Origin of the sequence: Pseudarthrobacter sp. H2, assembly GCF_050157045.1 — a bacterium.
Taxonomy (GTDB): domain Bacteria; phylum Actinomycetota; class Actinomycetes; order Actinomycetales; family Micrococcaceae; genus Arthrobacter.
In genome coordinates this window covers 3,920,422-3,976,332 of record NZ_CP189594.1, presented here as the reverse complement: position 1 = coordinate 3,976,332, position 55,911 = coordinate 3,920,422, and the positions used below count along the sequence as shown (strand labels likewise).

52 protein-coding genes, 2 pseudogenes and 1 riboswitch (1 of these 55 only partly in view) are annotated in these 55,911 nt (G+C 67.9%); of the genes and pseudogenes, 29 read left to right on the top strand and 25 right to left on the bottom strand.

Annotated elements, in window-relative coordinates:
- Positions 1–150: 150 nt before the first annotated feature.
- From ACQCSZ_RS18385 to ACQCSZ_RS18370, 4 genes are all read right to left on the bottom strand, one after another.
- Positions 151–615: a DUF1761 domain-containing protein gene (locus tag ACQCSZ_RS18385; protein ID WP_427005113.1), complete on the bottom strand. Its 465-nt coding sequence runs from the start codon at positions 613–615 to the stop codon at positions 151–153.
- 99 nt (positions 616–714) lie between these two features.
- Positions 715–1,503 (bottom strand): amino acid ABC transporter ATP-binding protein, encoded by a 789-nt coding sequence (locus ACQCSZ_RS18380; RefSeq protein ID WP_427005112.1) that lies wholly within the window; start codon positions 1,501–1,503, stop codon positions 715–717.
- The gene (locus ACQCSZ_RS18375) at positions 1,500–2,474 is read right to left on the bottom strand and encodes an amino acid ABC transporter permease (protein WP_427008382.1); all 975 of its coding nucleotides are present in this window, start codon (positions 2,472–2,474) and stop codon (positions 1,500–1,502) included. The genes ACQCSZ_RS18380 and ACQCSZ_RS18375 overlap by 4 nt, the downstream gene beginning before the upstream one ends.
- A gap of 5 nt (positions 2,475–2,479) precedes the next feature.
- Positions 2,480–3,409, bottom strand: coding sequence for an ABC transporter substrate-binding protein (locus tag ACQCSZ_RS18370; protein WP_427005111.1), 930 nt, complete (start codon positions 3,407–3,409; stop codon positions 2,480–2,482).
- Positions 3,410–3,579: 170 nt separating this feature from the next.
- Between ACQCSZ_RS18370 and ACQCSZ_RS18365 the strand changes: the two genes are divergently transcribed.
- From ACQCSZ_RS18365 to ctlX, 3 genes are all read left to right on the top strand, one after another.
- Entirely contained in the window at positions 3,580–4,011 is a 432-nt protein-coding gene (locus ACQCSZ_RS18365) for an Lrp/AsnC family transcriptional regulator (RefSeq protein ID WP_427005110.1), read from the top strand.
- 162 nt (positions 4,012–4,173) lie between these two features.
- Positions 4,174–5,205, top strand: coding sequence for an ornithine cyclodeaminase (locus ACQCSZ_RS18360; RefSeq protein ID WP_427005109.1), 1,032 nt, complete (start codon positions 4,174–4,176; stop codon positions 5,203–5,205).
- Between the two features lie 7 nt (positions 5,206–5,212).
- Positions 5,213–6,154 carry a citrulline utilization hydrolase CtlX gene (ctlX, locus tag ACQCSZ_RS18355; protein WP_427005108.1) on the top strand — a complete coding sequence of 314 codons (942 nt, stop codon included), beginning with the start codon at positions 5,213–5,215 and terminating at the stop codon, positions 6,152–6,154.
- 9 nt (positions 6,155–6,163) lie between these two features.
- Here the strand turns inward: ctlX and ACQCSZ_RS18350 are convergent, their stop codons facing one another.
- Positions 6,164–6,670, bottom strand: a complete 507-nt coding sequence (locus ACQCSZ_RS18350; protein WP_427005107.1) for a MarR family winged helix-turn-helix transcriptional regulator — start codon at positions 6,668–6,670, stop codon at positions 6,164–6,166.
- 35 nt (positions 6,671–6,705) lie between these two features.
- Complete coding sequence (locus ACQCSZ_RS18345) at positions 6,706–8,454, bottom strand: AMP-binding protein (RefSeq protein WP_427005106.1); 1,749 nt, start codon at positions 8,452–8,454, stop codon at positions 6,706–6,708.
- A gap of 135 nt (positions 8,455–8,589) precedes the next feature.
- Here ACQCSZ_RS18345 and ACQCSZ_RS18340 point away from each other — a divergent pair, with 135 nt between their 5' ends.
- The 3 genes from ACQCSZ_RS18340 to ACQCSZ_RS18330 all read left to right on the top strand — a co-directional run bounded on the left by ACQCSZ_RS18340 (position 8,590) and on the right by ACQCSZ_RS18330 (position 11,552).
- Positions 8,590–9,909, top strand: coding sequence for a hypothetical protein (locus ACQCSZ_RS18340; RefSeq protein ID WP_427005105.1), 1,320 nt, complete (start codon positions 8,590–8,592; stop codon positions 9,907–9,909).
- A complete protein-coding gene (locus ACQCSZ_RS18335; RefSeq protein WP_427005104.1) occupies positions 9,906–10,196 on the top strand; it encodes a hypothetical protein in 291 nt (96 codons plus the stop codon). Before ACQCSZ_RS18340 ends, ACQCSZ_RS18335 begins: the two co-directional genes overlap by 4 nt.
- A gap of 222 nt (positions 10,197–10,418) precedes the next feature.
- Positions 10,419–11,552 carry an acyl-CoA dehydrogenase family protein gene (locus ACQCSZ_RS18330; RefSeq protein ID WP_427008381.1) on the top strand — a complete coding sequence of 378 codons (1,134 nt, stop codon included), beginning with the start codon at positions 10,419–10,421 and terminating at the stop codon, positions 11,550–11,552.
- A gap of 24 nt (positions 11,553–11,576) precedes the next feature.
- On the opposite strand, the gene ACQCSZ_RS18325 is transcribed toward ACQCSZ_RS18330, so the two are convergent.
- The 3 genes and pseudogenes from ACQCSZ_RS18325 to ACQCSZ_RS18315 all read right to left on the bottom strand — a co-directional run.
- Positions 11,577–12,251 carry a response regulator gene (locus ACQCSZ_RS18325; RefSeq protein WP_427008380.1) on the bottom strand — a complete coding sequence of 225 codons (675 nt, stop codon included), beginning with the start codon at positions 12,249–12,251 and terminating at the stop codon, positions 11,577–11,579.
- 14 nt (positions 12,252–12,265) lie between these two features.
- Complete coding sequence (locus ACQCSZ_RS18320; protein WP_427005103.1) at positions 12,266–14,020, bottom strand: sensor histidine kinase; 1,755 nt, start codon at positions 14,018–14,020, stop codon at positions 12,266–12,268.
- Positions 14,021–14,481: 461 nt separating this feature from the next.
- Positions 14,482–14,991: pseudogene (locus ACQCSZ_RS18315) on the bottom strand (histidine kinase); the annotation flags it as partial.
- A gap of 292 nt (positions 14,992–15,283) precedes the next feature.
- Here ACQCSZ_RS18315 and ACQCSZ_RS18310 point away from each other — a divergent pair.
- The 4 genes and pseudogenes from ACQCSZ_RS18310 to ACQCSZ_RS18295 all read left to right on the top strand — a co-directional run bounded on the left by ACQCSZ_RS18310 (position 15,284) and on the right by ACQCSZ_RS18295 (position 21,450).
- Positions 15,284–15,931 (top strand): hypothetical protein, encoded by a 648-nt coding sequence (locus tag ACQCSZ_RS18310; protein WP_427005102.1) that lies wholly within the window; start codon positions 15,284–15,286, stop codon positions 15,929–15,931.
- Between the two features lie 116 nt (positions 15,932–16,047).
- Positions 16,048–18,010: pseudogene (locus ACQCSZ_RS18305) on the top strand (amino acid transporter).
- Between the two features lie 93 nt (positions 18,011–18,103).
- Positions 18,104–20,779: a DUF4118 domain-containing protein gene (locus tag ACQCSZ_RS18300; protein ID WP_427005101.1), complete on the top strand. Its 2,676-nt coding sequence runs from the start codon at positions 18,104–18,106 to the stop codon at positions 20,777–20,779.
- Positions 20,776–21,450: a response regulator gene (locus tag ACQCSZ_RS18295; RefSeq protein ID WP_427005100.1), complete on the top strand. Its 675-nt coding sequence runs from the start codon at positions 20,776–20,778 to the stop codon at positions 21,448–21,450. The genes ACQCSZ_RS18300 and ACQCSZ_RS18295 overlap by 4 nt, the downstream gene beginning before the upstream one ends.
- A gap of 117 nt (positions 21,451–21,567) precedes the next feature.
- Here ACQCSZ_RS18295 and ACQCSZ_RS18290 read toward each other — a convergent pair whose 3' ends face one another.
- The 7 genes from ACQCSZ_RS18290 to ACQCSZ_RS18260 all read right to left on the bottom strand — a co-directional run bounded on the left by ACQCSZ_RS18290 (position 21,568) and on the right by ACQCSZ_RS18260 (position 29,098).
- Positions 21,568–21,771, bottom strand: coding sequence for a cold-shock protein (locus ACQCSZ_RS18290; RefSeq protein ID WP_013599688.1), 204 nt, complete (start codon positions 21,769–21,771; stop codon positions 21,568–21,570).
- 264 nt (positions 21,772–22,035) lie between these two features.
- A complete protein-coding gene (locus ACQCSZ_RS18285; protein WP_427005099.1) occupies positions 22,036–24,753 on the bottom strand; it encodes a PEP/pyruvate-binding domain-containing protein in 2,718 nt (905 codons plus the stop codon).
- A 10-nt stretch (positions 24,754–24,763) separates the two neighbouring features.
- On the bottom strand, positions 24,764–25,120 hold the full coding sequence (locus ACQCSZ_RS18280; RefSeq protein ID WP_427005098.1) for a hypothetical protein: 357 nt from the start codon (positions 25,118–25,120) through the stop codon (positions 24,764–24,766).
- Between the two features lie 104 nt (positions 25,121–25,224).
- Positions 25,225–26,280, bottom strand: coding sequence for a zinc-dependent alcohol dehydrogenase family protein (locus tag ACQCSZ_RS18275; RefSeq protein ID WP_427005097.1), 1,056 nt, complete (start codon positions 26,278–26,280; stop codon positions 25,225–25,227).
- A 145-nt stretch (positions 26,281–26,425) separates the two neighbouring features.
- Complete coding sequence (locus ACQCSZ_RS18270) at positions 26,426–27,622, bottom strand: acetyl-CoA acetyltransferase (RefSeq protein ID WP_427005096.1); 1,197 nt, start codon at positions 27,620–27,622, stop codon at positions 26,426–26,428.
- Positions 27,619–28,320, bottom strand: a complete 702-nt coding sequence (locus ACQCSZ_RS18265; protein ID WP_427005095.1) for a CoA transferase subunit B — start codon at positions 28,318–28,320, stop codon at positions 27,619–27,621. The genes ACQCSZ_RS18270 and ACQCSZ_RS18265 overlap by 4 nt, the downstream gene beginning before the upstream one ends.
- Before the next feature lie 49 nt (positions 28,321–28,369).
- The gene (locus ACQCSZ_RS18260) at positions 28,370–29,098 is read right to left on the bottom strand and encodes a CoA transferase subunit A (RefSeq protein ID WP_427005094.1); all 729 of its coding nucleotides are present in this window, start codon (positions 29,096–29,098) and stop codon (positions 28,370–28,372) included.
- 211 nt (positions 29,099–29,309) lie between these two features.
- Here ACQCSZ_RS18260 and ACQCSZ_RS18255 point away from each other — a divergent pair, with 211 nt between their 5' ends.
- Positions 29,310–30,113, top strand: a complete 804-nt coding sequence (locus ACQCSZ_RS18255) for an IclR family transcriptional regulator (RefSeq protein WP_427005093.1) — start codon at positions 29,310–29,312, stop codon at positions 30,111–30,113.
- 289 nt (positions 30,114–30,402) lie between these two features.
- Positions 30,403–31,383 (top strand): plastocyanin/azurin family copper-binding protein, encoded by a 981-nt coding sequence (locus tag ACQCSZ_RS18250; protein WP_427005092.1) that lies wholly within the window; start codon positions 30,403–30,405, stop codon positions 31,381–31,383.
- Positions 31,384–31,517: 134 nt separating this feature from the next.
- Here the strand turns inward: ACQCSZ_RS18250 and nadE are convergent, their stop codons facing one another.
- On the bottom strand, positions 31,518–32,372 hold the full coding sequence (nadE, locus tag ACQCSZ_RS18245; RefSeq protein WP_427005091.1) for an ammonia-dependent NAD(+) synthetase: 855 nt from the start codon (positions 32,370–32,372) through the stop codon (positions 31,518–31,520).
- A gap of 226 nt (positions 32,373–32,598) precedes the next feature.
- Between nadE and ACQCSZ_RS18240 the strand changes: the two genes are divergently transcribed.
- From ACQCSZ_RS18240 to ACQCSZ_RS18230, 3 genes are all read left to right on the top strand, one after another.
- On the top strand, positions 32,599–33,858 hold the full coding sequence (locus ACQCSZ_RS18240; RefSeq protein WP_427005090.1) for an FAD-dependent oxidoreductase: 1,260 nt from the start codon (positions 32,599–32,601) through the stop codon (positions 33,856–33,858).
- Between the two features lie 113 nt (positions 33,859–33,971).
- Positions 33,972–34,556 carry an orotate phosphoribosyltransferase gene (gene pyrE, locus ACQCSZ_RS18235; protein WP_427005089.1) on the top strand — a complete coding sequence of 195 codons (585 nt, stop codon included), beginning with the start codon at positions 33,972–33,974 and terminating at the stop codon, positions 34,554–34,556.
- A gap of 123 nt (positions 34,557–34,679) precedes the next feature.
- On the top strand, positions 34,680–35,720 hold the full coding sequence (locus ACQCSZ_RS18230) for a thioesterase domain-containing protein (protein WP_211880182.1): 1,041 nt from the start codon (positions 34,680–34,682) through the stop codon (positions 35,718–35,720).
- A gap of 28 nt (positions 35,721–35,748) precedes the next feature.
- Here the strand turns inward: ACQCSZ_RS18230 and ACQCSZ_RS18225 are convergent, their stop codons facing one another.
- Positions 35,749–36,603 (bottom strand): HAD-IIA family hydrolase, encoded by an 855-nt coding sequence (locus tag ACQCSZ_RS18225; protein ID WP_427005088.1) that lies wholly within the window; start codon positions 36,601–36,603, stop codon positions 35,749–35,751.
- A gap of 233 nt (positions 36,604–36,836) precedes the next feature.
- Between ACQCSZ_RS18225 and ACQCSZ_RS18220 the strand changes: the two genes are divergently transcribed.
- From ACQCSZ_RS18220 to ACQCSZ_RS18205, 4 genes are all read left to right on the top strand, one after another.
- Positions 36,837–37,415: a TrmH family RNA methyltransferase gene (locus ACQCSZ_RS18220; RefSeq protein ID WP_427008379.1), complete on the top strand. Its 579-nt coding sequence runs from the start codon at positions 36,837–36,839 to the stop codon at positions 37,413–37,415.
- Positions 37,416–37,587: 172 nt separating this feature from the next.
- On the top strand, positions 37,588–38,520 hold the full coding sequence (locus tag ACQCSZ_RS18215) for a hypothetical protein (RefSeq protein WP_427005087.1): 933 nt from the start codon (positions 37,588–37,590) through the stop codon (positions 38,518–38,520).
- 193 nt (positions 38,521–38,713) lie between these two features.
- Positions 38,714–39,733 (top strand): class II fructose-bisphosphate aldolase, encoded by a 1,020-nt coding sequence (fbaA, locus tag ACQCSZ_RS18210; protein ID WP_427005086.1) that lies wholly within the window; start codon positions 38,714–38,716, stop codon positions 39,731–39,733.
- 2 nt (positions 39,734–39,735) lie between these two features.
- Entirely contained in the window at positions 39,736–40,164 is a 429-nt protein-coding gene (locus ACQCSZ_RS18205; RefSeq protein WP_427005085.1) for a DUF3151 domain-containing protein, read from the top strand.
- A 92-nt stretch (positions 40,165–40,256) separates the two neighbouring features.
- On the opposite strand, the gene ACQCSZ_RS18200 is transcribed toward ACQCSZ_RS18205, so the two are convergent.
- Both ACQCSZ_RS18200 and ACQCSZ_RS18195 read right to left on the bottom strand, forming a co-directional pair.
- Complete coding sequence (locus tag ACQCSZ_RS18200; RefSeq protein ID WP_427005084.1) at positions 40,257–40,886, bottom strand: uracil-DNA glycosylase; 630 nt, start codon at positions 40,884–40,886, stop codon at positions 40,257–40,259.
- A gap of 271 nt (positions 40,887–41,157) precedes the next feature.
- Positions 41,158–42,384, bottom strand: a complete 1,227-nt coding sequence (locus tag ACQCSZ_RS18195; RefSeq protein WP_427005083.1) for a cobalamin-independent methionine synthase II family protein — start codon at positions 42,382–42,384, stop codon at positions 41,158–41,160.
- Positions 42,385–42,397: 13 nt separating this feature from the next.
- A riboswitch (SAM riboswitch) is annotated at positions 42,398–42,520 on the bottom strand.
- 373 nt (positions 42,521–42,893) lie between these two features.
- Here ACQCSZ_RS18195 and ACQCSZ_RS18190 point away from each other — a divergent pair.
- The 4 genes from ACQCSZ_RS18190 (at position 42,894) to ACQCSZ_RS18175 (ending at position 46,405) form a co-directional block, all read left to right on the top strand.
- Positions 42,894–44,183, top strand: coding sequence for an adenylosuccinate synthase (locus ACQCSZ_RS18190; RefSeq protein WP_427005082.1), 1,290 nt, complete (start codon positions 42,894–42,896; stop codon positions 44,181–44,183).
- A 294-nt stretch (positions 44,184–44,477) separates the two neighbouring features.
- Positions 44,478–44,981: a hypothetical protein gene (locus tag ACQCSZ_RS18185; RefSeq protein ID WP_427005081.1), complete on the top strand. Its 504-nt coding sequence runs from the start codon at positions 44,478–44,480 to the stop codon at positions 44,979–44,981.
- 87 nt (positions 44,982–45,068) lie between these two features.
- A complete protein-coding gene (locus ACQCSZ_RS18180) occupies positions 45,069–45,617 on the top strand; it encodes an RNA polymerase sigma factor (RefSeq protein ID WP_427005080.1) in 549 nt (182 codons plus the stop codon).
- Positions 45,614–46,405, top strand: a complete 792-nt coding sequence (locus ACQCSZ_RS18175; protein ID WP_427005079.1) for a hypothetical protein — start codon at positions 45,614–45,616, stop codon at positions 46,403–46,405. Before ACQCSZ_RS18180 ends, ACQCSZ_RS18175 begins: the two co-directional genes overlap by 4 nt.
- Positions 46,406–46,511: 106 nt before the next feature.
- Here the strand turns inward: ACQCSZ_RS18175 and ACQCSZ_RS18170 are convergent, their stop codons facing one another.
- From ACQCSZ_RS18170 to ACQCSZ_RS18150, 5 genes are read right to left on the bottom strand one after another with little or no spacing between them, the layout of a single operon-like run.
- Complete coding sequence (locus tag ACQCSZ_RS18170; protein ID WP_427005078.1) at positions 46,512–47,006, bottom strand: CoA-binding protein; 495 nt, start codon at positions 47,004–47,006, stop codon at positions 46,512–46,514.
- The gene (locus tag ACQCSZ_RS18165) at positions 47,003–48,355 is read right to left on the bottom strand and encodes an O-acetylhomoserine aminocarboxypropyltransferase/cysteine synthase family protein (protein ID WP_427005077.1); all 1,353 of its coding nucleotides are present in this window, start codon (positions 48,353–48,355) and stop codon (positions 47,003–47,005) included. The genes ACQCSZ_RS18170 and ACQCSZ_RS18165 overlap by 4 nt, the downstream gene beginning before the upstream one ends.
- Positions 48,355–49,548, bottom strand: a complete 1,194-nt coding sequence (sfnG, locus tag ACQCSZ_RS18160) for a dimethylsulfone monooxygenase SfnG (protein ID WP_427005076.1) — start codon at positions 49,546–49,548, stop codon at positions 48,355–48,357. The genes ACQCSZ_RS18165 and sfnG overlap by 1 nt, the downstream gene beginning before the upstream one ends.
- Positions 49,549–49,558: 10 nt before the next feature.
- A complete protein-coding gene (gene acs / locus ACQCSZ_RS18155) occupies positions 49,559–51,577 on the bottom strand; it encodes an acetate--CoA ligase (RefSeq protein ID WP_427005075.1) in 2,019 nt (672 codons plus the stop codon).
- Entirely contained in the window at positions 51,568–51,957 is a 390-nt protein-coding gene (locus tag ACQCSZ_RS18150; RefSeq protein ID WP_427005074.1) for a hypothetical protein, read from the bottom strand. Before ACQCSZ_RS18150 ends, acs begins: the two co-directional genes overlap by 10 nt.
- A 399-nt stretch (positions 51,958–52,356) precedes the next feature.
- Here ACQCSZ_RS18150 and ACQCSZ_RS18145 point away from each other — a divergent pair, with 399 nt between their 5' ends.
- The 6 genes from ACQCSZ_RS18145 to ACQCSZ_RS18120 form a co-directional block, all read left to right on the top strand.
- Positions 52,357–52,782, top strand: a complete 426-nt coding sequence (locus tag ACQCSZ_RS18145; protein WP_427005073.1) for a CoA-binding protein — start codon at positions 52,357–52,359, stop codon at positions 52,780–52,782.
- Between the two features lie 121 nt (positions 52,783–52,903).
- Positions 52,904–53,782, top strand: coding sequence for a polysaccharide deacetylase family protein (locus ACQCSZ_RS18140; RefSeq protein ID WP_427005072.1), 879 nt, complete (start codon positions 52,904–52,906; stop codon positions 53,780–53,782).
- Positions 53,783–53,859: 77 nt separating this feature from the next.
- Positions 53,860–54,282, top strand: a complete 423-nt coding sequence (locus ACQCSZ_RS18135) for an MmcQ/YjbR family DNA-binding protein (RefSeq protein ID WP_427005071.1) — start codon at positions 53,860–53,862, stop codon at positions 54,280–54,282.
- Positions 54,279–54,839 carry a DUF1990 family protein gene (locus ACQCSZ_RS18130; RefSeq protein WP_427005070.1) on the top strand — a complete coding sequence of 187 codons (561 nt, stop codon included), beginning with the start codon at positions 54,279–54,281 and terminating at the stop codon, positions 54,837–54,839. The genes ACQCSZ_RS18135 and ACQCSZ_RS18130 overlap by 4 nt, the downstream gene beginning before the upstream one ends.
- 76 nt (positions 54,840–54,915) lie before the next feature.
- The gene (locus ACQCSZ_RS18125) at positions 54,916–55,209 is read left to right on the top strand and encodes a DUF503 domain-containing protein (protein ID WP_427005069.1); all 294 of its coding nucleotides are present in this window, start codon (positions 54,916–54,918) and stop codon (positions 55,207–55,209) included.
- 115 nt (positions 55,210–55,324) lie between these two features.
- A protein-coding gene (locus tag ACQCSZ_RS18120) for a hypothetical protein (RefSeq protein WP_427005068.1) crosses the window boundary here: on the top strand, positions 55,325–55,911 show its 5' portion. The gene runs 355 nt beyond the window's last position; 587 of the gene's 942 nt are visible here — the first part of the coding sequence; the start codon lies at positions 55,325–55,327; its stop codon lies beyond the right edge, outside the window.

Here is a 55,911-nt window from a genome sequence, read left to right as displayed (position 1 = left end):
ACCTCCCCGTAGCCGGATACGTTGCCTCAGATGAAAACCTCCGCGTAGCGGCGTGGTTTCCGGCGTCGGTAAAGGTGACCGGCCGGCCCCTTCTGGCGACATCGTGGTCAGCTTCCCGGCACCGTTCCAATCGCTGGGGCCAGTCCCCGGCTAGGCTGCGCTGATCCCGAACAGGCCGATGATCAGGCCCATGACCGTGAGTGTCGCCAGCTCGTGGGCGCAGTTCAGGACCGTCAGGCCGGCGGGGCGGCCTTCGAAGGCGTCGTGGGTGATGAACCGGGCCGCCGTGAAGCCGGCCCAGAGGATGACGGCCGTGACCAGGGTGTTGGCCAGGAAGTTCCCGCCGTAGAAGTGCTGGGAGATGGCTGCGGAACCGGCCAGGACCCAGGCGCTGACGAAACTGACCAGCAGCGTGACCAGGATGGGCTTGACGGCGGCACGGGCGTCCCCGGGGCCGCCGGGCCCCCCGGATCCACCGAATTCCCTGTCCTGAGTGACCTTGGCGACGCGCCTCCAGTAGTTGCCGAACACCCTGGGCGTGCACCAGACGGACCCGACCACCATGCTGGAGAGCGTGGCCAGCAGTACCGCCCAGAAGTTGATTTCCGGAATCATTGTGTTCTCCTCAGGTCCAGGCCCCGTTCAGCCGAACGCTCCGCTCCACCGAAGTCTAGGGGATGGCCGGGCCGCGGTCAGCGGAAGCAGGCCCGGATCTCACAGGACCTTTGAAAGGAACTCCCGGGTCCGGGCGTGCTGGGGGTCAGCGATCACCTGGCGCGGGTCGCCGCTTTCGACGACGACGCCGCCGTCCATGAAGGTCAGCGTGTCACCGACCTCCCGGGCGAAGCCGATCTCGTGGGTCACGACGATCATGGTCATGCCGGACTTGGCCAGATCCTTCATCACGTTGAGGACATCACCCACCAGTTCGGGGTCGAGGGCGGAGGTGGGCTCGTCGAAAAGCATCAGTTCCGGGTCCATGGCCAGTGCACGGGCAATGGCCACGCGCTGCTGTTGGCCGCCCGAGAGCTGGGCGGGATAGTGATAGGCATGGTTGGCCAGGCCGACCCTGTCCAGCAACTCCATTGCCCTCGTCCGGGCCTTCGCCTTGGACTGGCCTTTGACCTGGGTGGGTGCCTCGATGATGTTCTGCAGCGCGGTGCGGTGGGCGAAGAGGTTGAATTTCTGGAACACCATGCCGATGTCCCGCCGCTGAGCTGCTATCTCCTTGGTGGTGAGGTCATGGAGGCGCCCACGGCTTTCGCGGTAGCCGATGAGGTCATCGCTGACGCGGATCCGGCCGGCGCTGATGGTCTCGAGCATGTTGATGCAGCGCAGCAGCGTGGACTTCCCGGACCCGGACGGCCCGACCAGCACTGAAACCTCGCCCTGCCTGACAGTCATGTCAATGCCGCGGAGCACGTGGTGGCTGCCAAAGTACTTGTGGACGCCGTCAATCCGGACGAGGGCCTCCTTCGTCACGACGTCACTGGTGATGGTCACAGAACCTCATCCTCTTTCCTGGGTGCGTGGGGTGCCGGCGTGGCGGGGACGCTGACGGGGGCTCGTAAGGATTTGACCGGCGCGGGAACGAGGTTGTCCACGCCCTTGCCGAAGTGGCGTTCGATGTAGAACTGACCCACCATGAGAACGCTGGTGATAACGAGGTACCAGACCGCCGCGACGATCAGCAGGGGAATGGGCAGGTAGCTCCTGTTGGCGATTCCGTTGGTGGCGAAGGTGAGATCCAGGGTGAAAGGCACTGCCAGGACCAGCGAGGTGGTCTTGAGCATTCCGATGGTTTCATTGCCGGTCGGGGGAACGATTACGCGCATGGCCTGGGGCAGGATAATGCGCCACATGATCTTGGACTTGCGCATGCCCAAAGCCTCGGCGGCTTCCATCTGGCCCGGGTCGACCGATTTCAGGCCCGCCCTGAAGATCTCGGCAAGGTACGCGGACTCGTTCAATCCCAGGCCCAGGACCGCCGCCACGAAGGCGGTGATCACATCCTGTGTGCTGAAGCTGAACAGCTCGGGCCCGAACGGAACGCCCACGGCGATCTTGGGATAGAGCACCGAAATGAGGCCCCAGAAGACGAGCTGGGTGTAGACCGGCGTTCCGCGGAAGAACCAGACCCAGGCCCAGCTCACGCCCCGGAACAGCGGGTTGTCGGACTGGCGCATGAAGGCGAGCAGCACGGCCAGCACAATGGCGATTACCATCGAGAGCACCGTGAGGAGCAGCGTCCAGCCGATGCCTTGGACCACCAAAACGTCCAGGAGGTACTTCCCCACCGTCTCCCAGCGGAAGTTGGCGTTGGTAAACACGCTCTGGGTCATGATGGCGACGAACAGCAGGATGATAGCGCCCGCTGCCCATCGGCCGGGGTGCCGGACCGGAACGGCGCTGATGAGTTCCGGTCCCCGGCGTCGTTGCCCGGGCTGGACGGTTGCGGTCTCGCCCTGGGTCAGGGTGCTCAACTGCCCACCACCACCGGGTTCACTTCAGACGTGGTCACGGCGCCCTTGGAGTTGTTCCATTTGTCCAGGATTTTCCCGTAGGTGCCATCGCTGATGAGCTTGTTCATGACCTTGCCGACGAGTTCGGACAACGCAGTGTCCGACTTCGCAATGGCAATTCCCTGCGGTGCGGCGTCGTAGACTTCGCCCAGCGTCTGGAGTTTGTCCCCGGTCTGCGACAGGGCGTAACCGATGACCGGCGAGTCTGCGGCCATGGTGTCGATGCTGCCGTTGACCAGGCGCGTGGTGACGTCTGTCTGGTTCTTCAGCGTGACGATGTCGATGGCGGGCTTGCCCTCGGCGACGCACTTGCGGGAGCGGCCGGACACATCAGGATCCTCCTCTACGGTGCCGGTCTGGACTCCCACCTTCTTGCCGCAGATATCCTCCACAGCGAAGTTCTTCGGGTTGCCCTTGGCCACGGCCCACAGCACGCCTGCATTGAAATAGCTGACAAAATTCACGGTCTGGGCGCGCTCGGGGTTGATGGTGAACGAGGAGATCCCGAGATCGTACTTGGGGCCCAGCGCCGGCAGGATGCCGGTGAACTCCGCCGTCTCAACCTTGGTGCTCAGGCCGAGGGTGGCACCGACCGCTTTGGCGATGTCGACGTCGTAGCCCTGCGGGGTCTGGCCATCGGCACCCAGGAATTCGGCGGGGGCGTAGGACGTGTCGGAGCCGACGGTCAGGACGCCTTTTGCCTTCAGCGCCGGGGAAACCAACGCGGCCAGTGCTTCGTCCTTCTGGATTGCCGAGGGGTCGAAGCCGTCAGGCCCCGACGAGGAGCCTGCGGCGGTCTGCGAGGCGTTGGTGCAAGCGGTGAGGGCCAGTGCGGTGGCTGCGACAACGGCAGCGAGCCTCAGCGACGGCATGGAGGAAGACGGCATCTGTTTACCCTTTGAACTAGGTGGGAGCGGAGTGGCGGCAGCATTTCGCGTGTCCTGCGTCACCGCTGCGACAACACTACGGTTGGGTGATGTGCATCCTCAATGGCCAAAAAACCAACTTTTCATTGAAAAAACTCACAAAATGCTGATGTTGGATATACATTATGACAATGACCGCTCTCACTGACCTTGACCGTCGGCTCCTCTCCGCCCTCCGTGAGGACGGCAGGGCCTCGGTGGCCAGCCTGGCCCGCAGGCTCGATGTCGCCCGGGCCACCGTCAACAGCCGGCTGGAGCGGCTGGTGGCATCGGGGACCATCGTCGGCTTCACGGTCCGGGTGCGCGACGAGCTCGATCCCCTGGCGATCCATGCCATTGCCCTGATCGCCGTGGAAGGCAGGACCACGGACAGGGTCATCCGCCAGCTCAGGGGCTTTCCGGAAATCACGGCGCTGCACACCACCAACGGAGGTTGGGACCTGGTTGCAGAGCTCCGGACCGAGAGCCTCACAGAATTTGACCAGGTCCTGGGGCGGATCCGTGGGGTCGACGGCATCGTCAACAGCGAGACGAGCCTCCTGCTCAGCTCGGTGCTGCGCTAGGGACCCGGGGATCCAGAGGGCTCAACGTACACAATGCGCAAAATCTGTCGTCATTATGGTCAGCAACTCAACAAAAAGCTTGCTATTCGGCAATTGAGCCTGCATATCGCCGAACCTTAGAGTTGTGGCATCAGTTGTTGACTAGAGAATTAGGGGGCGCAGATGACGCGCTTTGTAGATGTTCACAACATGGTGCGCTGGGCTGCAGGACGCGGGCCGGAGGACATCATTTCCGGAATGATCCAGTACCTTGAAGATGATTTCCGGCGCTGGGAATCGTTCGACAAAACGCCCCGGGTCGCCAGCCACACGCCGTTCGGCGTCATCGAGCTCATGCCCACGAGCGACCACGAGACCTATGGTTTCAAGTACGTCAACGGGCACCCGTCCAACCCCGCGCGTGGCTTCCAGACCGTGACGGCGTTTGGCGTCCTGGCCGACGTCCACAACGGCTACCCCACGTTCCTTACCGAGATGACGGTGCTGACTGCGCTGCGCACCGCGGCGACGTCCGGCATGGTGGCGAAAAGGCTGGCCCGTGCCGACTCGCGCGTCATGGCGATGATCGGCAGCGGAAGCCAGTCCGAGTTCCAGGCCCTCGCGTTCCGCAGCGCCCTGGGTATTGCCACTCTCCGGGTATGGGACACCGATCCCGCCGCACTCGAGAAGTTCGTGGCCAATATGGCGCCCCTGGGCTTCGACATCACGATCGCCACGTCCGCAGCGGATGCGGTTCGCGGGGCCGATGTCATCACCACATGCACCGCGGACAAGGCGAACGCCACCGTCCTCACTGCGGATCTGATTGAACCGGGCGTCCACATCAACGCCATCGGCGGGGACTGCCCGGGGAAGACCGAGCTTGAACCGGCGATCCTCGGACTCGGAGACGTGTTCGTGGAGTACGCCCCGCAGACCCGCATCGAAGGGGAGATCCAGCACATGCCGGCCGACTATGGCGTCACGGAGTTCTGGCAGGTCCTGACGGACAGGGCGCCCGGGCGCACGGCCGCTGCACAGGTCACCATCTTCGACTCAGTCGGCTTTGCCATTGAGGATTTTTCCGCCCTGCGGTTCGTGCGCGACGCCGTCGGCGGCACCGACTTCTTCGTGGAGATCGACCTCGTGGCAAGCCCGGAGGACCCCAAGAACCTGTTCGGTCTCGTGGGTGCGCTCTCCCCGGTTGGCTCCTGAGCCTCCGATGTCCGTTCAAGCCCCGTCCGCCGTCGTCCTCGTACGGCCGCACACCTTCATGCCCAACCCGGCGACGGCAGTGGACAATGCCTTCCAGATGCCGGCCCACTCCGTAGACCGGCAAACGCTGGCCGCTGCAGCCCGTGACGAGGTAACAGGGCTGGCCGAGGCACTGGAAACTGCCGGCGTCACGGTGCATGTGTTCGAGGACTATGACGAAACCCGCCCGGACAGCGTGTTTCCCAACAACTGGCTCTCCACCCATGCGGGCGGCCGCATCGGGATATTCCCGATGTACGCCCCCAACCGCCGCCACGAACGCCGCAGCGACATCCTTGACTTCCTCAAGATCCACTACCGGGTGCAGGACGTCATCGACTACTCCGGGCTCGAAATGGACCGGGTGTTCCTGGAGGGAACCGGAGCCATGGTCCTGGACCACGGCGGCCGGGTGGCATACGCCGCACGCTCCCGCCGGGCCGATCCCGTCGCGCTGGAGCGGTTCTGCACGAACTTCGGCTATGAGCCCATGCTGTTCGACGCGGTCGACGCGGACGGCACCGCCGTGTACCACACGAATGTGATGATGTCCGTGGCGACGGACTTCGCGATGGTCGGGCTGGGCCTGATCCAGTCGCCGGAGCGCCGGCGCGAGGTTGTGCAACGGCTTTCCAACGGGGGACGGACGGTGATCGAGCTGAGCCACGACCAGGTCCTCAATTTCGCAGGCAACGCGATCGAGCTCCAGGGCGCGGAGGGCCGCGTGCTGGCGCTGTCCCGGCGGGCCCTGGGAAGCCTGACGGCGGACCAGAAGGCCATCATCGAAAGCAGCTGCACCCTGCTGCCCGTCGATGTTCCCACGATCGAACTGGCCGGAGGCTCGGTGCGGTGCATGATTGCCGGAATCCACCTCGACCGCAGGCCCGTCCTCGCCGGCGTCGGAGGCTGAGCCGGCCTTTCAGCCGGTGAAATCGCCGGCGTTGCGGCGGAACGTTCCCAGGATCCCGATCAGCTGCTCGACGTCCTGCTCCTCGAAACCGGACTGGCCGAAGACCTCGGCGTTCAGCACCGCCGTCGCCCGCTTGGCCAGGGTGCGCCCCTCGGCGGTGAGCTCGATCAGCGTGGTGCGCCCGTCGGTCGGGTGCGGCGAGCGGCGCACCAGCCCGGCGCCCTGGAGCCGGTCGACGGCGTTGGTCACCGAGGTGGGGTGGACCTGCAGCAGCGCGCTCGCCTTGTTCATGGGCAGCGCGCCGCCGCGGGCGAAGCTCAGCAGGGCCAGCAGCTCATACCGGGCGAACGTCAGCCCGAACGGCTTGAGGGCGCCTTCGATCCGGGCCATCAGGATCTGCTGGGTCCGCATGATGGCGGTGATGGCGGCCATCGGTGCGGCGACATCGGCCCAGCCGTGCCGTTCCCAGTTCAGCCGGGCATCGGCGATCGGATCACGCGGCAGCGGAGTTCCCACGCCACCTCCTGCGGGCATTCCCGGGCATCATGGGTTCAGCCTAGCTTTTCCGGCTGGTTTTCATGTCCGGCTTTCAGGCCCGGGAAATCGGACTCGGAGTATTCCGTGCCGAGCCCGGCCGGAACGCTTCCGCCGCCGTGGCGCAGCTCCTCGCTGTGCCGCAGTTCCACCCGCCGGATCTTGCCGGAGATGGTCTTGGGCAGCTCCGCGAATTCCAGCCGGCGGATCCGCTTGAAGGGGGCCAGGTGGTCGCGGCAGTACCGCAGGATCTCCTCCGCCAGTTCCGGGCCGGGCTGGTGCCCGGCGGCCAGGACCACGAACGCCTTGGGCACCGAGAGTTTGAGCGGATCGGGGGAGGGGACGACGGCGGCCTCTGCCACCGCGGGGTGCTCGATCAGCACGCTTTCCAGCTCGAAGGGCGAGAGCCGGTAGTCGGAAGATTTGAAGACGTCGTCGTCCCGGCCCACATAGGTGATGATGCCCCGCTCGTCCCGGGCCGCCATGTCCCCCGTGTGGTAGTAGCCGCCGCGGAAAGCCTCCGCCGTCCTCTCCGGGTCACCGTAGTACGCCTTCATCAGCCCCACAGGGCGGGGGTCCAGACGCAGGCAGAGCTCGCCGTCGTCGCCTTCTTCACCGGTGGCGGGGTCCACCAGAACGACGTCGTAGCCCGGCAGCGGCCTGCCCATCGCGCCGATCTTGATCGGCTGGCCGGGGGTGTTGGCGATCTGCACGGTGGACTCGGTCTGGCCGAAGCCGTCCCGGATGCTCTGGCCCCAGGCGCGGTGAACCTGGTCGATCACCTCGGCATTGAGCGGTTCCCCGGCCGAGACCACCTTCGTCGGCGGGTTTTTCAGCTGGCTCAGGTCCGCCTGGATGAGCATCCGCCAGACGGTGGGCGGGGCGCAGAAGCTCGTGACGGATTCGCGGTCCATCTGTTCCATGAGCGCCCTGGCGTCGAAGCGCTCGTAGTTGTAGATGAACACGCACGCCTCGGCGATCCACGGCGTGAACACATTGGACCAGGCATGCTTCGCCCAGCCGGGCGACGCGACGTTGAGGTGCACGTCCCCGGGTTCCAAGCCGATCCAGAACATCGTGGACAGGTGCCCCACCGGGTAGGAGGTGTGCGTGTGTTCCACGAGCTTGGCCTTGGAGGTGGTGCCCGAGGTGAAGTAGAGCAGCAGGGTCTCGTCGGCCCGGGTCGGGGCGTCCGGGGTGAAATCCGCCGGCGCTGTGGCGGACTCTGAGTACTGCAGGGCACCGGTATTTGTCGGTTCCCCGCCGATTTCGATCAGGGTGTAGTTGCCCGGAACGTCGGCAAACTTGGCAATATTGGCGCTTCCGACGGCGGCCCAGCCCGCCTCGCCGCGTTCCACCCGGTCCCGCAGGTCCGCGGGCCCCATCAGGGTGGTGGTGGGGATCATCACGATGCCCAGCTTGATGCCGGCGAGCATGAGTTCCCACAGTTCCACCTGGTTGCCGAGCATGATGATCATCCGGTCCCCGCGCCGGACGCCGCGGCTGCGAAGCCAGTTGGCGAGCTGGGAGGAGCGGCGCGACAGATCCGCGAAACTGCGCCGGGTGGCGGAGCCGTCCTGCTCCACGATCACGAGCGCCGGTTTACCGCCCCTGGCCGGATCCGCCGCGATGGCGTCGAACCAGTCGAGGGCGAAGTTGAATTCCGTAAAGCGCGGCCAGCGAAATTCGGCACGCGCCGTGCCGTAGTCCTCCCGGAGCGCCAGCAGCCTGTCCCGCGCGGCACGGAATTCCTCGGTGACTGTCATGGTGCACCTTTCACCCAGGGAGGCTTCGCCTCTGACCGCCGAGGTGGGTGGTTGGCTGTCGCTGATGACGGCCGGTCCGCTGCGGTGCATTCTGGTGGTGTATCGGAGGCTCGTAGAGGGGACGCGGTGATTGTGGTGGCTAATGTCAATGATCTCCTCGAAGGCCACGTGGCCCTGGATATTCAGTGCCTGGACCGGATCTATCTCAACGGCTACGTCCCGACCCTGCAGGTCAGCGGTCAGGTCGTTTCGTTCATGACCAGGCATCTGGGCTATCGGATCCCTTCCCCGGCAATCCTGGAAAAGATCGGTACGAGCTTTCGCCGATCGGTGAATTCCTTCTCCGAGATCAACCACGTCCCTCTGATCCGCTTCGGCAAGGAGGACCGGAAGATCGACGTCATGCGCCGGTACCTGGCCGCCCAAGCGAAGACCGGCCGGTCCGGGGTCGCAGCGATCGGAGTTGCCCAGGAATACCAGAATGTCTTCGCCTCCACCCAGCGCCAGGGCACCAATGGAATCCCGTGTTTTGGCTTCCATAAGGCAGACCGGCGGGTGACGTGCTTCTATTTCTATCTCTGGGATACCGACTTCGGCCCGGCGTTCGTCAAGGTCTGCGCGTACTTCCCGTATCCGGCCAAGGTCTGGATCAATGGCCACGAGTGGGCCAAGCGCCAGGCCGTGAAGGCCGGGATCGCCTTCACTGAACTCTCCAACGGATTCGCAGCCTGCGAGGATCCGCAGGCGCTGCAGGAGATCTGTGACCGGCTCGGCCCGGGCACCATCGAGGTTTTCTTCCAACGCTGGCTCGCCGTGCTCCCGTTGCCGCTGACCGATCACGACGCGGACGCCGGGTACTGGTGGGAGCTGTCCATGCGCCAGGTCGAGATCTCGAGGACCCTGGTCTTTGACGCTCCCCGCCGGGCCCGGGGCTTCTTTGAGGCACTCGTCGCGGACAACCTCGATATCGGCCGGCCCGACAGCGTCGAACTCATCTTCACCGGTCATGCGCCCCACAGCCGTCCCGGACGCCCGCCCGTCCCCGGACTCTGCAAGACCAAGATTGTCACCCGGGATACCGACGTCACCGTCAACGCGTTCTACAAGCACTCCCGCGTGAAGCAGTACCTCAAAGACGGCCGTGCACTGCGTATCGAAACCGTCGTGAACTCGCCCGATGACCTGCTTGCCACCGCCGTCTGGAACATCTGCCCGAGCTGCAGACCAAAGCCCGTGACATCAACCGCAGGCTGCTCGATACTGAACGTGTCGGGCAGGGCTGTGTCCTTGCGAGCCCAGCCTTTGAGCGGGTCGCGCTCCCCACGCTTACCGCGGACGGGAAGAGGGCTCCGGCCTTGCGGTTCGGCGACCCCCGGGTCATGGCCCTGCTCGGCGCCTTATGTGTCAGCCTTACCGCCCTCGGATTCACCCATCGGAGCCTGCGTGCCCGGGTGAACCATCTGCTGGGCACCGGCTACAGCAGCAACCAAATGAGCTACGACCTCGCACGCCTTCGCCGCAATGGACTCATCGAACGCCGGCCTCACAGCAACACCTACACCCTGACCGCCGACGGCCAACGAGTCGCCCTGTTCTACACCAAGGTCCACAACCGGCTCCTGCGACCCCTCCTGGCAGCCGACAACGTCCCCGCGCCAACACCACTACGCCAAGCCCTGGCAACCATCGACCGCCACGTCAACAACTACATCGACGATGCCCGAATCCAAAAGGCTGCCTAAAACTCAAGACAAACATCAAAGTTCTGACCCCCAAGGAACGCTAGTGATCCACATCACTGTGCAATATACTAGGACATCCAACGGTTTGGAAGAGTGAAGGGATACGTGCCCGTGCAGCCACAAGGACCTGACAGCAGGCAAGCCGCCGGGGTACCCGGGAACGGGGCCCCCGGGAATGCAGTGTCCGGGAACCCGGCGCCGCCGTTCCCGGACGCGGACCTGATGTACATCGTGGAGCTGCTGCCCCCGGCGGAACAGGCCCGGTACCAGGAGATCCGGGAGTTCCTGCAGTCCCGGATCCGGGCGGCCTCGATCGACTACTGGAACCGTGAGGAGTTCCCCTTCGGGCTGCTGGCCGAACTGGGGAAGCACGGCCTCGGCGGCCTGCAGACCGACGGGACCTCCAAGTTGTTCAAGGGCCTGATGTACGTCGAGGTGGCCCGTGCCGACGTGTCGCTCTCGGCCCTCGTGGGCATCCACAACGAGCTGATCGTGGGCATGATCGACGCGCTCGGCTCCCCGGAGCAGAAGTCCCGGTGGCTGCCGGGGCTGACCGGCTTCACCGAGCTCGGGGCCTTCGCGCTGACGGAGCCGGACCACGGCTCGGACATCGCCGGCGGCCTGGCCACCACCGCACGGCTGGAGCGCGGCGAGTGGGTGATCAACGGCGCCAAACGCTGGATCGGCGCCGGCACCATTGCCGACTTCGCCCTGGTCTGGGCCCGCGACGTCGCCGACCAGCAGATCAAGGGCTTCATCGTGGAGACCGACCGCCCCGGCTACACCGCCACGAAGATCGCCAACAAAATCGGGCTGCGGATCATGCAGAACGCGGACATCGTCCTCGACGACGTGCGGATCCCGGAGTCCAACCTGCTGCCGGGGGCCACCGACTTTTCCCGGGCCAACGAACTCCTGCGTGATTCGCGCGCCTGGGTGGGCTGGCAAGGTGCCGGGATCCAGCTGGCCGCGTTCGACGTCGCGCGTTCCTACGCGCTGGAGCGAAAGCAGTTCGGCAAGGAGCTGGCACGTTTCCAGCTCATCGCGCAGCAACTGGCCGAGATGCTGGGCAACGCCACCGCCTCACTGGCGCTGATGGCGCAGCTGGCCCGCATCCAGGAGGACGGCAAGCTGGAGATGGTCCAGGCCGCGATGGCAAAGTCCACCACGACCCGGCTGGCCCGGGCCTCCGTGGCGATGGGCCGCTCCCTGCTGGGCGGCAACGGGATCAGCAGCGACTACGAGATGGGCAAGCTCTTCGGCGACGCCGAAATCCTCTACACCTACGAGGGCAGCTACGAGATCAATTCGCTGATCGTGGCCCGGGCCGTGACGGGCAAGTCGGCATTCGTCTAGGCGTCCCGGGTCAGGCGTTCCGGCTCAGGGAAGGAAACGGTAGCCGATGCCGGCCTCGGTGAGCAGGTGGCGGGGATTGGCGGTGTCCGGCTCGAGCTTGCGCCGCAGCTGCGCCATGTAGACGCGGAGGTAATTGGTTTCCTTGGCGTAGGCCGGGCCCCACACCTCGGTCAGCAGCTGTTGCTGGGTGATGAGCTTTTCGGGATTCCGGACCAGCACTTCGAGCATGTTCCATTCCGTGGGCGTGAGCCGGACATCCTGGCCGTCCCGCAGGACACGGCGTTTCTCCAGGTCCACGGTGAAGGCATCGGTGGTGATGATCCGGGCCTGCTCCGGGCCGTCGCTGCGGCGCAGGAGGGCGCGCAGCCGGGCCAGCAGCTCGTCCAGCCCGAACGGTTTGGTGATGTAGTCGTCGGCGCCGGCGTCCAGGGCCTGGACCTTGTCCTCGGAGCCGTGCCGGGCGGACAGCACCAGGATCGGGACGCGGCTGAAGCCTCGGAGCTCATGGATGACGGCCGTGCCGTCCATGTCGGGGAGGCCGAGGTCCAGGACCACCACCGCGGGCATGTCCTGCCGTGCCGCGAGCAGGGCCGCGCGCCCGTCCGCGGCGGCGGCGACGTCGTAGCCATGGGCCTGCAGGGTGATCCGCAGGGCGCGTAACAGATAGGGGTCATCATCGACCACGAGGACACCGGTCAGCCCCGTTTTCCCGCTCATCCGCTCAGCCCGCTCATCCGCTCATCTGCGTCCGGCCCGGAGAGGATCGGCGGTGCGTGGCGGCGCCGTAGGATGGCCGATTGCGGTTCCAGCGGGGCCTGGTCCGGAGGCGGACTGACCGGGGCGCCGGCGGACAGCGGGAGGCTGATGACCATGGTCAGGCCGCCGCCGGGGGTGGCCTCGGCCGCCAGCTTGCCGCCCATCGCCTCCATGAAGCCCTTGGCCACGGCCAGGCCGAGTCCGACGCCGGTGGCCTGCGTCGCGTCGTCGAGGCGCTGGAATGGCCGGAACATTTCGACGACCCGTTCGGCCGGGACACCGTTGCCGTGGTCGATGATGCGCAGCTCACCGGCCGGGCGGCCCAGGCCGCCGGCGGAACCGGCCAGGACAATATCCGAACCCGGGGCGTACTTGACCGCGTTTTCGACGACGTTCGCGATGACGCGCTCCAGCATCCCGGGGTCCGCATCGACCTCCGGCATGTTGGCGGGCAGCTCCACCCGCACCGTGCCGGCGGGGATCCCGTGCAGGCCGGCGGGAATGGCCTCGTACCAGCGCACGGGCCGCAGCAGGGGCTTGACGGAGTCGGCCGTGATCCGGGACATGTCCAGCAGGTTTCCCACGAGCACGTCCAGCCGGTCGGAGCACTCCTCGATGGTGGCCAGCAGCTCCTGCTCCTCCTCGGGGGTGTAGCGGACCCCGTCCTGGCGGAGGGCGCCCACCGCGAGCTTGATCCCGGCCAGGGGGGTGCGGAGATCGTGCGAGACGGCGCGCAGGATTGAGGTGCGCATGGTGTTGCTTTCGGCCAGCCGCAGGATTTCGTTCCGGTTCGCCAGCAGCTGCTGGCGTTCCAGCTGTGCCACCAGGTGCACGCCGAAGGCGCCGAGCAGCTGCCGGTTGCTGGCCGGCAGGACGCGGCCGGAGAGGACCAGCCACGTGGTGGCATCGATCTGCTCCACATTCTCGGCCTGGATTTCTGCCGGGCCGGAGCCCGAACCGCCGACGGAGCCAGGGGTGGCGTCAGGGGCGGCATGCGGGATCTCGCCGACGCCGGCGAGGAGCCGCCAGCCGGACCGCGAGGCGGCGTCCGGACGGACGCCGCCGCCGGGGTCGGCAACTTCACCGCCGCGGCCGCCGCCGTCGGGCAGGCCGCCGCCGTCGGGCAGGCTGCCGCCGTCGGGCAGGCTGAACAGGGCCGCGCCCCGGACCTGGAAGACATCGAGCGCCTGCTCCAGCAGCCCGGTCACGGTGTCCTCCGAAGCCGCCGCACCGCGGGAAAGGTCGGCCAGCGTGGCCGCTTCGGCGCCGGCCCGGGCAGCCTCCTTGGAACGCCTGGCCGAGAGGTCCACGACGGTCGCGACGGCAGCGGAGACCCCCACAAAGACCAGCAGGGCGAGCACGTCCCGTGAATCCCTGATGGCGAGGTTACCCACCGGCGGAGTGGAGAAATAGTTCACCAGCAGGCTGCTCCAGAGCGCCGCGACAACCGCCGGCCACAGGCCCCCGGCGAGCGCCACGGCGACGGATCCGGTGAGCTGGACCAGCATGGTCGTGGCAAGGTTCTTGTCCGGATTCACGGCAAGCACGAGCTGGAGCAGTGCCGGCAGGAACACCGCCAGGACGAAGCCGATCCGGACCCTGGCCCGGCCCAGGTCCCGGTCCAGCTCCCGCTGCAAGGACATGGCAGGGGCGCCGCTGCCGAAGGGAAGCGGGACCAGATGGACGTCGATGTCGCCGGAGCTGCCGGCCACCCGCGCGGCCGTGCCTCCGCCGCGAAGGTCCAACAGCCGCCCGGCCAGCCTTCCCTGGCGGGAGTTTCCCACGACGATCTGGGTGGCGTTTCGCTGCGGGCGAAGTCGAGCAGGGCGCTGGCCGGGTCTTCGCCGGTCACGATGTGATAGCCGCCGCCGAGGTCCTGGACCAGCCTGCGTTGGGCTTCGAGGGCCTGGGGTGACTCGCCGGACACCCCGTCCGCCGCGCGCACGTGCACCGCCAGCAGGTCGCCGCCGTTGACCCGGTGCAGGATCCGGGCGCCGCGGCGGACCAGGGCCTCGCCGTCGGGTCCGCCGGACAACCCGACGACGATGCGCTCGCGGGCGGGCCAGCTGGCCTCGATCCCGTTGCCCTCCCGGTATCTGGCCAGGCCTTCGTCAACCCCGTCCGCCAGCCACAGCAGGGCCAGCTCGCGCAGGGCGGCCAGGTTGCCCGGACGGAAGTAGTCCGAGAGGGCGGCGTCGATCCGGTCAGCAGGGACGATCCTGCCGTCCGCGAGCCGCTGGCGCAGGAGCTCGGGGGAGATGTCCACCAGCTGGATCTGCCCTGCCCGGCGGGCGATCCCATCCGGCACGGTCTGGGCGGGGCTGGTCCGGGTGATGGTGCTGATCACGTCGCTGAGGGAGGCGAGGTGTGCGATGTCCAGGGTGGACAGGACGCTGATTCCGGCCTCCAGCAGCTCGTCGATGTCCTCCCAGCGATGGGGGTTGCGGCTGCCCGGGACATTGGCGTGGGCGTACTCGTCCACGATTGCCATGGAAGGGGCGCGGCGGAGCACCGCGTCCAGATCCAGCTCCTCGACGTGAAACCCGCGCACGGGCACCCGCCGGGCCGGAATGAGCTCCAGCCCGTCCAGCAGTGCACGCGTGTCCCGGCGGCCGCGGTCCCGGGCGAAGGCGACGACGACGTCCTCGCCGTTGCCGCGCAGCCGGTGCCCCTCCCGCAGCATGGCGTAGGTCTTTCCGACGCCGGGTGCTGACCCCAGGAAGATGCGCAGCGTTCCACGTGCCATGCTGTCATTCTTCCATTCCGCCCTCCTCCCGGCAGGAGGTGGCTGACCGGCGTCGGCTATTTCTCCACCCGGGGCTGCCAGCAGCGTTAGGGGGACGTTAATTTTGCCGGGGTCAGCATATGGAACGCGTTAAGACCGTCCCGGAACGGCCCGGCCGGTGATGTCATGGAGGAAGAGGCTGCCGCGGACACCGTGGACGCGGGGCCGTACTCCACGGGAGAAAACAGAGATGAACGCCATGAGGGGACTGCGGCCGCGCAGCCACAATGTTCCTGCCCTTGCTGGCAGGTCCCGGGATTTCATTGCTGTCGATGACAGCGGGGACTTTACCTATCACCGGTCCGAACAGGATCTCCTCACGGCGTTTGAATACGTCGAGGAAGCGCGGACTGTCCTCGACCGCGACGGAACCGATTATCGTCTGGCCCTGGATCCGAACCGCCACATTGTCCTGGGGCCGGCACTCGGTCCGGTGGAATTCCACTGGCTCCGCCAGGCCTGGCAGGTGGCCCAGAAAATGCATATTGAAGAGCACCGGATCCGGCGCTTCTTCGCTGACACCGGGGACCAGTTGCTGCGGGACCTCTTCGAAACCCTCGTCCTTGAACACGGCGCGGGTTCCGCCACAGACTCCTGGACGGTCGACATCGAGAGCACACCAACACATCTGGATAATCTGGAGGAGGTCGACCGTCGGCTTTCCGGTCCGGTCCGGCTGGAACAGGCCCGGGTGGAGGACCCATTCGGGCGCACCTACCGGCCGGTCCGGCACCGCAACCACTGGTACCTGCCGGCTGCTGCCGGATTCATCGTCTACATTGAAATCCCTCCGCACAACGGCGCACGCCGGGCCCCGGGCCGCCGCGCGGCGGCGTGAGGCGATGACGGGCGTTAAGGATCCGTAAGGATTGACGCGGCGCCCGGAGCCGCGCGGCAGGCCGGTGTTAGCGTCAGCAGTGATCGCGGTGCAGGGCACTGCGCGGAGAGGCAAAAATGACGACGCTGAGCAGGCCGCCGGCAGATCCTTCGACACCCCGTCCGGGTGCCAGGGAGAAATTCAGGAGCTGGCTGTTGTTGGGCCTGCAGGACGCGAAGGGTTCCCATCAGGGCCCGGGCGCGGTGGGTGACTCCCATCTGAAGAAACATTCGTGGTGGCAGGTGATGTGCCTGACCGGCGTCGACTATTTCTCGACGCTGGGCTACCAGCCAGCCATCGCCGCCCTGGCCGCGGGGGTGATCTCCCCGCTGGCCACCCTGGTGCTGGTGGCCGTCACGCTTCTGGGCGCCCTGCCGGTCTACCGCCGCGTAGCCGGGGAAAGCCACCGGGGTGAAGGATCCATCGCCATGCTCGAGCGTCTGCTGCCGCGCTGGAGCGGCAAGCTCTTTGTCCTGGTCCTGCTGGGGTTTGCGGCCACGGACTTCATGATCACCATGACGCTGTCCGCCGCCGACGCAACGGCGCACGCGATCCAGAACCCGTTTGCCCCCGGCTGGATGCAGGGACAAAACGTTGCCATCACGCTGGTCCTGCTGGCCCTGCTGGCCGCCGTGTTCCTGCGCGGGTTCACAGAGGCCATCGGTGTCGCGGTTGTCCTGGTCGGCATCTACCTGAGCCTGAATGTCGTGGTGGTGGCCACGACCATTCTTGAAGTGTTCACCCACCCGGTTGCCGTACAGGACTGGTGGTATGCCCTGTCCACCCAGCACGGGAACCCGGTCATGGTGGTCGGCATCGCCCTGCTGGTCTTCCCCAAACTGGCCCTGGGGCTGTCCGGCTTCGAAACCGGCGTCGCCGTGATGCCGCAGATCCAGGGGCGGCCCGGTGACACCGAGGAGAACCCCGCCGGCCGGATCGACAGGGCCCGGCGGCTGCTGACAACGGCGGCCGTCATCATGAGCTGTTTTCTGGTCACGACGAGCTTCACCACGGTGATCCTGATCCCGGCACAGGAATTCGAGCCCGGCGGGCAGGCCAACGGCCGCGCCCTGGCGTTCCTGGCCCACGAATACCTCGGTCCCGGGTTCGGCACGGTCTATGACATCAGCACCATCGCCATCCTCTGGTTCGCCGGCGCCTCCGCCATGGCGGGGCTGCTGAACCTGGTGCCCCGCTACCTGCCCCGCTACGGCATGGCCCCTGGCTGGGCCCGGGCCGTGCGCCCGCTGGTGCTGGTGTTCACGCTGGTCGGGTTCCTGATCACCTGGCTGTTCAACGCCGACGTCGACGCGCAGGGCGGCGCGTACGCCACCGGCGTGCTGGTGCTGATGACCTCGGCCGCCGTGGCCGTGACCCTCTCGGCCCGGCGCCGGCAGCAGCGCAAACGCACTGTCGGGTTCGGAGTGATCGCGGTGGTGTTCATCTACACGACCGTGGCCAACATCTTCGAACGGCCCGAAGGCATCCGGATCGCCGCCTTCTTCATCGTAGGGATCATGGTGATCTCGCTGCTGTCCCGGGTCCGGCGGTCCTTCGAACTGCACGCTGGACCGGCAGGCCCTGGAGTTCATGTCCGATGTGCTGGACGGGCCACTGGCCATCATTTCCCACGAACCGCTCCGACTCACGGCCGAGGCGTACCGGGACAAATTGACCTCCGCGATAGAGGTCAGCCACCTTCCCGTGGACTACCAGGCGTTGTTCCTGGAGGTGATCATGGACGATTCCTCGGACTTCGAAACGGCCTTGGAGGTCCGCGGCGTTCTCCGGCACGGCTACCAGATCCTCGAGGTGCACGGGCCGGTCGTCCCGAACACGATCGCCTCGGTGCTGCTGCACATCCGGGACGTGACCGGCCTGATGCCGCACATCTACTTCCGCTGGACCGAGGGCAACCCGGTGCTCAATCTGCTGCGGTTCCTGTTCCTGGGAGAGGGGGAGATCGCGCCCGTCACGCGCGAGGTGCTGCGCGAAGCCGAACCCGACGTCACCAGGCGCCCCTGGGTCCACGTCGGCTGACCGCCGGTCCGGAAATCCGTAGGCGTTAAGACGGCGTCGCCTTCCTCCCGGCAGCCGTTATGAACGGCGTACTTCAAGTGAAAGACTGACGCCATGGCACGTGGAAGGCTGCGCATCTTCCTGGGGGCCGCCCCGGGAGTTGGCAAGACGTACGAAATGCTCGAGGAAGCGCACCGCCTGGTCAAGCGCGGCGAGGACGTCGTCGTCGCACTCGCCATGGACCACGGCCGCGCCGACACGCGGTCGCTGCTGGACGGTCTGGAGGTCATCCCGCACCGGCTCCTCTCGTACCGGGGCACCGGATTCGAAGAGATGGACCTGGACGCAGTGCTCGGCCGCGCCCCGGCCACGGCGGTCGTGGACGAATACGCCCACACCAACATCCCCGGCAGCCGCCACGCCAAACGCTGGGAGGACATCGACGAACTCCTCGGCGCCGGCATCAACGTCCTTTCCACAGTTAACATCCAGCACCTGGCATCCCTCGGCGACGTCGTCAGCGCCATTACCGAGGTCCGCCAGGCCGAAACGGTTCCGGACGACGTCGTGCGCCGGGCCGATCAGATCCACCTGGTGGACATCTCGCCGGAACTGCTGCGCCAGCGACTGGGCGACGGGAAGATCTACGCCCGTGACGAGATCGACGCGGCCCTGTCGAATTACTTCCGGCTCGGCAACCTCACCGCTCTGCGTGAACTGGCCCTCCTCTGGCTCGCGGACCGGGTCGATGAAGGCCTGGCCAGGTACCGGGCCGAAAACGACATCCAGGCCACGTGGCCGGCCCGCGAACGCATCGTCATCGGCCTGACCGGCGGCCCGGAGGGGGAGATCCTCATCCGCCGCGGCGCCAGGATCCTGAACCGGGTCAGCGGCGGGGACCTGCTGGCCGTGCACGTCCGTGCCGCTGACGGTGTGGCCAGCGAATCACCGCAGGCGCTCGAGGCCCAGCGCCGCCTGATCCAGGAACTGGGCGGCAGCTACCACACCGTGGCAGGGGAAGACCCGGCCCGTGCGCTGCTGGACTTTTCCCGCAGCGTCAACGCCACCCAGATCGTCGTCGGCATCTCCCGCCGGGGGAAACTCTCCGGAATCCTCGGAGGCATGTTCGGCGGCGGGATCGGCAACAGGGTGGTCCGGGAGTCGGGCGACATCGACGTCCACATGGTCTCCCACCCCCTCGGCGGCCGCGGCCTCGAACGTCCCCGGCAGCGGGACCTGGGCCGCATCCGGGTCGCCGTCGGGTTTGCCCTGGCCGTCGTCGTACCCGTGCTGCTCCAGTTGCTGCTCGCCGCGAGCCCGGCCCACAATGTGGCCACGGCCGTGCTGGTCCAGCTCACCGGATCCGTCGCCGTCGCCCTTGTCGGCGGTCTCTGGCCGGCACTGCTCGGAGCGCTCTGGAGCAGCCTGCTGGTCAACTACTTCTCCACCCCTCCGATGGGCACCCTGACCATCAGCGACCCGCAGAACGTCCTCGCCCTTTTGGTCTTCGTCGGTGTGTCCGCCGCCGTTGCTATCGTGGTGGACCTCTCGGCCCGCCGTTCCAAAGAGGCCGCCCGGGCCCGCGCCGAAGCAACCACCCTCTCAGACCTCACCCGTGGCGCCGCGAGCTCGGAGGACACCGTCAAACGACTGCTTGAGCAAGCATTGGACGTCTTCCACGTCCGGGGCGCAGCCCTGTACGGACTCGCCGACACCGGAGGCGGACACCCGGGGAAGAACTGGCGGATCATCGCCCGCGCCGGCGAGCTCCCGGCTCCCGCCGCGGTCGGCAATAGGGACTCCGTCCCCGAAGACTTCCACACCGAAAATACCGAACAGATCGACGCGGCCACCCGGCTCGCACTCTTCGGCCCCGCACTGCCAGCCGGCGACCGGCGGCTGCTCGGAGCGTTCGGCGCGCACCTGGCCGCGCAACTGGAACGCCAGCAACTGGCCGCCAGCCGCCGTGAAGTCCTCCGGCTGGCCGAAAGCAACACCATGCGTACCTCCATCCTCCGGGCCGTATCCCACGACCTGCGCACCCCGCTGGCCGGGATCAAGCTCGCGGCCGGCAGCCTCCTGCAGGAAAGTGTGGACTACACCCCCGAACAGCAACGCGAACTGCTGCAGACCATCGACGAATGCTCCGACCGGCTGGACCTGCTCGTCGGGAACCTCCTGGACATGTCACGGATCACGGCCGACGCCGCCAAGCCCCTCCTCAAGCCCGTGCGCTGGTACGAAGTCATCCCCGCAGCCCTGCACGGAATCCCCCCGGGCCGGGTCCGGGCGGATCTGCCACCCAACATGCCCGAAATCGAGGCAGACCCCGGGATGCTCGAACGCGTCATCGCGAACATCGCAGAAAACGCCGTCAAATACGCGCCCGAATCCGAGATTATCCTCGTCGGGACCGCCGGCGGCCTCAGCGCAGAAACCCTTGCGGGGCGACCCGCAGGCGAACTCCGGATCATCGACCACGGCCAGGGAGTCCCGGCAGAAAGCGTGGTCGAAATGTTCCGGCCCTTCCAGCGCCTCGACGACATCCCCCAGACCACCGGCGTCGGCCTCGGACTGGCCGTCGCCAAGGGCTTCACCGAAGCCATGGGCGGCACTCTCACCGCAGAACCCACCCCCGGCGGCGGCCTCACCATGGTCATCCGCCTTCCACTCTCCACGGGCGCACCCGCCGACGACAGGCACGGGCAGGCACCCCTGGTACCCCAGTCGTTCCTGGCCCGGCGGACTCACGCCATGCCTCTCCAGCCGTCCAGAACGCAGACACCATGACCGGGGTCCTGGTGGTCGACGACGACCCGCACCTGCTGAAAGTCCTGAAAATCGCGCTCGAAGCCAACGGCTACACGGTCACCACCGCCGCGGACGGCCGGTCCGCGCTCCTCGCCGTCACGCAGCACCCGCTGGAACTGATCATCCTGGACCTGGGCCTGCCCGACATCGACGGCACCACCGTGATCAGGAGAATCCGGAGCTGGAACCGCGTCCCCGTCCTCGTCCTCTCAGCCCGGCACACCTCCGATGACAAGGTGGAAGCACTGGATGCCGGCGCTGACGACTACCTCACAAAACCCTTCGGCCCCGACGAACTCCTCGCCCGGCTCCGCGCCCTGTTGCGCCGGGCGTCCGAACAGCACCAGGAACCCGTCATCACCACCGACTCCTTCACCGTGGATCTGGCCAACCACCGCGTCACCCGAGACGGCAACGATGTGCGCCTGACACCCACCGAATGGAACGTCCTCGAGCTCCTGGTCCGGAATCCCGAAAAACTCATCACGCACCGGCAACTGCTGAGCGAAGTCTGGGGCCCGGCCTATGCCAAGGACTCCAACTACCTCCGCGTCTACATGGCCCAGCTCCGGCGCAAACTCGAACCCGACACCGGCAACCCCCGACACCTCCTCACCGAGGCAGGAATCGGCTACAGATTCCAGCCGTGACCGTGCCCGGCACCCCCAGGACGCACAAGCGCCCCTCCGGAGGAATCCTCCGGAGGGGCGCTTGTGGTTTTCGGGGAAAACGTCCCGGCCGGCTGCCGGGGCTACTTTCCTGAGTTGTTAGAGCGGGCGGATGTTCTCAGCCTGCGGGCCCTTCGGGCCCTGGGTGACGTCGAACTCGACCTTCTGGTTCTCATCCAGCGAGCGGTAGCCGCTGCTGGCGATTGCCGAGTAGTGGGCGAAAACGTCGGCCGACCCGTCATCCGGGGCAATGAAGCCAAAACCCTTTTCGGCGTTGAACCATTTAACTGTGCCTGTAGCCATGCCATATCCTTCTGAAATGCTGCTGATCTCCGGCGGCCATAAGGCCAACGGCTGCGGAGACATTCGTCCGCTGTCCCCAACGTACGGGTCCCCGGCCCATGGTGCAAGGGCCCAACGAGGGGATTTCGTGTCGGCCCGGCGCCATAGCCGGGGCACGATGACGACAATCCCGGTGGTTAGCCGCGTGCTTCGAGTGCGATGCGACAATTCCCTCGCGCTACCGGAATGACGGCCGCGTCAGGGAATTGCCGCATCGGGGAGCGCTTAGACCACCGTTCCGGCGGCGCCGTCGACGGTGACAATCTGGCCCGTGCGCAGCCGTGTGGTGGCATCCGGCACGCCGACCACGGCCGGGATGCCGTACTCGCGGGCCACCACGGCCCCGTGCGAGATGACGCCGCCCATCTCCATGACCAGGGCGCCGGCGGTCATGAACAGCGGGGTCCAGCCGGGGTCCGTGGAGGGCGCCACCAGGATTTCCCCGGGCTCGAGGTGGGCGCCTACCGGGTCCAGGATGACCCTGACCTTTCCCGTGGCGGTGCCGGCCGACGCCGGTGTTCCCGCCAGCGCCCCGGCGGCCGGGAACTTCGCCATCAAGGCGGCCTCGACGTCGGTGCCGTCCGAGAGCAGGAGCCGCGGAATGCGCCGCCGTCGCAGTTCATTGGCGTAGAGCCGGCGGCGGTCCCGGACCATGGCCTTCAGATCGGCGCCGCGCAGGCCCACCCGGAGCTCGTCGAAGTCCAGGAAAAAGACATCGTCCGCGGCCCCGATGGCGCCGGAGCCGGCCAGTTCGGCGCCCACGAGGCCCAGCTGGCGGTGCATCGCGGCGAGCGCCAGCACGACATAGAACTTCGGGAGTTCGCGGAGCCCGGACAGCTGCCGTGCCCGGCGCAGACATAGCGCAACGAGCCGTCCGCGCAGGCGGCTCCGGGCCTGCGCCCGTTCCACGAGGTTCCGGGCCTTGGCCTCGGCCTGATCCGCCGCCCGGGCGAACTGCCGGTCCGGGGCCTGTTCCGGGTCCTGGACGCGCAGGTAGTTGGAGATCATGCCCAGGATGTGGTCCGGCTCCTCGGACCAGCGCGGCATGCCGACATCAATCTCGGCCACCGCGCGGTGCCCATACCGGGCCAGGAAGCCGCGCACGCCGCCCTGGGCCACCGACGGAAGGGCGCCGGCAGCATAGCCCGCGGCCAGTTCCCCGGGGTCTGTGGCCAGGAAGATCTTACGGGAGGCCGGATCCGCGCCGACGGCAACCGAGAGCTGCCAGAGTTCAAGGTCCATCTCGGTGGTGACATTGTGGGGCAGCCCGCGCAGCACTGCCTCCAGTTCGCGGGGCTGCGCGATGCCGCGCAGCAGCCTGCGGGCCAGGGCCAGCATGAGGTAGCCGACGGCGGGTCCCGGCAGGGTGGCCATGATCAGCCTGTCCGTGCTCCGTTCCAAGATGCGCCGGCTGTGGTCGAGCCGGTCCAGGGCGGCCGCCGGTTCGCGCAGCGCCAGCTCTGGTTCGAGGCGCTTACCGTAGGCCTGTGCCCGGGCAAGCCCGGCCCCGGGCCGCAGCGCGGTACCGATCAGGGCGGGTACCAGCCGGGCAAACAGGGCAACGCCTGCCATCCGTTCCGCGCCGGAGCCGGGGCCGGAGGCGGGGCCGGAGCTGCCGCGGGCCGCCCCGGCGCTGACGGGGGATGGCCGGAGCGGACGCTTGGCGACGCCAAACCTCGGGTCCTCGAGCAGCGCCGGAAAGACCGCCCCCGACCTCCCGTCGGCCAGCGGGAGGATCCGCTGCAGGGCGCGGCGCCCTGTCTTGTTCCGCACCATGGGAGTGAGGTCCAAGTACATGCGCAGCCCCGGATTGGCATACTGCCAGGGCCCCCTGCGGTTCCCCATCCCGCCCAGCACCGCAAGCCCCATCGGGGTGATCGGGCGCGTCAGTCCCTGCAGCAGGGTGCCGCAGAGGTAGACCCGGTCCCCGTCCGCGGCTCGCGGTTCCAGGCCGGCCGCGGCGCCGGCCGGGTCCGTGCCGGCGCGCTCCGGCAGCGGATACAGGGTGGTGATCGGACGCGACTGGGTCAGCCAGATCCTGCCTGCGGCGTCGATGACCCATTCCACGTCCTGGGGGGCGCCGAACAGCCGCTGGACGGTGTCTCCCAGCGAGGTGAGGTCACGGATCCGGGCATCGTCCAGTGCCGGCCGGCGCCGCGGTCCGTTCCCGGCCGGAGCCCGGAGAAGGATCCGGCCGGTGGCTGTGTCCACCACGTAGTGGTCCGGGTTCACCGCGCCGGACACGACTGCCTGTCCAGGTCCCGGGGCCGCGTCGATGACCGTCTCGGTCCGGGTGCCGGTGACCGGATTGGCGGTGAACAGCACACCTGCGGCCGCGGCGTGGATGAGGTCCTGGACGACGACGGCGAGGCTCGCGTCGCGGTGGCTGATGCCGTTGACGAAGCGGTAGGAAACGGCCCGTTCGGTCCAGAGCGAGGCCCAGCAGCGGCGGACGGCCTGGACCACGGCGTCGGCGCCGGCGATGTCCAGGTAAGTGTCCTGCTGGCCGGCGAAGCTGGCGAAGGGCAGGTCTTCGGCCGTGGCGGAGGACCGGACCGCCACCACGGGCGAGCCCATCGCGGCGTAGGTCGTGCGGATGGCGGTGTCCACGTCGTGGGGGATCGGCGACGTCACGATCATTTCCCTCGCGCGCAGCGCAAGCTGGGCTATTCCTTCCCCGTCTGCATCCCCGGCTCGTTCCCGGGCCGGAGGTGCCTCGGAGCCCGCACGGTCGAGACGGGCTGCCAGCGCAGCCAGCTCCGGCGGCGCCGCCATCGAGTATGCGACGGTCGTCAGGCAGAACCCGCGCGGCACGGGCAGCCCGGCGGCCACGAGCCTGCCGAGGTTCAGCGTCTTGCCGCCCACCAGCTGCAGCGGGGCCGAGCCGAGTTCACCGAGGTCCACCACAAGGCTGTCCGGCACAGCGATGCCTGGAGAGCCCATTTCTGCTCCGTCACCCGCCGGCGTCAGCGCCGCCGGTGTCCTCCCACTGCACGTCGAGGTTGCGGAAGACGGGAGGCCCGTCGCAGAGGGCAGCCATCTTCGCGGCGAAGTCGGAGGTCTCGGGCCGGTCGGAGTTCTCCATGGCCGATTCGTAGGAATCGAATTCGACGATGGTGAGGTAGGTTCCGGGCCGGTCGCGGTCCGCGGTGGCCATGATGCGGCCGAAGGTCGGGGCGGTGGTTCCCTCGGTCCGTGAGGGATGGCCGAGCGCTTCGATCTCCTCGATGCGGGACGTCTTGAATTCGATGATCTGCACAAACCTGGCCATGACGGCTCCTCGGCGGCGGCGGATGTTGATGCGCTTCACGGTAGACCGGCGGTCCTGCCAGTGCAAGAGCCAGTTCAAGAGCCTGCCCCGTAGCCCGGCACCGCCGCCGTCGGACGCCTGTCAGGCAGGGCGGGGCGCTCCGGTCAGGGGATGAGCATGACCTTGATGGCGCGGCGTTCGTCCATGGCGCGGTAGGCCTCGGGAGCTTTCTCCAGCGGCAGGACGACGTCGAATACCCGGCCCGGATTGATGGTGCCGGCGAGGACGTCGGCGAGCAGCTCAGGGATGTAGGTCCGGGCCGGGGCCATGCCGCCGGCGATGGAGATGTTCGTGTCGAACAGGTAGCGCAGCGGGACCTCGGCGCCGCCGGCCGGGACGCCGACAAAGCCCAGCGCGCCGCCCGGCCGGACGCTGTGCAGTGCCTGGTCCATGGATTCCTTCGTCCCGACACACTCGAGCACGGAGTCGGCAAGCACCCCGCCGAGAAGCTCGCGGACCTTCGCCACACCTTCCTCGCCGCGCTCTTCCACGATGTCCGTGGCCCCGAACTCGCGCGCGATCCCCTGGCGGTCGGCGTGCCGGGACATCGCGATGATCCGCTCGGCGCCCAGCCGCTTCGCCGCCAGCACGCCGCAGAGCCCGACGGCGCCGTCGCCGACCACGACGACGGTCCGGCCGGGCGCCACCTTGGCGGCAAGGGCCGCGTGGTGGCCGGTGGCCATCACATCCGAGAGCGTCAGCAGGCTGGCGCGCAGCGCATCGTCCGGCTCCGTGATGCCCGGAACCTTCACCAGGGTGGACTCGGCCAGCGGGACGCGGACCGCCCCGCCCTGGCCGCCGTCGACCGCCAGTCCGGTGTCATCCTTGCCGCCCCAGCCAGCGTGGCGGTCGCAGGCGACGGTGACGCCGTTGAGGCACTGCGGGCAGGCGCCGCAGCTGATCACGAACGGCGCGATCACGAAGTCGCCCACGGCCAGGGTGGTGACGGCCGGGCCGATGCTCTCCACGGTGCCGATGAATTCGTGCCCGATCGCGGTGGGCCTGCGGGTGGGCCGCACGCCGCGGTATGGCCACAGGTCCGAGCCGCAGACGCAGGAAGCGGTGACTTTCACGACGACGTCGGTGGTCAGTTGCACGGCGGGGTAGTCGCGGTCTTCCACCCGGATGTCGCCCGGGGCGTGGATGATGGTGGCGCGCATGGAGGCTCCTGGATCGGGGTGGTGGGCTTTGGTCCGAGTCTAGACCCGGGCCCTGACCCGTCTGGGAGCCATGAAAGCAACGCGGGGTCAGATACGGCCCATTAAGGCGTCGTGAATGGGCTAGATCTGACCCCGCGTTGCTTTTCTAGAGGGCTTCGAGGACGCTGACGTAGTTGGCGATGCCGACCCCGCCCATGTTCTGCACCGCGGCCCGGCGCGGGCTTTTCAGCTGCATGGCGCCGGCGGTGCCGGTGAGCTGCATGGCGGCGATGACGTGCTGGGAGACGCCGGTGGCGCCCACGGGGTGGCCCTTGGCCTTGAGGCCGCCGGAGACATTGACGGGCAGCTTGCCGTCCTTGAAGACCCAGCCTTCCGTCAGGGCACGCGCGCCCTGGCCCGGTTCGGTCAGGCCCATGGCCTCGTACATGAGCAGTTCGGCGATGGTGAAGCAGTCGTGCACCTCGGCGAAGTCCAGGTCCCCGAGCCCGACGCCGGCCATCGCCAGTGCGCGCTGCCAGGACACCCGGGTGGCGGCGAAGGCGGTCGGGTCGCGGCGTTCGGCGGGGAAGAAATCGTTGGCGTGGCCGAAGCCGGCGAGCCGGACCGGGGCGGTGGCCCCGCCGGTCGGGGAGACAGACAGCACGACGGCGGCGGCGCCGTCGGACACGGGGGAGCAGTCGGTACGGCGCAGCGGATCAGCCACCATCGGGTTCTTCTCCGAGACGGTGCGGCAGAAGTCCTCGCCGAGGTCCTTGCGGAGCTGGGCGTAGGGGTTGTCGACGCCGTTGCGGTGGTTCTTCGCCGCGATCGTGCCGAGCACATCGCCCAGATTCCCGGTGGCCGCCCCGTAGCGCTTCCCGTAGTGCTTGGCGACGTCGGCGAACAGCCCGGTGAAGCCGGTGGTCGAGGCCTTGCCGGCCATGTCGTAGTCCGCGCCGAGCAGCGCGGCACCCACGACGTCGGCCCCGGCCTGGGTCATCTTCTCGGCGCCGATCACCAGGACGGTCTTCGCCGTGCCGGCCAGCAGCGACTTGGTGCCCTGCTGGAACGCGGCGGACCCCGAGGCGCAGGCGTTCTCGACCCGGGTGGCCGGGACATTGGCGAGCTGGTCCGAGACCTGCAGCGCGAGCGAGGACGGGAAGGCCAGCGGCATCATGCCGGAGTTGAACTGGCCGAGGTAGATCTCGTCGATCTGGCCCGGCTCGATCCCGGCGTTGCCGATCGCCTCGGTGGCGACCTGGACGATCAGCGACTCCAGGGTCTCGTCCGTGAGCTTGCCGAAGCGGCTGTGGCCCCAGCCGGTGAGCAGGACATCCTTGCCGAACTGTTCCTTCAGGCTCATGCTTTGGCTCCTTCGAGTTCCGTAGTTTCTTCCAGTGCTTTCGGTGCGACGTCGAACTCAGCCCCGGTCTTTTCGCGGAGCTCCGCCACGGTGACGCCCGGCGCGAGCCGGGTGAGCGTGAGCTGCCGGCCGCCGTCTGTGTTTTGTTCGTTCCTCACAAGGTCGAACACGGCGAGGTCGCTGATGATCCGGTCCACGCAGCTGAGCCCGGTGAGCGGCAGGGTGCATTCCGGAACGATCTTGGCGGTGCCGTCCTTGGCGTTGTGCTCGGTCAGGACCACGACGCGCGGTGTGCCGGCAACGAGGTCCATGGCCCCGCCCATGCCCTTGACCATCTTGCCGGGGATGGTCCAGTTGGCGAGGTCGCCGTTGCCGGAGACCTGCATGGCGCCCAGGATGGCGACCTTCACGTGGCCGCCGCGGATCATCCCGAAGGAGGCAGCGGAGTCGAAGATGCTGCCGCCGGGCAGGACCGTGACGGTCTGCTTGCCGGCGTTGATGAGGTCCGCGTCCTCCTCGCCCTCGTACGGGAACGGGCCCATGCCGAGCAGGCCGTTCTCGCTCTGCAGGACGACGCGGACGCCCGCGGGCAGGTTGTTGGCGACCAGCGTGGGGATGCCGATGCCAAGGTTGACGTAGTCGCCGTCGTTCAGTTCTTCGGCCGCGATGGCAGCCATTTCATTCCGGGTCCAGGCCATGGTGTTTCTCCTCAGAAGTCTTCAGGGGTGCGGTTCAGGGGGAGCCGGGTCAGGCGGGTACGACGGCGGGAACGGGCTCGGCGCGCGGCCGGACCGTCCGCTGTTCGATGTCCTTGACCCGGCCGCTGGCCCGCACGAGACGCTGGACGAACACGCCGGGGGTGACAATGTGGTTGGGGTCCAGCGCGCCGGGCTCGACGATCACCTCGGCCTCCGCGACGGTCACCGCGCCTGCCGTGGCCACGACCGGGTTGAAGTTCCGTGCGGTGTAGCGGTAGATGAGGTTGCCGTCGGTGTCGGCGGTGTGGGCGTGGACCAGCGCGACGTCGGCCCTGATGGCGCGCTCCTGGACATACGTTTCGCCGTCGAACTCGGCCAGCGGCTTGCCTTCGGCGACGAGGGTGCCCACGCCGGTCTTCGTGTAGAAGGCCGGGATGCCGGCGCCGCCGGCGCGGAGGCGCTCTGCGAGGGTGCCCTGCGGGGTGAACTCCACCTCCAGCTTGCCGGCGAGGTACTGCTCGGCGAAGAGCCTGTTCTCGCCCACATAGGAGGCGATGACTTTGGCCACCTGGCCGGCTTCGATCAGCACGCCGAGTCCCTTGCCGTCCACGCCCATGTTGTTGGATACCACAGTGAGGTCTTTGACGCCGGAATCGCGCACGGCCTCGATCAGGTCCGCAGGGATGCCGCTGAGGCCAAAGCCGCCGACGGCGAGCGTCATGCCGTCCCGCAGCACGTCCTGCAGCGCCGCGGCTGCTCCGGATTTCACCTTTGACATTGCTTCTCCTCATTGAGCTCGCACAGTGATCCACGTTGTGGACTGTTCCTCTGGGGTTGGAGCCTACGGTGCCCAAAAGGGGGCTGTCAACGGATGATTGAGGCTCTAGAAGGTGACGTTTTACAGTGTGGACGCTAGGCTGGCGGGTATCCACATTGTGGATACTTTGAGGGTTTCGGCAGGAAAAATTACGGAAAGAAGTCGGCAGACGATGAATTCATCACCGGTCAATTCGACACCGGTCCAGGGCGCCCAGGTGGTCAGCCGCGTTGCGGCGCTGCTGCGGATCGTGGGCCGGAAGCCGGCCGGCTCCCCGCTCGTCGAGCTGGTCCGCGAATCGGGTTTCACCCGCCCCACCGTGCACCGGCTGCTCAGTTCACTGGCGGCCGAGGGCCTGCTTGACCAGGACCCGAACAGCGGCAACTGGGTGCTGGGGCCGGAGATCCTGCTCATGGGGTCCGTGGCCTCGGCCCGCTTCCCGCTCGAGGACATCGCGCGGCCCGGCCTGCGCCGGCTGGCCGAGGAGACCGGCGAGAGTGCCTTCTTCTCCATCCGCCGCGGGTCCGAGACGGTGTGCCTGCTCCGGGAGGAGGGAAGTTTCCCGGTGCGCTCCTTCGTGCTGCACGAAGGCGTCCGGTTTCCCCTGGGTGTCGCCTCGGCCGGGACTGCCATCATGGCCTTCCTGCCGGCGAACGAACAGGAAGAACTGCTGGCCGGGTGGGCCGCGCACGCCGGCAATTTCGCGGCAGGCCACACCGAGTCGCTGGTCCGCAAGAACCTGGCCCTGACGCGGCAGGCCGGGTATTCGGTGAATCCCGGCCTCGTGCTGGAAGGCAGCTGGGGAATGGGCGCCGCGGTCTTCGACCAGCGCGGCCGTCCCGCCTGGGCGCTGTCCCTCACCGGCATCGAGCCGCGTTTCAGGGCGGACCGGCAGCCGCTCCTGGGCCGCCTGCTGATGGACGAGGCCCACCGGATTTCGACGCAGCTGCAGGGCACCAGCCAGGGCGCCCGGTAGGGAAGCCAGCCGGGGCAGCGGCCCCGGGCCGCGGCAGTTTGCCCGGAGCCTCGACAAACCCGGCGCTGCGGGAGCACCATGAGAACTGCATTGTCACCGCATCGCTAACGCCCGGCAGCGGGCGCGTTTCCGGCGGCTTCCTGCCCACCGGTCCTGGGTGGTTGAGGGGAGCGTAGCCTGGCGGACGCACACCGCTCGGGCCCCGGACGCCGTCGTGGTCGACGGCGTCCGCGAAAATCACCAGGCCGGTTCCCGGCCGTTCCCGCCAGATTCATAAGGAGTGAGTCGATTGACTCCTCATGCCGAAACCCATCGAAAGCGGCGCCTTCTCCGCGTTCTGCTTGCATCCCTCACCGCCCTGTTGATGCCGCTGGCCGTCAGCGGCACCGCCTTCGCAGAAGGCAAAACAGACGGCGGTAAATCATCATCGAAGACCTGGACCGTCCAGGTCGGTTCCGAATCCTCGGACCAGGCCATCCAGGGGATGGCCTTCCTGCCCGAAAACGTCTACATCAACGCCGGGGACAAGATCACCTGGAAGGCGAACTCGGCAGAAATCCACACCGTCACCTTCCTGGCCGACGGCCAGTCGCTGGAGTCCACGCAGCCGTTCCATTTCACGGAACCGCTGGCTATCCTCAAGCAGGGCGGCGACGCTTATGACGGCCATTCCTATTACAACTCCGGCGTCATCACGAACGTGTCCAACAGCGGCTTCGAGCAAGTGAAGAAATACACCCTGAAGTTCCCTGAAGCGGGCGAGTTCACGTACTACTGCCTCGTGCACGGGATGGCCATGAAGGGGACGGTCCATGTCCGGGCCGCCGGAACGGATTACCCGTATTCCCAGTCGCAGTATGACCGCCAGGCCAAGAAGCAGGAACGCAACATCCTGCGTGACGGGCACAAGTCATGGGACGCGGCCCGCGACCAGGCGGACAAGCACACCGTCATCGCAGGGACGGACAACGGAATCTCGATGGTTATGCGGTTCGTGCACCAGGAGATCGTGGTCCGGGTGGGCGAGAGCGTGAAATTCGTGAACAACGGCATGGGAGCTCCGCATACCGTCACGTTCGGCACCGAGCCGGCCGACCCGACCGCGGCCCTCGGTGATCGCGAGAACTTCACCGGCGGGGACCTCAGCTCCGGGATCATACCGCTGAACACCACTTACACCGTGACGTTCAACAAAGCGGGGGAGTTCGATTACATCTGCGCCCTCCACGACTTCATGGGCATGAAGGGCACGGTGAAAGTCAGGAACTGACCCCAGCCGCGCCTGCGGGCGCAGGTGCGGTCCGGGGGCACTTTGGCACGGACACGCCGGGCGTTAGGACCCGGAGAACGTAAATCTGTCTGAAAGTGCCCCCGGACGGAGCCCCGCGGCTTCCGGGAGCCGGTTCAGAGCCCGGTTCTGGCCTCCTCCGGGCCCTGGTGCTTCCACCAGGTATCCGTGATGGTGACCGGCACGGTGCGCTTGTGGCGGGTCCGGAGGTATTTCTCCTCGATCCGTTCGGCCACTTCGTCGGGGACATCGCGTCCCTCAAGGTAGTCGTCGATCTGGTCGTACGTGAGGCCGAGCTCGTCCTCGTCGGTGCGGCCGGGCTTGCCGTCGAGCAGGTCCGCCGTGGGCACCTTGGCCCAGATCCGGTCCGGGGCGCCCAGATGGGCCAGCAGGGCGCGGTTCTGGCGCTTGTTGAGCCCGAACAGCGGGAGCACGTCCGCGCCGCCGTCGCCGAACTTGGTGAAGAAGCCCGTCACCGACTCGGCGCCGTGGTCCGTGCCGATCACGAGGTAGTTGTGCTCGCCGGCCAGCGCATACTGCGCGACCATCCGGGAGCGGGCCTTCATGTTGCCCTTGGTGAAATCGGACACGGCCTCGCCGGTGGTCTTCTCGAACTCGGCCTCGAAGCCCTCCACGGCCGGGGCGATGTTGAAGGTCCACTCGGTCCTGGCGCCGATGAAGTCCAGCGCGGCCTGGGCGTCGTCCTCGTCGTGCTGGACGCCGTGGGGGAGCCGGACCGCGACGAAGTTCGCGTCCACGCCCTCGGCTTCCAGCTCCTCGGCCGCCAGCTGTGCCAGGCGTCCGGCCAGGGAGGAGTCCAGCCCGCCCGAGATGCCCAGGATGAAGCCCCTGGTGTGGGTGGCCTTGAGGTATTCCTTCAGGAACGTGACGCGTCTGCGCACTTCCCCGGCGGGGTCGATCCGGGGCAGCACGCCCATTTCCTCGATGATTTTCGCCTGGAGTTCACGCATGCCTCAAAGCCTAGCCAGAGGTGTCAACCGGGCCCAACTGTTGCGGCCGGCGCTGCGCTTCCGGGCGGGCGCGGACCCGGCCGGCGCTGCGCTTCCGGGCGGGCGCGGCGCTTCCGGGCCGGCGCTACCCGGATTCCCGTAGCGCCCGGAAATTCCCGCAGCGCCGGTCCAAAAGCGCAGCGAAAAACTCCTGCCGCCGGAGCCCGTACCGGCGTAGCGTGGGGCCATGGAGAACAGTGGGGCCATGGAGAAGACCGGATGTGCGGTGGTCGGCGGCGGCCCGGCCGGGATGATGCTCGGCCTGCTGCTGGCCCGGGCCGGGGTGCAGGTGACAGTACTGGAGAAGCACGCGGATTTCTTCCGGGACTTCCGCGGCGACACCGTCCACGCCTCCACGATCCGGCTGATCGACGAACTGGGCCTGGGCGAGGAATTCCGCCGGCTGCCGCAGAGCCGCCTGAGCAACGTGGCGTTCCCGGTTCCCGGCGGCCCGCCCGTGACGATGGGCAATTTCGATTCGCTGCCCGCACCGTACAACTATGTGGCCCTGATGCCGCAGTGGGACTTCCTGAACTTCCTCGCCGACGCCGCCGCCCGGGAGCCTTCCTTCAGCCTGCGGATGAGCCACACGGCCACCGCGCTCCGCCGGAACGGCGGCCGGGTCACCGGGGTGCGCTACCGGAGGGCTGACGGCACCGAGGGCGAGCTGCAGGCGGATCTCGTGATTGCCACGGACGGACGCCATTCCACCCTGCGCCGCGCGGCAGGACTGGCACCGAAGGAGTATCCCGTACCGTTCGACGCCTGGTGGTTCCGGCTGCCGCGGCACGCCTCCGAGCGCGGCGCGGTGGCAGGGATCGTGCCGGCGTTCGGGCGGGGCGAGGCGCTGGTGGCCCTGTTCCGCACCGACTATTTCCAGATGGGCTACCTCGCGCCGAAAGGTGCGGATGCCCGGATCCGGGCCGAGGGCATCGAAGGATTCCGACGCCGGATCGCGGGTTTGCGTCCGGACCTCGCCGACCGGGTGGACGCCATCGGCTCGCTGGAGGACCTGCACTGGCTCGACGTCCGGCTGGACCGGCTGCACCAATGGCACATCAACGGGCTGCTCTGCATCGGCGACGCCGCGCACGCCATGTCTCCCGCCGGCGGGGTGGGGATCAATCTCGCCATCCAGGACGCGGTGGCCGCCGCGGACTGCCTGGCCCCCGCGCTCCTGCGTGGCCGGGTGCCCCGCGCGGAACTGGCCAGGGTGCAACGACGGCGGCGGATGCCCACCGTCGTCGTCCAGACCGCCCAGCGGGTCATGCACCGCCTGCTGTTCGAACCGATCATGTCCGGAAAACGGTCCGGCGCCCCGGCGGTGCTGCTGTTCATCGCGCGGCGTATCCCGGGGGTGGGCCGGGTGGTTCCGCGGTTCATGGCCTTCGGGCCGCGGCCTGAACACGCGCCCGCCTTCGCCCGGCGCGCGCCGCAGCGTTCGTAACGCAGCAGCCGTAGTCCAGCGCTTGCGAGCAGGGGTCAGGATGCGCCGGCGGCCTTACCCTGAGCGGGGCGTGTCTGCATTCCCGCTCGCGTCCAGCCACTAAACTGGGTCCCATGACTGCCAACAGTGACCCTGCAGCCGACGCTGCTGCCGCCCGTGCCCGCCTGCTGGAACTGATCAAGGAACTGGCGGTCGTCCGGGGCAAGGTCATCCTTTCCAGCGGCGCGGAGGCCGACTACTACATCGACCTGCGCCGCATCACCCTGCATCATGAGGCGTCCAAGCTGGTCGGCCAGGTCATGCTCGCGCTGATGGACGACGCCGGGATCGACTTCGAGTGCGCCGGCGGACTCACCATGGGGGCAGACCCGGTGGGCACCGCCGTGATGCACGCCGCCGTCGACGCCGGACGCCCCGTGGACGCCTTTGTCGTGCGGAAGGCGCAGAAGTCCTACGGCATGGGCCGCCAGGTTGAGGGCCCCTCCGTCGAGGGCCGCAAGGTGCTGGTCCTGGAGGACACCTCCACCACGGGCGGTTCCGCGCTGACCGCTGTCGAGGGCGTCCGCAAGGCCGGCGGCAACGTGGTCGCCGTGGCCGTGATCGTGGACCGCGCCACCGGAGCCAAGGAAAAGATCGAAGCGGAGGCCGGCGTCCCCTACCTCTTCGCCTTCGGCAAGGACGAACTGGGCCTCGACTAAGCCGTTTCCGGCGGCCTGTGCGTTTGGGCAGGGATTTAGCAGCCCCGGCCGGGCGCCGGCGGCCCGGCGGCATGGCTGCGGGCGTGTTGCTGATCCGTGATCTGCAGTCGCTACGGTAGAGGTGTGCCGCACGAGACGGAAGCTGACGACCAGCGCGGGCCCGGGTCCGCCGAGGGCCGCCTGCTGCGGCGCGCCGTCGAACTCAAGAGGGTCTCGCGGCGGAGCTTCCTGATCGGGTCCGGGTCCGCTTCGTTGCTGGCGGCGGACATGATCTTCACCCGGAGGGTGCAGGCCGCGCGCCGGGTGAACAGGATCCTGGCGGTGCCGGACGACGTCGCCGAACGCTACTTCCCGAACGCCAGCTGGTTCCTGTTTCCCGGCTACAAGACGAGCTGGGAGGAAGCGCTGTGGATCCTGAACGCGCTCCGTGGTTCGCTGAACAAGCGGGGCCAGCTGGCCGCCGTCGGGTATTCCAACCTGGGTCTGGACATCGACAAGATCGTGATCGCCGTGATCGAGCATGTGCGCGCGCACAAGCTCAGCACGCTCTACTTCTACGGCCACAGCTTCGGCGGCATGGTGGCAACCCAGGTGGCCGCCCGGCTCCGTGAGCTGCACGGCGTGGAAGTGGCGTTCATCCTGCTCGACTCCAGCCCGTTCAGCAGATCCGACGTGCTGGACCAGAGCTGGTTCGAGGGCGTGGTGTTCCTCTACGAGAGCGGATTCCGCTTCCCCACCGTGCTGCGCGGCGGCTACGAACTCGGCGAACGGATGCTCCACAAGGACGAGCGCAGCTGGGGCCAGGTGTGGGACCAGACGCTGGAACAGCTGTCGCCGATCGCGCCCTCGAGCGTGCTGGTCCAGTCCGAATCCGCCTACATCTACCACTTTGACGCGAGCCGGTATGTGGGGAATCTCGGCGCAACCCGGATGGCGTTCATCGGCAACCCCAAGGACCGCACCGTGGACTACGAGACGGCCCGGGACTCCTGGCGGCTGACCTTCGCGGCGAACATGGCCTCCGACGGGCTGCGCACCGACGGGGCCCGGCCCGCCCATGCCAGCCCGGGGTGGAGCCCGTTCGTGTACCGGCCGATCATCGAGGAACTCATGGACGAGCTTGCTCCGCTGCCCTCCGGCGGCGGGAAGAAGACGGCGTTCTGAGCCGGCTGGACCGGGCTTTCTGGTGCCCCTAGATCTGGTTCTTCAGGTCCGCCACCGAGTCCAGGACCTGGTTGGGCCGGAACGGGTACGCGGCGATGTCCTCCCTGTGCGTGATGCCGCTGAGCACCAGCACCGTATGCAGTCCGGCTTCCATGCCGGCGATGATGTCCGTGTCCATCCGGTCGCCGATCATGGCCGTGGTCTCCGAATGCGCGTCGATCTGGTTCATCGCCGAGCGGAACATCATCGGGTTCGGCTTCCCCACGATGTAGGGCTCGCGTCCGGTCGCCTTGGTGATCAGCGCGGCGATGGCGCCGGTGGCCGGCATCGGACCGTCCTTGGAGGGGCCGGTGGCGTCCGGGTTGGTCGCGATGAAGCGTGCGCCGCCGAGGATCAGGCGGATGGCCATGGTGATGGCCTCAAAGGAGTAGGTGCGGGTTTCGCCGAGCACCACGAAGTCCGGGTCCTGGTCCGTGAGGATGAAGCCGGCCTCATGCAGCGCCGTCGTCAGCCCCGCCTCGCCGATCGTGTAGGCGCGGTTGCCCGTTTCCGAGCCCCGCACCTGGTCCTTGAGGAACTGGGCCGTGGCCAGCGCCGAGGTCCAGATGTTCTCCTCCGGGATTTCCAGGCCGGAGGACCGCAGCCGGGCCGCGAGGTCCCGGGGCGTGTAGATGGAGTTGTTGGTCAGGACCAGGAACCGCCGGGACGTGTCCACCCAGCGCCGGATGAGGTCCGCGGCGCCGGGGATGGGCTGGTTCTCGTGGACCAGCACGCCGTCCATATCGGTCAGCCAGCACTCGATGTCCTGGCCGCTGCGGTACACCGACGCCGATGAACGTACTTTGTCCGGCTCTGCTCTTTGGCCTGCCCGCTTGTCCGCCATGGTGCCCTCCGCCGTAATGTTCCGCCTGGTGCGTCCCAGTCTAGTGTTGAGGGGTGACTGAACCCGAGACCCCCAGCGATAACCCTGCCGGCGCCGCAATTTCCGGCACGGCCTCCGGCACGGAATTTTCCGGCACGGCCTCCGAGGAGGCCGGGGACACCGAACTTTCCGGCACGGCCGGGGGCGCCGCGGAACCCAAGGCGGAGGTCGGCGTCGGGCCCTGGGAAGGCGAACTGCCGCAGGGCGGCCACTGGGACCCGGAGCTCCTGGCGGACGGCGACCGGCGGAACGTGGTGGACCAGTACCGCTACTGGAAGCACGATGCGATTGTCGCGGACCTGGATTCGCGGCGCCACAACTTCCACATCGCCATCGAAAACTGGCAGCACGACCTCAACATCGGCACCGTCGTGCGCACCGCCAACGCGTTCCTGGCCAAGGAGGTGCACATCATCGGCCGACGCCGGTGGAACCGCCGCGGGGCCATGGTCACCGACCGCTACCAGCACATCCGCCACCACCCCACGGTCGAGGACTTCGTGACGTGGGCGCAGGGGGAGGGGCTGGCGATCATCGGGATCGACATCTTCCCGGACTCCGTCCCGCTGGAGACCTACGAACTGCCCAGGGACTGCGTGCTGGTGTTCGGGCAGGAGGGCCCGGGCCTGACGCCCGAGGTGCACGAGGCCGCGCTGGCCACGCTCTCGATCGAACAGTTCGGCTCCACCCGCTCCATCAACGCCGCCTCCGCCGCCGCGATCGCCATGCATGCCTGGATCCGCCGGCACGTGTTCGGCCAGGCCGTTTCCTAGCCGACTCCCGCGCGACCCCCCAGCCCGCCGCCATGCCAGCCCCCCCGCGCGAGATGGCATTTCGCGGCAGTCGCAACGCCCAACACTGCGGTGAAGTGCCATCTCGTTGCGCCGGAGCACACCAGCCTGTGGATAACCCTCCATGTGAGACCAGGATCGGTAAGAATTGGGGATGCACAGGGCTCCGCTTCCCGAACACCTGACCGCCGGTTCGTTCTCACTCCGGATGTCCGACAAAGCCGGCATCACCAGGACGCGCACGGCGGCCAAGGACCTCGCCACCGTTTCCCGCGGCGTCCGCATCCCGCTCGGATGTGAGGCCCAAGGTGGTGCGGCTTTGCGGGCCTACACGGAACTGGACGACTCATCGGCCCTGACCCACATATCCGCTGCCCGTGTCTGGCGGACTGCGCTTTCGTGGCGGCTCGAGGATGACTGGCGCATCCACCTGTCCCGCCGGCCCGGATTCAGCATGCCGCGCAGGGTCAACGTGGTGGGTCACCTGTTGACCTTCCGTCCCGGCGAGCTTGTGGAGTACGACGGCGTCCGGCTCACCTCGCCCGCCCGCACGTGGCTGGACTTGGCGTCCATGGCCGGTGTGGACGAACTCGTCATAGCCGGAGACTCCCTGGTGTGCTCCCACGGCCCCGAGTTCCCCGCGCCACGCGAACCCCTGTGTACGGTGGCGGAGTTGCAGGACATGGTGGCCAAGCATCCCGGAGTCAGGGGAGTGCGGGTGGCCAGGGCGGCGTTGGAGCTCATCCGAGTGGGCGCCGACTCCCCGCCCGAAACGTCGATGCGCCTGGCCTTGGTCCGGGCAGGCCTGCCCGAGCCGGAGCTGAACCATGTGCTGTGGGGCGTGCATGGTGCCCCGGTCTTGTGGCCTGATGCGGCCTATCTGGAGTGGCGCATCTCGATCCAGTACGACGGAGCCGGCCATGGCGGTCCCGGGCAGTACCTCAGGGATATCCGCCGCGAATCAGCGACACGAGAGTACGGCTGGTTTGAGGTGCGCGTGTCCAAAGACGACCTCGCAGGCGACCGGCCCGCCGTCGTGCGTAAAGTCCGGGCCGCGCTGGAAAGCCGAGGCTGGCGCGCGAGATGACACTTCGAGGCAGTGTCGGCGCGCACCACTGCCGCGAACTGCCACCTCGGCGGGCGCAGTGAGCTTAAGTGTTACCGGCCCGCGTGACCGGAAACACTGCCCCGCGGCGGGGAATGGCTAGGATGGTTCGTAGCCGACGAGGTTCACCCAGGCTCAACCCAGCCCGCCGACGAAATTCACCATAGGAGTCAGCATGCCCATTGCCACCCCCGAGATCTACTCCGAAATGATCGACCGCGCGAAGACGGGCGGCTTCGCCTTCCCGGCCGTCAACGTCACCTCCTCCCAGACCCTCAACGCAGCCCTCCGCGGCTTCGCCGAGGCCGAGTCCGACGGCATCGTCCAGGTCTCCACCGGCGGCGCCGCCTATTGGTCCGGCGCCTCCACCAAGGACATGGTCGCCGGCTCCCTGGGCTTCGCCGCGTTCGCCCGCGAAGTCGCCAAGAACTACGGCGTGAACATCGCCCTGCACACGGACCACTGCCCCAAGGACAAGCTCGAGGGCTTCGTCCTGCCGCTGCTCGCCGCCTCCGAGGCCGAGGTCAAGGCCGGCCGGAACCCGCTGTTCAACTCGCACATGTGGGACGGCTCCGCCGAGACCCTGCCGGATAACCTGCGGATCGCCCGTGAACTGCTGGCCCGCACCGCGGCCGCCAGGATGATCCTCGAGGTCGAGATCGGCACCGTCGGCGGCGAGGAGGACGGCGTCGAGCACGAGATCAACGAGAAGCTCTACACCACCGTCGAGGACGCCCTGGCCACCATCGACGCCCTCGGCGCCGGCGAAAACGGCCGCTACATCACCGCGCTGACCTTCGGCAACGTGCACGGCGTCTACAAGCCCGGCGGCGTCAAGCTCCGCCCGGAGATCCTCAAGGACATCCAGGAGCAGGTGGGCGCCAAGATCGGCAAGGCCAACCCGTTCGACCTCGTCTTCCACGGCGGCTCCGGATCCTCCGAGAAGGAGATCGCCGACGCCGTCTCCTACGGCGTGATCAAGATGAACATCGACACCGACACCCAGTACGCCTACACGCGCCCGGTGGTGGACCACATGCTCCGGAACTACGACGGCGTGCTGAAGATCGACGGCGAGGTCGGGAACAAGAAGCTCTACGATCCCCGCGTCTGGGGCGCCTCCGCCGAGGCAGGCCTGGCAGCCCGCGTCGTCGAGGCAGCGCAGCAGCTCGGCTCCACCGGCAAGACGTTCTGAGCATGTCCGACGACTTCCGCAAGAACCTGATGGGCCCCGAGCCCACGCTCCTGCCTGCCGAGACCGACGTCCACGCGGAGCTGGACGCGGGCCAGGAAGCCCTGGACCTGGTCGAGAAGCACCCGACGTCCTCGCTGCTCTGGGCCATCCTGGCCGAGGAGGCCTGGAGCGAGGGCCGGACCATCGATTCCTACGCCTACTCACGCGTCGGCTACCACCGCGGCCTGGATTCGCTGCGCCGCAACGGCTGGCGCGGCGTCGGGCCGATCCCGTGGGAGCACGAACCGAACCGCGGCTTCCTGCGCGCCCTGTACTCGCTGGGGCGTGCCTCCGCCGCGATCGGCGAGGCCGAGGAGCCGGAGCGCATCGAAAAGTTCCTCAAGGACTCCGATCCCGCCGCCAAGGCGGCCATCGAGGCCGAGAAGCGCTGACCGGTCCGGACACAGCAACGCGGGGTCACTTTGCGCCCATTCCACCGTGGTGGATGGGCGCGAAGTGACCCCGCGTTGGGGTTTAAAGCTAGCTAGGCCTTCGCGAGGCCGGTGCGGGCCATGGCGTCCGCGTAGGCGGTGTGCATGTCCTCGAGGTACTGCTCCTGGCGGGCCGGGGTGCCGGCGAAGGCGCGGCCGCTGAGCGAGCGGACCTTGTAGGTCTTCAGGCCGCGGCGCCAGATCATGGGGACCTCGGTCTTGAGCAGCAGTTGGGCGAGGCGGTTGGCCTCGGTGCCGTGGGCGACGATCACGGAGGCGCGGGGCACGAGGGCGAGGAACTTCAGCAGCGGCTTGAGGCCGGCGGAAATCTGGTCCGGCGTGAACTTGCCGTTGGGCTCGCCCGGCACGTACCAGGGGTGGACGTTCCACGGCATGATGTATTCCGGGCGCAGGCCCAGTTTCCACTGGACGCCCAGCATCCGGGTGGCCGCTTCCTCGTCGCCGGCGGTGATGAAGCCGGACTCGTCCTCGGTGCCGATGTTGGAGAAGAGGCTGATGATGCGGCACTCGTCGACGTCATGCATCGGATCAACGTAGGGTACATTGGTGCCAGCTTTGTTGCCCCGCAGCGTGTCGCAGAGTTCGTTGACGGCCGCGACGCTAGGTTCGTAGCGGCGGCTCAGGAGCTGTTCGCGGAAATTTTCAGTGGCCAAGGCTGTCATATATTGCTGCTTCCCGGGATTGGTGACGCTGCCAGACCGGACGGGGGCACGGCAAACGCAGGGCGCGGAGAGTCCGGTGTGGATTGAAAATGTGGTGTGGACCGATTCCGAGTCGATCCTTATCAGTCTATCAAGCCCTGGGAAATGCCGGACCGGCCGCAGGCCGCAGGAGGCCGCAGCAGGCCGCCGCAGCGGGCGCCGGCGGCGTCCGGCAGCCGCCGTGGTGCCCGCGCGGGACCCCGCGCCGGCACCGCCGCCGCAGCTCAGCCGGCTACCAGAGCCGCTTGCTGGCGCGGCGTGCGCCCTCACCGAGCGCCTCGAGCTTAGCGAAGGCAATCTGCGGATGCACCCTGCCGCCGAGGCCGCAGTCTGTGGAAGCAATCACATTTTCCCGCCCGACAAGATCCGCGAAACGCACGATCCGGTCCGCCACGAGGTCCGGGTGCTCCACCACGTTGGTGGCGTGCGAGACGACGCCGGGGATGATGACCTTGCCCTCGGGGAGCCTGGTGTCCTCCCAGACCCGCCATTCGTGTTCGTGGCGGACGTTGGCGGCCTCGAAGGAGTAGGCGCCGGCGTCGATCTGCATCACGGATCCGATGATGTCCGCGAACGGGATGTCGGTGGTGTGCGGGCCGTGCCAGGAGCCCCAGCAGACATGCAAGCGGATCTGCTCCTGCGGGAGGCCGCGCAGGGCCCAGTTGGTGGCCTCGACCCGGAGCTGGATGAACTTGAGGTAGTTCGCCAGGCTGGGCTCGGGGTTGATCTGGTCCCAGCTCTCGGCCAGCGAGGGGTCGTCGAGCTGGACCGTCAGGCCGGCGTCGATGATCGCCTTGTACTCCTCGCGCATCGCGTCGGCGCAGGCGTAGAGGAGTTCCTCGTCGGTCTTGTAGTACTCGTTGGCGACGCGGGCGCAGGAACCCGGGGACAGGGACGCCACAAAGCCCTCGGCCAGGCCCGCTGCGGCCAGGCCGGTCTTCAGGTTGGCGATGTCCGAGCCGACGAGGTCCTGGCCCGTATACGTCAGCGGGCCGGCGATCTTGGGCTGGCTCACGCTCTTGCGGTGGGCCAGGATCCCGGAGGACGGATCGTTGTAGGCCGCATTGAATTGCTGCCGGTCCCGGCGGTCCGGGAAGGAGGTCAGGACGATGTTGCCGGGGCTGGAGCGGTGCACCCCGGCGTCGGCCCAGCGGTCCACGTCGGTCGGTTCCAGGCCGCCGAGCCGGGAGAAGGAGTAGTTCCACCAGGCCCCGTAGTCCACGGAACTGGACATCGTGTGGCCATACTCGCCGTCGTTGGGGATATCGATGCCCAGGTCCTTCTGGCGCTGGACGACGTCCACCACCGAGCCTTCCAGCAGCGCCAGGAATTCCGGCGTGATGCCCCCGGCTTCCTTGGCCTCGTTGGCGGCGATCAGTTCCGGGGTGCGGGGCAACGAGCCGGCGTGGGTGACGCGGATGTGGTCTGTGTTTTGAGGGTTGTGAGGGTCTTGGGGCATGGGGACAGTTTCCTTTCCATCGGTCCTGGCGGTAGCACCTTTGCCGGGCGGAATCCCGTGGTGTCGGGGATTCCGTGTCCGGGCAGGGTTGCTGCGGCGTCAACGGGCCAGGTCCCTCGGCCGCTCGGGATGGTCCCACCCAGTTAATTCCAGGGGCGGGGGACTGGCAAATCCGCCGGGCATTGTGTCGCGGCAAGGCGGCCGGGGGCGGCCCGGCCTGCCTCACCCGGTACATCCCCGGCGGCGCCATGGCCTTCAGGCCGGGCCGGGGCCGCCTGGACCCGCCCGCGGACCCGCCCGCGCGGGGCAGCTCCCGGTGCGATGCGGGTCACCGCGATCGGCTAAACTTGGGTGGTAAGAGCCCCGGAACTCTGGCGTTGATGGGTAAGAGCACAGCGTGAAGATTCGGGGCGTTCTCATGAACGGTGCTGGGCTCCGGCGAACCACCCTGGTGAATCAGGCAGGGTGGTCTCCACGGGATTCGGCCCGAACGAATGGGGGAGGATCCCATGCCAGCAATCGTGATCGTCGGAGCCCAATGGGGCGACGAAGGCAAAGGTAAAGCCACTGACCTGCTCGGCCACCGCGTCGACTACGTCGTCAAGCCCAACGGCGGCAACAACGCCGGGCACACCGTCGTCGTAGGCGGTGAAAAGTATGAGCTCAAGCTCCTTCCTGCCGGCATCCTGAGCCCCAACGCGGTCCCGATCATCGGCAACGGCTGCGTGGTGAACCTGGAGGCACTGTTCGAGGAGATCGACGGACTGGAAGCCCGCGGCGCTGACACCTCCAAGCTGCGCATCTCCGCCAACGCCCACCTCGTGGCGCCCTACCACCAGGTCCTGGACAAGGTGACCGAGCGTTTCCTCGGCAGCCGCGCCATCGGCACCACCGGCCGCGGGATCGGCCCGGCCTACATGGACAAGGTGGCCCGCCTCGGCATCCGCGTCCAGGACGTCTTCGACGCGTCCATCCTGCGCCAGAAGGTCGAAGGCTCGCTGCGGCAGAAGAACGAACTCCTGGTCAAGGTCTACAACCGCCGCGACATCGAGGTGGACGAGATCGTGGAGTACTTCCTGTCCTTCGCCGAACGCCTCCGCCCGCTGGTGATCGACAGCACCTTCGTCCTGAACACGGCGCTGGACGAGGGCAAGGTGGTGCTGATGGAGGGCGGCCAGGCAACGTTCCTGGACGTGGACCACGGCACCTACCCGTTCGTGACTTCCTCGAACCCCACCGCGGGCGGCGCCTCCGTCGGCTCGGGCATCGGCCCCACCCGGATCTCCCGCTCCATCGGCATCATCAAGGCGTACACCACCCGGGTGGGCGCAGGTCCCTTCCCCACGGAACTGTTCGACGAGATGGGGATGTACCTGCAGAAGACCGGCGGCGAGTTCGGCGTGAACACCGGCCGTCCGCGCCGCTGCGGCTGGTACGACGCCGTGCTGGCCCGCCACGCGTCCCGCGTCAACGGCTTCACGGACTACTTCGTCACCAAGCTGGACGTGCTCACGGGCATCGAGCAGATCCCGGTCTGCGTGGCCTACGACGTTGACGGCGTCCGGCACGACGAGATGCCCATGACCCAGACCGAGTTCCACCACGCCAAGCCGATCTTCGAGTACTTCGACGGCTGGACCGAGGACATCACCGGCGCGCGCACCCTCGCGGACCTCCCGGAGAACGCCCGGAACTACGTGCTGGCGCTGGAGAAGCTCTCCGGCACCCGATTCTCGGCCATCGGCGTCGGCCCGGACCGCGACCAGACCATCGTCATCAACGATTTGATCCTTGACTGACGGTCTGACAAGCAACTGACGTCCGACGGCGGCGGGTCACCTGGAAAGGTGGCCCGCCGCCGTCGTGGTTAAGCCGGAGTGGGGCCCGCCAGTGAGACCGTCCAGAAAAAGAAAAAAGAAAATTCCGATCGGTGCGTAACCTTTTCGGGGTTCCCCAGCGATTACTCCTTTGTAAGCGCCGCCGGAGACTGGCCCCCACCAGGCATCCGGCCGGCCTTCCACCGTAAGTGCCGGCCGGCGCCTTGCCCCCATGAGGCGCCGGCCGGCCTTCACCCAACCGAAGGATGTATCCCTGTGATGAAGAGTGTTAGCAAGACCACCAAGATTGCCATCGGTGCCGCCATTCTGGCAGTCGGAGGATTTTCCGGTATCGGACTGGCCAACGCGGCCCAGGTGTCCAACACCCAGTCCGGCACGCAGCAGGCTGAAGTGACCCACGCTACGCCCGCCACCCCTGCCGTTCCTGCCGTTCCGGCCACCCCCAAACTTCCCGCGAAGCCGGCTGCCCCGGCCGTGCCCGCAGCCCCCGCCGTGCCGGCCACCCCCGCCGTTGACGGCTCCGCTAAGGCCGACGCCGGCGTGGAGGGTACCAAAGGTGCCGCCGAGGGCTCCATCGACGCTGGCAAGGACGGTGCCGACGTCCAGGGCAGCGCCACTGCCAAGGGTGTAGCCGGCGAGGCTCACGCCAACGCTGACGTCCACGCAGCCGTCCCGGCCGTCCCGGGCGCCCATGGCGTGCCGGCTGTTCCCGCCGTTCCGGCCACCCCGTCGGCCGAGCTGCCCAAGCTCGACAAGTAAGGACCGAACGCCTCCCACGGAGGCGCCGGGGGTGCGGCCGCTAGACTTGCCGGGGCCGCACCCCAGCAGTAACGGAAGGACAACCTCTTGGCAGAACAGCTGAGCGATGACGAATTGTCAGCCGCTTTAGCTGGCGAGCCGTCAGGCTTCAGCGCTGTCTACACGGTCATTTCCCCCGCGGTGCTCGGCTACTTCCGGGCCCGCGGAGTGGACGACGCCGAGGCGCTCACCCAGGACGTCTTCGTGGATGTCCTGCCGAAACTGGCCAACGTCACCGGCGGCCACGCCGGCCTGCGGACCTTCATCTTCTCCGTCGCCCACGCCAGGCTGGTCGACCACCGGCGCCGGGCCGAACGCACGCCGTACCTGGCCGAATACGATCCCCGGGACGACGCGCGGCATTCCGCTTCCGCCGAGGACGAGGCCCTCGGCTCCCTCGGCGGGATCTCCGGCACCCTCGCCAAGCTCAATGAGGAGCAACGGGAGGTCCTGGTCCTGCGGATCGTCGCCGACCTCTCCATCGAACAGGTAGCCGGCATCATGGACAAGACGCCCGGTGCCATCAAGCAGCTTCAGCGACGCGGGCTCAGCGCCCTGCGCGAACTCGTCACCGAAAAGGACCACGCAGCATCATGACCGGCACACGCGACCCCCAGCAGGATGGCAGCATCCAGGCGATGCTCCGCGATTCCGGCCTCGAAGCGTCCACGGAGCTCCGCAGCTCACTTGAAGAGTTGCGGGCCCTGGTCCCCGGCCGTGCCCCGGCGCCCCGGGCCGACCTGGCGGCGCTGCTGGCCGCCGGTGCCCACGTCACCGGTGCCCACGGTGCCGCGGCCCCGACGACGGCGGCGATGCCCGCCGTCGTGTCCCCGCTGGCTCCTGCGGACGGCACTTTGCCGGCGGGAGTCACGAGCCTGGCAGACCGCCGCCGGGGCCGGAAACGCCGCCTGGCGATAGTGGGCGGCGCCGTCGCCGGTGCGATGGCTCTCGGTGCCGGTGCTGTTGCCGCGTCCAGCGAGGACTTCCGCCACAACGTCGGCCAGACCATCGGCGTTCTTTTCCAGCCGGCCGGCCATGTTCCGGCCCCGGCCCCTGCGCAGGAGCACGCCCAGCCGTCCCCGGCCGAAATTCCGGCCGGTCCCGCGCAGTCCACGGCCCCGGCAGTTGTCCCGGGATCAGCCGCTCCGGCAGCCCCTGCAACCCGGGCTCCCGCCCCGGCCACGCCCGTGCCGTCCGCCCCGCCGCCCGCGGTCGGCCGCAGCGGCATCCTGCCGGCGCCCGGACAGCGGCCTGTGACACCAGCGCTGCCTTCGGCACCCCCCGTGCCGGTCCCGGGCAACGGCCAGGACCTGCCCCACGCCCCAGGCCCGGTCTCGCCGACCCTTCCAGTCGTCGTTCCGACCGCGCTGCCGGGCAAGCCTTAAGGCGTACTTAAAGCTGTTGCGCTATCACTACAGGTCGTTCTAAACGCTGAGAACGACCTGTAGTGATAGCGCAACGGGGGTGGGTAGATGGCGGCCTAGCTTCCCGTCAGGCCAGGACCTGGCGTTTGGAGGAGATGACGCCGGTGTCGAAGCCGGCCAGGTGCAGGCCGCCGTGGAAACGGGCATGCTCAATCTTCACGCAGCGGTCCATCACGACGTCGAGCCCGGCCGCTTCCGCCTCCTTGGCGACGTCCTCGTGCCAGGACCCCAGCTGCAGCCACAGGGTCTTGGCGCCGGCCGCGATGGCCTCCTCGAGGACCCCCGGCAGGTCATCGTGCTTGCGGAACACGTCCACGATGTCGGGGCTCTCCGGCAGGTCCGCGAGCGAGGCGTACGTCGGCTCGCCCAGGATTTCGTTCACCACCGGGTTCACGAAGTACACCTTGTACCGGGTGGAGGACTGCAGATAGGTGGCCACGAAGTAGCTGGCGCGGGACGGTTTGTCCGAGGCGCCCACGATCGCGATCGACTTCGCCTGCCGCAGCAGGCCCAGCCGCTCGGGCGCGGACGGTCCGGTCCAGGTGCGGTCGGCGGTGCTCATGCGCGTGCTCCAATCGTGCAGGCGTCAACGGTCTCGACAGGCTCGACCACCGGCTCGGTCCCGGCCTCCGACGCCGCGGTGAGGGCCTGGTCCAGGTCCCAGAGGATGTCCTCGAGGTCTTCGAGGCCGATGGAAATCCGGACGAGGTCCTCCGGGACACCGGCGGACTCGAGCTGTTCGGGGCTGAGCTGCTGGTGGGTGGTGGAGCCCGGGTGGATCACCAGGGTCCGGGAATCGCCGACGTTGGCCAGGTGCGAGGCCAGCTGCAGGGATTCGATGAACGTCTGTCCCGCGGCGCGGCCGCCCTTCACGCCGAAGGAGAACACCGAGCCGGGGCCCAGCGGCAGGTACTTCTTCGCCCGCTCGAAGTGCGGGTGCGAGGGCAGGCCGGAGAAGTTCACGTAGGCCACGCGCTCGTCGGCCTCAAGCCATTCGGCGACGGCCTGGGCGTTCTTCAGGTGCTCGTCCAGCCGCTGCGGGAGCGTCTCGACGCCCTGCAGCAGCTGGAACGCGGACAGCGGCGAGAGCGCCGGGCCGATGTCGCGCAGCTGTTCGCAGCGCAGCTTGGTCAGGAACCCGTACTCGCCGAAGTTCCCCCACCAGGAGACGTTGCCGTAGGAGGCGACGGGTTCGGTCATCATCGGGAACTTGCCGTTGCCCCAGTTGAACCGGCCGCTTTCCACGACGACGCCACCCAGGGTGGTGCCGTGCCCGCCGAGGAACTTGGTGGCGGAGTGGATCACGATGTCGGCGCCGTGCTCGATCGGCCGCACGAGGTACGGCGTGCTCAAGGTGGCGTCGACGACGAGCGGGATGCCGGCGTCGTGCGCCGCCTTCGCGAGACCCTCAAGGTCCTGGACTTCCGACGACGGGTTGGCCACCACCTCGACGAAGATCGCCTTGGTGTTCTCCTGGATCGCGGCGGCGTAGTCCGCCGGATCGGTGCCGGCGACGAACGTGGTGTCCACGCCGAAACGCCGCAGGGTGACGTCGAGCTGGGTGACGGTGCCGCCGTACAGCTGGGAGGCGGCCACGATGTGGTCCCCGGCCTGGGTCAGCGCGGCGAAGGTGATGAACTCGGCCGCCATGCCCGAGGACGTGGCCACCGCGCCGATGCCGCCCTCGAGGGAGGCGATGCGCTCCTCGAACGCGGCGACCGTGGGGTTGCCGATCCGGGAGTAGATGTTGCCGTATTTCTGGAGGGCGAAGAGGTTGGCCGCGTCCTGGGTGTCCTTGAACACGAAGGAGGTGGTCTGGTAGATCGGGACGGCGCGGGCGCCGTGCTCGGCGTCGGGGGTCCCGCCGGCGTGCAGGGCGCGGGTGCGGAAACCGAAGGTGCGGTCAGTCATTACGCGGACACCTCAACTTTCGCGGCCGGGGTGCCGGACAGGTCCAGTTCGGTGCCGTTCTTGCGGGCGAGGTCCGCCTCGAGTTCGCGGACGATCGGGAGGATGTCCTGGCCGAACGCCGCGACCTCCTCCTGGAAGTGCAGGTAGCCGGTGAGGAACAGGTTCACGCCGATCTTCTTATACTCCACGATCCGCTCGGCGATCTGCTCCGGGGTGCCGATCAGCTGGGTCTTGAAGCCGTCGTTGTACTGGACGAGGTCCTCGAACGAGGAGTCCGCCCACATTCCCTTGCCGTCCTTGGTGGACGCGCCGGCTTCCTGTACGGCGTCGCGGAAGCCCTGCACTGCGGGCTTGTGCGCCTTCGCGACGATCTCGCGGAGGGTGTCGCGGGCTTCCTTCTCCGAGTCGCGGGCGATCACGAAGCCGTTGAGGCCGAAACGGGGCGACTTGAGGGCGCCTGCGGCGCCCCGCTGGGTCTCCGTGGAGGCGGCGACGACGCCGGCGATGTTCTCCTTGAAGCCGTCAAGGTCCTTGCCGTTGGAGAAGTACCAGTCGGCGACACGGCCGGCCGTGGCCTGCGCGGCGGTGGAGTTGCCGCCGAAGAAGATTTCCGGGTTCGCCCGTCCCGGCACATCCACCGGGGCGGGCTGCAGGGTGAAGTCGGTGATGTTGTAGTACTTGCCTGCCTGGCTGTACTCGGTCTCGGTCCAGAGGCCGCGCAGGACCTTGATGAACTCTTCGGTGCGGACGTAGCGCTCGTCGTGCTCAAGCCATTCGAGCCCGAAGTTGGTGAATTCGTTCTTGAGCCAGCCGGAGACGATGTTCACGGCGGCGCGGCCGTTGGAGATGTGGTCCGCGGTGATGATGAATTTGGCGAGCACGCCGGGGTGCCACATGCCGGGGTGGACGGCGGCGATCACCTTGAGCCGTTCGGTGGCGGCCAGCAGTGCCAGGCTGAAGGAGGTCGCCTCGTGCTGCTTGTCGGCGCCGTAGGAGGCGGCGTAGCGGGTCTGCGTGAGGGCGTATTCGAAGCCCGAGTTCTCGGCGATCCGCGCCAGCTTCTTGTTGTAGTCGAAGTCCCAGCCGGTGCGCTGTTCGATGGTGGAAACCACCAGGCCGCCGGAGACGTTGGGGACCCAGTAGGCGAACTTGAGCGGCTCGGACAGTCGGGCGACGTTACTGATGTCGGTCATGGGTGTTCCTTTACTTCCGGGTGTTTCGGATCCGCAGGACATCCTGGATGTCCGCGATTGATGGTTCGTTCTGGAGCGAGGTAGTGTCCCCGAGCGCGGTTCCTTCGAACAGCTGGGTCAGCAGCCTGCGCATGATCTTGCCGCTGCGGGTCTTCGGCACATCGGGCACGACGACGACGTCGCGCGGCTTGGCGATCGGGCCGATCTCCTTGGCGACGTGCGCCTTCAATTCGGACACGATCTCCTCGGTAGCCGCCGACTCTTTGAGTACCACGAACGCGACGATCGCGTGCCCGGTCTTCGGGTCGGCGACCGGACAGACGCCGGCCTCCACCACGTCCGGGTGGGACACGAGGGCCGATTCGATCTCGATGGTGGACAGCAGATGGCCCGAGACGTTGAGGGTGTCGTCCACCCGCCCCAGGATCCAGATGTCGCCGTCGTCGTCATACTTGGCGCCGTCGCCGGCGAGGAACCAGCCCTGCTCGGCGTACTTGCGCCAGTACGAATCGAAGTACCGTTGCGGGTTGCCCCACACGGTCCGGGCGATGGCGGGGCCGGGGGCGTCCACCACGATGTAGCCCTGGACTCCCGGCGGCACCGTGTTGCCGGCGTCGTCCACGATCCGGGTGCCGACGCCGGGCAGCGGGCGGGCCGCGCAGCCGGGCTTGAAGTCGGCGTCGGTGGGGGCGGGGGAGAGGATGGTGGCGCCCGTTTCGGACTGCCACCAGGTGTCCACCACGGGGGCGGTGCCGGCGCCGATGTTCTTCCGCAGCCAGCGCCAGGCCTCGGGGTTGACGGCCTCGCCGACGGTGCCCAGCATCCTGATTGAGGAGAGGTCGTACGTGTCCGGGACGCCGTCGGGGAACCAGCCCATGAGCGAGCGGACCAGGGTGGGTGCGGTGTAGTACTGCGTCACGCCGTAGCGTTCGATGATTTCGAAGTGCCGGCCCGGGTGCGGGGTGTTCGGCGTGCCCTCGAAGATCACCTGGGTGACGCCGTTGGAGAGCGGGCCGTAGATCTCGTAGGTGTGGGCGGTGACCCAGGCGAGGTCCGCCGTGCACCAGTGGACGTCCTGGTCCCGGAGGGCCGGGTCCGGGTTGCTGAAGAGGTGTTCAAAGCTCCAGGAGGCCTGGGTGAGGTAGCCGCCGGAGGTGTGGACGAGGCCCTTGGGCTTTCCGGTGGTGCCGGAGGTGTACATGATGAACAGCGGCGTCTCGGCGTCGAACGCCTCCGCCGTGTGGACGTCGGCGGCCTGCCCGACGGCGTCATGCCACCACACGTCCCGGCCCTCGGTCATCGGGACGGTGTCCAGCTGGTCCGCAGGGGTGGTGCGGTTGACCACCAGGACATGCTCGATCTCGTTCTCGCCGGCGACGGCGGCATCCGCGTTGTCCTTGACGGGGACGGCGGCGCCGCGGCGGAACTGGCCGTCTGTGGTGACGAGCAGCTTGGCGCGGGTGTCCTCCACCCTGAACTTGAGCGCCTCGGCGGAGAAGCCGCCGAAGACGAGCGAGTGGATGGCGCCGATCCGGGCCACCGCCAGGGTGATGATGACGGTTTCGGGGATGACCGGGAGGTAGATGACCACGCGGTCACCCTTGGTGATGCCGAGGGCCAGGAGGGCGTTGGCGGCCCTGGAGACCTCGCGCTGGAGTTCGGCGTAGGTGATGGAGCGGCGGTCGCCCGGTTCGCCCTCGAAATGCAGGGCCGCCTTGTCCCCGCGGCCGGCTGCAACGTGGCGGTCCACGCAGTTGTAGGCCACGTTGAGCCTGCCGCCTTCGAACCAAGTGATGTCCGGGCCGGTGCCGGCGTCGACGTCGGCCGGGACGCGGCGGTGCGCGGTGTGCCACGGCGTGCCGGCCGGGGCGGTGGCGTCCTGGGCTGTGCCGGCCGGGGCGATGGCGTCCGGCCCCTGTTCCCAGTCGAGGCGGAGGGCGGCGGCCTCCCAGAACGCGATGCGTTCGGCTTCGGTGCCGGCGCTGGTGGGGTTGACTGTCCCGGTAGCTGTCGTGGTGTTTACGCCCATCGTGGTGCCCTCCATTTCTTTGCGGTCCGTTCCTCTGCGGTGCCGGGCAGGGCACCGGTGATTTTCGGCCCAGGTAGCAGACGCGCCCAGCCGCTGGCCAGGATCCCGGCGGGGGACCATCCGTTCGCCGGGGGACCGCTCTGGCCCGAATCGGGCGAGCCCGGCTGGGCGGCGTCTGCTGGGGTCGCTGCAATGCCAGTAGCCTGCAGGGCTTCCGTACTGGTTGCAGCAACATTGTCGCCGGTGGCGGCGGAAGGGCAAGCCTGCTTCACCGGCGGGTTCTCGGGGGTCCCGGCGGCCGGGTCGTCCGGGGACGGCTCAGGCGCGGGGAAGGACTGCGCGCGGAAGGACCGCGCGGAGAGGGACAAGGAAATAGTCATAGGGGTACTCCATCGGTCCTGGCAGTAGCACCCTGCGGAAAGAGCTTTTTGAAGCCGGGTGGTCAGTCCGGCCGTTCCCGCGGCTCTTTGCCTTGCTATCGCCGGAGCCAGGGGGAGGTTTCCGGCGACCAGGGTTGCTGCGGCTTCATCGATCCAGGTCTCTCGGCCGCTCGGGATGGTCGCTTTCAACTACAACGGAGACGGAGCTTTTTCCCAAATCGCGACGTTTTGCGGCGTAATATTCGGTCCTGCGCCGCATCGGGCTTTCCGGTCCGTCAGATCTTCGAGGCCGGGCGGATCGGAGGCGGCCTGCCGGGACGCGACCCGCGGCGTACCCTGCGCCACGTCCCCCGCCACGCAGGCTGCGCCGCAAACTCTGCGCCGCGTAGGCTGTGCGTCATGGCCCACGTCAACGATCCGGCAGTCCTCGAACGGCTCCTGCGCACCAAGGGGCGGTGGGCCATCGTCGGACTGACCACCAACGTGTGGCGGGCCGCGTACGATACCTCTCTGTTCATCCGGGACCGCCTGGGCATGGAGATCATCCCGGTGAACCTTCCTGGCGATGCCGTCCACGGCGAAACGGGGTACGCCCGCCTGGCCGACATTCCGGCGGCCAGGCGGCCCATCGACGTCGTCGACTGCTTCGTGAATTCGCAGAAGGTGGGGGCCGTCGTGGACCAGGCGATCGCCGTCGGCGCCAAGGCCGTCTGGCTGCAGCTGGGCGTCATCGACGAAGCGGCCGCCGCCCGGGCCAAGGCAGCAGGCCTGGACGTGATAATGAACACCTGTCCGGCGCAGGATGCCCCGCGGCTCGGCCTGTAACCGCCGATTTATAAGCAGTGTCCCGCGCCGTGGCTTGACCGGGCCGGAGGACGCGGCTAAAACAGCCCATTTTGGTCTGTTATTCTTCTGCTGCATCATTCCCCAGAAGCCAGGACCAGCCATGTGTGAGCACCATCCGGCAGTACTCCCGGCGCCTCCTGGGCGGCGGACGGCGCTGGGGTTGTTGGGCGCCTCCGTCATGGCGGCCTTGGGCGCGTGTGCGGCTCCGGGCAGCACGGCGCCGGCAGCGGCGGCCGGCTCCGAAACACGCCCCCGCCAGGCGTTGCCTCCGGCGCTGACGGCGGGACAGGGACAAGCCGCGGTTCCCGCCGCACCCGCAAACCTCCGCCGCCCGGGAAACAAGCGCATCAGGCGCAGCTTCATCCCGGACTTCAAGCTGCCGCCGGTGCAGAACGGGCTCGCGCCCGTCCTCACCAGGATCGCGACGCAGCACCCCGTCGTGTTCCTGACCATCGACGACGGCGTGACGCGGACCCCGGAAATGGTGCGCCTCATGGCCGAATACGACTACCCGGCGTCGATCTTCCTGACCCGGAACTTCGTGCAGGCCGATCCGGCTTTCTTCAAGCAGTTCGCCGCGCAGGGGAGCCTGGTGGAAAACCATACCGTGAGCCACAACGTCAACATGGTCACGCAGCTCGGGTACCAGCAGCAGCTGGCCGAAATCACCGGGATGCAGGAGTTCGCCGAGCAGCAGTTCGGCCGCCGGCCCGCGCTGTTCCGCCCGCCCGGAGGCGCCTACTCCACCGCCATGCGGCAGGCCGTGGCCGCGGCCGGCATGAAAGCGGTGGTCACCTGGGAGGCCAAGGCCAACGCCGGGCGGATGGACTACCAGTATGGAAATGCACTGCGCCCGGGCGACATTGTGCTGATGCATTTCCGCCCCGAATTCGCCGCAGACCTGGCCGCCTTCCGCGCAGCGCAGCTGGCCGCGGGCCTGGAAGTGGTGCTCCTCGAGGATTTCCTCGGCGTCGCCTGAGCCGGTCGTGATGCCGGTCGTGATGCCGGTGCTTATTGCCGGCGCTTAATGTCGGCGGACCGAAGTAGGCTCGAACCATGGACGCAGCTGCACTCCGCGAACTCTGCCTCGGCTTTCCCGGCACCTTCGAGGACTTCCCCTTCGGGCCGGAAACGTCCGTGTTCAAGGTGCGGGCCGCGGTCTCCGGCGGGGCCCGTCACGAAGCCAAAATGTTCGCCGCGTCCGCGATGGACGGGTCCGACTTCTCCGTCAGCCTGAAATGCGAGCCCGTCCTGGCCGAGCAGCTGCGCGCCGCCCACCCGGAGATCACCGGAGCCTGGCACATGAACAAGACCCACTGGAACGGGGTGCGGCTCGACGGTTCGCTGCCCGACGCGATGATCCGGGACATGGTGGAGGACTCCTACGACCTCGTCGTCGCCACGCTGACCCGGCGCCAGCAGGAGCAGCTCGGCTGGGCCCGGCTCACGCAGGAAGCCTCCCGGCAGGGGCGGGCATGAACGGGCCGCGGATTGCCCCCAGCGAGCTGAACTACGAGGGGATCGGGTCCACGCAGCACGGCCCGCCGCCCGCGGAGGTGGAATGCCTCGTCACGCACGCGTATCTGGGTCATGGCATCGCGGCGTACCGCCGGGCCGTCCAGGGCCTGCTGACCTGGCAGCTCCAGAAGAGGGCAGGACTCCGGGTCCGTGCGGAGTCCGACGTCGTGGTCCCCGGCGCGCGCGTGGTGAGCGGCTTCGGCGTCGGGCCGTTCCGGATCGACGCGCCGTGCGAGGTTGTCTGGGTACGCCGCCCGGTGGCGGGGGACGGGCCGCAGTCGGCGGGCTTCGGCTACGGCACGCTTCCGGGCCACCCGGTCCGCGGCGAGGAGGCCTTCGAGATCTCGATCGATGGCCAGGGCAGGGTGCTCATCGAAATCAGGGCCTTCGGCGTGCCGTCCAACTGGTTCTACGCCGCCGGAGGGGCCCTGACCAGGCGCGCGCGGAGCCTCGTCACCTCCCGTTACATCCGGAGCGCACAGGAACTCGCCGGGGAAGCCGCCGAACTCACCATCTGATTCCGCCGATTGCTCCGTAACGGCCCTTTAGCGCCCCCAAAACGGCAGCTACGGAGCAACGGATGACAATAGAGGCATGTGGATCGGCTGGATTGAATTCGACCTCCTCCTCGGCGATGTGCACAGCCTGAAGGAGAAGCGGTCCGTGGTGCGGCCGTTGCTCGCGGAGATCAAGCGCCGTTTCGACGTTTCCGTGACGGAGGCGGGGCTGCAGGACCAGTACCGGCGCGCGGTGATCGGCGTCGGGCTGGTCGCCGCCGACCGGACACACCTCGTGGAGGTGCTCGCCGCCGTCGAACGCTTCGTGGCGGCCCGGCCGGAAACGGAGCTGCTCAGCGCCCGGCAACGGGAACTCCGCAGCGACGACTGACCATCGATTGCTCCGGAACTGCCCTATTGGGCGGCCAAAAGGGCGTTCATGGAGCAACGGATGAAGGCTGTGGATAACTTCTGCAGCGTGGCCGCTGATCTGGTCCCATGGAGCCATGAAAACCCCGCAACCGCTGCCCGACGATTTCCAGGACCGGCCCTTCACCGTCGCGGAAGCGACGCTGGCAGGAGTGTCTCCGAAGCGGCTTCGTCACGGGTCGCTGACGGCGCTGGGCAAGGGGATCCGTTCCCCGGGCCCGACGGCCGACCTTCCCCTGACCCTGCGGGTTCGGCCTTTCATTGAGGTCAACGAGCGATGCGCCGCATCCCACCTCACCGCCTTGGGCCTGTTCGGGCTGCCGGGGCGACGGCAGAAGGAGACCAGCGAGATGTATCACGTCATCCGCCCGGAGGGTGAAGCGCACCTGAACCGGCCCCACGTCATAGTCCACCGCATGAAGCTGTACGAGGACGAGATCACCGTGCTCGACGGGATTCCCATCACCACGCCCGAGCGCACATGGTTGGATCTGGCCGAGATGCTGATCCTGGACGCACTCGTGGTGGCCGGTGACAGCTGCGTCCGGGTGCCCCGGGCCGCATTTGAGGGACGGGACATGCCGCTGTGCAGCATCGCGGATCTGCAGCGGATGATCGATCGGCACAAGGGGAAGCGTGGAATCCGCAAGGCCAAGGAAGCCCT

Bases quoted from the DNA above. Each gene is read 5' to 3' on its own strand.
- ACQCSZ_RS18385 (WP_427005113.1), bottom strand. From the start codon at position 615: ATGATTCCGGAAATCAACTTCTGGGCGGTACTGCTGGCCACGCTCTCC.
- ACQCSZ_RS18370 (WP_427005111.1), bottom strand. From the start codon at position 3,409: ATGCCGTCTTCCTCCATGCCGTCGCTGAGGCTCGCTGCCGTTGTCGCA.
- ACQCSZ_RS18365 (WP_427005110.1), top strand. From the start codon at position 3,580: ATGACCGCTCTCACTGACCTTGACCGTCGGCTCCTCTCCGCCCTCCGT.
- ACQCSZ_RS18360 (WP_427005109.1), top strand. From the start codon at position 4,174: ATGACGCGCTTTGTAGATGTTCACAACATGGTGCGCTGGGCTGCAGGA.
- ctlX (WP_427005108.1), top strand. From the start codon at position 5,213: ATGTCCGTTCAAGCCCCGTCCGCCGTCGTCCTCGTACGGCCGCACACC.
- ACQCSZ_RS18345 (WP_427005106.1), bottom strand. From the start codon at position 8,454: ATGACAGTCACCGAGGAATTCCGTGCCGCGCGGGACAGGCTGCTGGCG.
- ACQCSZ_RS18330 (WP_427008381.1), top strand. From the start codon at position 10,419: ATGTACATCGTGGAGCTGCTGCCCCCGGCGGAACAGGCCCGGTACCAG.
- ACQCSZ_RS18310 (WP_427005102.1), top strand. From the start codon at position 15,284: ATGAACGCCATGAGGGGACTGCGGCCGCGCAGCCACAATGTTCCTGCC.
- ACQCSZ_RS18300 (WP_427005101.1), top strand. From the start codon at position 18,104: ATGGCACGTGGAAGGCTGCGCATCTTCCTGGGGGCCGCCCCGGGAGTT.
- ACQCSZ_RS18295 (WP_427005100.1), top strand. From the start codon at position 20,776: ATGACCGGGGTCCTGGTGGTCGACGACGACCCGCACCTGCTGAAAGTC.
- ACQCSZ_RS18290 (WP_013599688.1), bottom strand. From the start codon at position 21,771: ATGGCTACAGGCACAGTTAAATGGTTCAACGCCGAAAAGGGTTTTGGC.
- ACQCSZ_RS18285 (WP_427005099.1), bottom strand. From the start codon at position 24,753: ATGGGCTCTCCAGGCATCGCTGTGCCGGACAGCCTTGTGGTGGACCTC.
- ACQCSZ_RS18275 (WP_427005097.1), bottom strand. From the start codon at position 26,280: ATGCGCGCCACCATCATCCACGCCCCGGGCGACATCCGGGTGGAAGAC.
- ACQCSZ_RS18270 (WP_427005096.1), bottom strand. From the start codon at position 27,622: ATGAGCCTGAAGGAACAGTTCGGCAAGGATGTCCTGCTCACCGGCTGG.
- ACQCSZ_RS18265 (WP_427005095.1), bottom strand. From the start codon at position 28,320: ATGGCCTGGACCCGGAATGAAATGGCTGCCATCGCGGCCGAAGAACTG.
- ACQCSZ_RS18260 (WP_427005094.1), bottom strand. From the start codon at position 29,098: ATGTCAAAGGTGAAATCCGGAGCAGCCGCGGCGCTGCAGGACGTGCTG.
- ACQCSZ_RS18255 (WP_427005093.1), top strand. From the start codon at position 29,310: ATGAATTCATCACCGGTCAATTCGACACCGGTCCAGGGCGCCCAGGTG.
- nadE (WP_427005091.1), bottom strand. From the start codon at position 32,372: ATGCGTGAACTCCAGGCGAAAATCATCGAGGAAATGGGCGTGCTGCCC.
- ACQCSZ_RS18240 (WP_427005090.1), top strand. From the start codon at position 32,599: ATGGAGAACAGTGGGGCCATGGAGAAGACCGGATGTGCGGTGGTCGGC.
- pyrE (WP_427005089.1), top strand. From the start codon at position 33,972: ATGACTGCCAACAGTGACCCTGCAGCCGACGCTGCTGCCGCCCGTGCC.
- ACQCSZ_RS18225 (WP_427005088.1), bottom strand. From the start codon at position 36,603: ATGGCGGACAAGCGGGCAGGCCAAAGAGCAGAGCCGGACAAAGTACGT.
- ACQCSZ_RS18215 (WP_427005087.1), top strand. From the start codon at position 37,588: ATGCACAGGGCTCCGCTTCCCGAACACCTGACCGCCGGTTCGTTCTCA.
- fbaA (WP_427005086.1), top strand. From the start codon at position 38,714: ATGCCCATTGCCACCCCCGAGATCTACTCCGAAATGATCGACCGCGCG.
- ACQCSZ_RS18205 (WP_427005085.1), top strand. From the start codon at position 39,736: ATGTCCGACGACTTCCGCAAGAACCTGATGGGCCCCGAGCCCACGCTC.
- ACQCSZ_RS18200 (WP_427005084.1), bottom strand. From the start codon at position 40,886: ATGACAGCCTTGGCCACTGAAAATTTCCGCGAACAGCTCCTGAGCCGC.
- ACQCSZ_RS18195 (WP_427005083.1), bottom strand. From the start codon at position 42,384: ATGCCCCAAGACCCTCACAACCCTCAAAACACAGACCACATCCGCGTC.
- ACQCSZ_RS18190 (WP_427005082.1), top strand. From the start codon at position 42,894: ATGCCAGCAATCGTGATCGTCGGAGCCCAATGGGGCGACGAAGGCAAA.
- ACQCSZ_RS18175 (WP_427005079.1), top strand. From the start codon at position 45,614: ATGACCGGCACACGCGACCCCCAGCAGGATGGCAGCATCCAGGCGATG.
- ACQCSZ_RS18170 (WP_427005078.1), bottom strand. From the start codon at position 47,006: ATGAGCACCGCCGACCGCACCTGGACCGGACCGTCCGCGCCCGAGCGG.
- ACQCSZ_RS18165 (WP_427005077.1), bottom strand. From the start codon at position 48,355: ATGACTGACCGCACCTTCGGTTTCCGCACCCGCGCCCTGCACGCCGGC.
- sfnG (WP_427005076.1), bottom strand. From the start codon at position 49,548: ATGACCGACATCAGTAACGTCGCCCGACTGTCCGAGCCGCTCAAGTTC.
- acs (WP_427005075.1), bottom strand. From the start codon at position 51,577: ATGGGCGTAAACACCACGACAGCTACCGGGACAGTCAACCCCACCAGC.
- ACQCSZ_RS18150 (WP_427005074.1), bottom strand. From the start codon at position 51,957: ATGACTATTTCCTTGTCCCTCTCCGCGCGGTCCTTCCGCGCGCAGTCC.
- ACQCSZ_RS18145 (WP_427005073.1), top strand. From the start codon at position 52,357: ATGGCCCACGTCAACGATCCGGCAGTCCTCGAACGGCTCCTGCGCACC.
- ACQCSZ_RS18140 (WP_427005072.1), top strand. From the start codon at position 52,904: ATGTGTGAGCACCATCCGGCAGTACTCCCGGCGCCTCCTGGGCGGCGG.
- ACQCSZ_RS18135 (WP_427005071.1), top strand. From the start codon at position 53,860: ATGGACGCAGCTGCACTCCGCGAACTCTGCCTCGGCTTTCCCGGCACC.
- ACQCSZ_RS18130 (WP_427005070.1), top strand. From the start codon at position 54,279: ATGAACGGGCCGCGGATTGCCCCCAGCGAGCTGAACTACGAGGGGATC.
- ACQCSZ_RS18125 (WP_427005069.1), top strand. From the start codon at position 54,916: ATGTGGATCGGCTGGATTGAATTCGACCTCCTCCTCGGCGATGTGCAC.